The 56762-nt window shown below is 70.5% G+C and carries 52 protein-coding genes and 2 pseudogenes (1 of these 54 running past the window's edge); 8 read left to right on the top strand and 46 right to left on the bottom strand.

The annotated features are described in order from the left end of the window. From ABZ396_RS30115 to ABZ396_RS30095, 5 genes are all read right to left on the bottom strand, one after another. On the bottom strand, positions 1–1191 hold the 5' portion of the coding sequence (locus tag ABZ396_RS30115; RefSeq protein WP_358926645.1) for an HAD-IA family hydrolase. The gene continues 261 nt to the left of window position 1, outside the view; 1191 of the gene's 1452 nt are visible here — the first part of the coding sequence; it begins with the start codon at positions 1189–1191; the stop codon falls past the left edge of the window. Positions 1192–1261: 70 nt separating this feature from the next. After that, a complete protein-coding gene (locus tag ABZ396_RS30110; RefSeq protein ID WP_358926646.1) occupies positions 1262–2335 on the bottom strand; it encodes an ABC transporter ATP-binding protein in 1074 nt (357 codons plus the stop codon). A gap of 3 nt (positions 2336–2338) precedes the next feature. Continuing rightward, on the bottom strand, positions 2339–3157 hold the full coding sequence (locus ABZ396_RS30105) for an ABC transporter permease subunit (protein WP_358926647.1): 819 nt from the start codon (positions 3155–3157) through the stop codon (positions 2339–2341). Continuing rightward, complete coding sequence (locus ABZ396_RS30100) at positions 3142–4041, bottom strand: ABC transporter permease (RefSeq protein ID WP_358926648.1); 900 nt, start codon at positions 4039–4041, stop codon at positions 3142–3144. The genes ABZ396_RS30105 and ABZ396_RS30100 overlap by 16 nt, the downstream gene beginning before the upstream one ends. Beyond that, positions 4038–5198 carry an extracellular solute-binding protein gene (locus ABZ396_RS30095; RefSeq protein WP_358926649.1) on the bottom strand — a complete coding sequence of 387 codons (1161 nt, stop codon included), beginning with the start codon at positions 5196–5198 and terminating at the stop codon, positions 4038–4040. Before ABZ396_RS30095 ends, ABZ396_RS30100 begins: the two co-directional genes overlap by 4 nt. 215 nt (positions 5199–5413) lie before the next feature. Between ABZ396_RS30095 and ABZ396_RS30090 the strand changes: the two genes are divergently transcribed. Continuing rightward, positions 5414–6154 (top strand): GntR family transcriptional regulator, encoded by a 741-nt coding sequence (locus ABZ396_RS30090; RefSeq protein WP_358926650.1) that lies wholly within the window; start codon positions 5414–5416, stop codon positions 6152–6154. Between the two features lie 176 nt (positions 6155–6330). On the opposite strand, the gene ABZ396_RS30085 is transcribed toward ABZ396_RS30090, so the two are convergent. From ABZ396_RS30085 to ABZ396_RS30065, 5 genes are all read right to left on the bottom strand, one after another. Further along, a complete protein-coding gene (locus ABZ396_RS30085) occupies positions 6331–6783 on the bottom strand; it encodes an Lrp/AsnC family transcriptional regulator (RefSeq protein ID WP_358926651.1) in 453 nt (150 codons plus the stop codon). 8 nt (positions 6784–6791) lie between these two features. Next, positions 6792–8246, bottom strand: a complete 1455-nt coding sequence (locus ABZ396_RS30080) for an amino acid permease (RefSeq protein ID WP_358926652.1) — start codon at positions 8244–8246, stop codon at positions 6792–6794. A 316-nt stretch (positions 8247–8562) separates the two neighbouring features. Further along, the gene (locus tag ABZ396_RS30075) at positions 8563–10005 is read right to left on the bottom strand and encodes a GuaB1 family IMP dehydrogenase-related protein (protein WP_358926653.1); all 1443 of its coding nucleotides are present in this window, start codon (positions 10003–10005) and stop codon (positions 8563–8565) included. A gap of 172 nt (positions 10006–10177) precedes the next feature. Further along, positions 10178–10489, bottom strand: a complete 312-nt coding sequence (locus tag ABZ396_RS30070) for a barstar family protein (RefSeq protein ID WP_358926654.1) — start codon at positions 10487–10489, stop codon at positions 10178–10180. A 92-nt stretch (positions 10490–10581) separates the two neighbouring features. Beyond that, positions 10582–11544, bottom strand: coding sequence for a Dyp-type peroxidase (locus tag ABZ396_RS30065; protein ID WP_358926655.1), 963 nt, complete (start codon positions 11542–11544; stop codon positions 10582–10584). 215 nt (positions 11545–11759) lie between these two features. Between ABZ396_RS30065 and ABZ396_RS30060 the strand changes: the two genes are divergently transcribed. Then, positions 11760–12224, top strand: a complete 465-nt coding sequence (locus ABZ396_RS30060; RefSeq protein WP_358926656.1) for a TetR/AcrR family transcriptional regulator — start codon at positions 11760–11762, stop codon at positions 12222–12224. Positions 12225–12347: 123 nt separating this feature from the next. Here the strand turns inward: ABZ396_RS30060 and ABZ396_RS30055 are convergent, their stop codons facing one another. The 4 genes from ABZ396_RS30055 to fmt form a co-directional block, all read right to left on the bottom strand. After that, positions 12348–13391: a sugar-binding domain-containing protein gene (locus ABZ396_RS30055; protein WP_358926657.1), complete on the bottom strand. Its 1044-nt coding sequence runs from the start codon at positions 13389–13391 to the stop codon at positions 12348–12350. Positions 13392–13469: 78 nt separating this feature from the next. Then, complete coding sequence (gene rpe / locus ABZ396_RS30050; protein WP_358926658.1) at positions 13470–14156, bottom strand: ribulose-phosphate 3-epimerase; 687 nt, start codon at positions 14154–14156, stop codon at positions 13470–13472. Positions 14157–14227: 71 nt separating this feature from the next. Further along, positions 14228–15655: a transcription antitermination factor NusB gene (locus tag ABZ396_RS30045; RefSeq protein WP_359186384.1), complete on the bottom strand. Its 1428-nt coding sequence runs from the start codon at positions 15653–15655 to the stop codon at positions 14228–14230. A gap of 84 nt (positions 15656–15739) precedes the next feature. Then, entirely contained in the window at positions 15740–16672 is a 933-nt protein-coding gene (fmt, locus tag ABZ396_RS30040; protein WP_358924968.1) for a methionyl-tRNA formyltransferase, read from the bottom strand. A 318-nt stretch (positions 16673–16990) separates the two neighbouring features. On the opposite strand from fmt, the gene ABZ396_RS30035 reads away from it, so the two are divergent. Continuing rightward, entirely contained in the window at positions 16991–17539 is a 549-nt protein-coding gene (locus ABZ396_RS30035; RefSeq protein ID WP_358924970.1) for a hypothetical protein, read from the top strand. Positions 17540–17701: 162 nt separating this feature from the next. Here ABZ396_RS30035 and ABZ396_RS30030 read toward each other — a convergent pair whose 3' ends face one another. The 14 genes from ABZ396_RS30030 to pyrR form a co-directional block, all read right to left on the bottom strand. Beyond that, positions 17702–19849, bottom strand: a complete 2148-nt coding sequence (locus tag ABZ396_RS30030) for a primosomal protein N' (RefSeq protein ID WP_358924972.1) — start codon at positions 19847–19849, stop codon at positions 17702–17704. A gap of 192 nt (positions 19850–20041) precedes the next feature. Further along, entirely contained in the window at positions 20042–21253 is a 1212-nt protein-coding gene (gene metK, locus ABZ396_RS30025) for a methionine adenosyltransferase (protein ID WP_358924974.1), read from the bottom strand. A gap of 238 nt (positions 21254–21491) precedes the next feature. Then, complete coding sequence (gene coaBC / locus ABZ396_RS30020) at positions 21492–22697, bottom strand: bifunctional phosphopantothenoylcysteine decarboxylase/phosphopantothenate--cysteine ligase CoaBC (RefSeq protein WP_358924976.1); 1206 nt, start codon at positions 22695–22697, stop codon at positions 21492–21494. Positions 22698–22814: 117 nt separating this feature from the next. Beyond that, complete coding sequence (rpoZ, locus tag ABZ396_RS30015) at positions 22815–23087, bottom strand: DNA-directed RNA polymerase subunit omega (RefSeq protein WP_003982715.1); 273 nt, start codon at positions 23085–23087, stop codon at positions 22815–22817. 51 nt (positions 23088–23138) lie between these two features. Then, positions 23139–23732: a guanylate kinase gene (gene gmk, locus ABZ396_RS30010; protein ID WP_358924977.1), complete on the bottom strand. Its 594-nt coding sequence runs from the start codon at positions 23730–23732 to the stop codon at positions 23139–23141. A gap of 60 nt (positions 23733–23792) precedes the next feature. After that, positions 23793–24116 carry an integration host factor gene (locus tag ABZ396_RS30005; protein ID WP_003977346.1) on the bottom strand — a complete coding sequence of 108 codons (324 nt, stop codon included), beginning with the start codon at positions 24114–24116 and terminating at the stop codon, positions 23793–23795. Positions 24117–24383: 267 nt separating this feature from the next. Beyond that, on the bottom strand, positions 24384–25229 hold the full coding sequence (pyrF, locus tag ABZ396_RS30000; protein WP_358924979.1) for an orotidine-5'-phosphate decarboxylase: 846 nt from the start codon (positions 25227–25229) through the stop codon (positions 24384–24386). Then, entirely contained in the window at positions 25226–26332 is a 1107-nt protein-coding gene (locus ABZ396_RS29995; RefSeq protein ID WP_358924981.1) for a quinone-dependent dihydroorotate dehydrogenase, read from the bottom strand. The genes pyrF and ABZ396_RS29995 overlap by 4 nt, the downstream gene beginning before the upstream one ends. A gap of 147 nt (positions 26333–26479) precedes the next feature. Continuing rightward, the gene (carB, locus tag ABZ396_RS29990; protein WP_358926325.1) at positions 26480–29788 is read right to left on the bottom strand and encodes a carbamoyl-phosphate synthase large subunit; all 3309 of its coding nucleotides are present in this window, start codon (positions 29786–29788) and stop codon (positions 26480–26482) included. Beyond that, the gene (carA, locus tag ABZ396_RS29985; RefSeq protein ID WP_358926323.1) at positions 29781–30923 is read right to left on the bottom strand and encodes a glutamine-hydrolyzing carbamoyl-phosphate synthase small subunit; all 1143 of its coding nucleotides are present in this window, start codon (positions 30921–30923) and stop codon (positions 29781–29783) included. The genes carB and carA overlap by 8 nt, the downstream gene beginning before the upstream one ends. Further along, positions 30920–31489, bottom strand: coding sequence for a hypothetical protein (locus tag ABZ396_RS29980; protein WP_358926321.1), 570 nt, complete (start codon positions 31487–31489; stop codon positions 30920–30922). Before ABZ396_RS29980 ends, carA begins: the two co-directional genes overlap by 4 nt. Next, positions 31486–32772, bottom strand: a complete 1287-nt coding sequence (locus ABZ396_RS29975; RefSeq protein ID WP_358926319.1) for a dihydroorotase — start codon at positions 32770–32772, stop codon at positions 31486–31488. Before ABZ396_RS29975 ends, ABZ396_RS29980 begins: the two co-directional genes overlap by 4 nt. Positions 32773–32777: 5 nt before the next feature. After that, positions 32778–33758, bottom strand: coding sequence for an aspartate carbamoyltransferase catalytic subunit (locus ABZ396_RS29970; RefSeq protein ID WP_358926317.1), 981 nt, complete (start codon positions 33756–33758; stop codon positions 32778–32780). Positions 33759–33843: 85 nt separating this feature from the next. Continuing rightward, complete coding sequence (gene pyrR, locus ABZ396_RS29965; protein ID WP_358926315.1) at positions 33844–34419, bottom strand: bifunctional pyr operon transcriptional regulator/uracil phosphoribosyltransferase PyrR; 576 nt, start codon at positions 34417–34419, stop codon at positions 33844–33846. Positions 34420–34671: 252 nt separating this feature from the next. Here pyrR and bldD point away from each other — a divergent pair, with 252 nt between their 5' ends. Continuing rightward, positions 34672–35175 (top strand): transcriptional regulator BldD, encoded by a 504-nt coding sequence (gene bldD / locus ABZ396_RS29960; RefSeq protein WP_006131213.1) that lies wholly within the window; start codon positions 34672–34674, stop codon positions 35173–35175. A 318-nt stretch (positions 35176–35493) separates the two neighbouring features. On the opposite strand, the gene nusB is transcribed toward bldD, so the two are convergent. The 13 genes from nusB to ABZ396_RS29895 form a co-directional block, all read right to left on the bottom strand. Continuing rightward, the gene (gene nusB / locus ABZ396_RS29955) at positions 35494–35925 is read right to left on the bottom strand and encodes a transcription antitermination factor NusB (RefSeq protein ID WP_358926313.1); all 432 of its coding nucleotides are present in this window, start codon (positions 35923–35925) and stop codon (positions 35494–35496) included. 2 nt (positions 35926–35927) lie between these two features. Next, positions 35928–36494: an elongation factor P gene (efp, locus tag ABZ396_RS29950; RefSeq protein WP_358926311.1), complete on the bottom strand. Its 567-nt coding sequence runs from the start codon at positions 36492–36494 to the stop codon at positions 35928–35930. Positions 36495–36538: 44 nt separating this feature from the next. After that, positions 36539–37645 carry an aminopeptidase P family protein gene (locus ABZ396_RS29945; RefSeq protein WP_358926309.1) on the bottom strand — a complete coding sequence of 369 codons (1107 nt, stop codon included), beginning with the start codon at positions 37643–37645 and terminating at the stop codon, positions 36539–36541. Positions 37646–37787: 142 nt separating this feature from the next. Next, positions 37788–38624, bottom strand: coding sequence for a Pro-rich N-terminal domain-containing protein (locus ABZ396_RS29940; RefSeq protein ID WP_358926307.1), 837 nt, complete (start codon positions 38622–38624; stop codon positions 37788–37790). A 141-nt stretch (positions 38625–38765) separates the two neighbouring features. Continuing rightward, on the bottom strand, positions 38766–39857 hold the full coding sequence (gene aroB, locus ABZ396_RS29935; RefSeq protein ID WP_358926305.1) for a 3-dehydroquinate synthase: 1092 nt from the start codon (positions 39855–39857) through the stop codon (positions 38766–38768). Continuing rightward, positions 39854–40357, bottom strand: a complete 504-nt coding sequence (locus ABZ396_RS29930; protein WP_358926327.1) for a shikimate kinase — start codon at positions 40355–40357, stop codon at positions 39854–39856. Before ABZ396_RS29930 ends, aroB begins: the two co-directional genes overlap by 4 nt. A gap of 20 nt (positions 40358–40377) precedes the next feature. Continuing rightward, positions 40378–41562, bottom strand: coding sequence for a chorismate synthase (gene aroC, locus ABZ396_RS29925; protein ID WP_358926303.1), 1185 nt, complete (start codon positions 41560–41562; stop codon positions 40378–40380). A 166-nt stretch (positions 41563–41728) separates the two neighbouring features. Continuing rightward, positions 41729–42568 (bottom strand): shikimate dehydrogenase, encoded by an 840-nt coding sequence (locus tag ABZ396_RS29920; RefSeq protein WP_358926301.1) that lies wholly within the window; start codon positions 42566–42568, stop codon positions 41729–41731. 72 nt (positions 42569–42640) lie between these two features. Beyond that, complete coding sequence (gene mltG, locus ABZ396_RS29915) at positions 42641–44332, bottom strand: endolytic transglycosylase MltG (protein ID WP_358926299.1); 1692 nt, start codon at positions 44330–44332, stop codon at positions 42641–42643. A 122-nt stretch (positions 44333–44454) separates the two neighbouring features. Then, on the bottom strand, positions 44455–44919 hold the full coding sequence (ruvX, locus tag ABZ396_RS29910) for a Holliday junction resolvase RuvX (RefSeq protein WP_358926297.1): 465 nt from the start codon (positions 44917–44919) through the stop codon (positions 44455–44457). Positions 44920–44934: 15 nt separating this feature from the next. After that, positions 44935–47607: an alanine--tRNA ligase gene (gene alaS, locus ABZ396_RS29905; RefSeq protein ID WP_358926295.1), complete on the bottom strand. Its 2673-nt coding sequence runs from the start codon at positions 47605–47607 to the stop codon at positions 44935–44937. Further along, entirely contained in the window at positions 47607–47960 is a 354-nt protein-coding gene (locus ABZ396_RS29900) for a hypothetical protein (protein WP_358926293.1), read from the bottom strand. Before ABZ396_RS29900 ends, alaS begins: the two co-directional genes overlap by 1 nt. An 11-nt stretch (positions 47961–47971) precedes the next feature. Continuing rightward, positions 47972–48403, bottom strand: a complete 432-nt coding sequence (locus tag ABZ396_RS29895; protein WP_358926326.1) for a DUF948 domain-containing protein — start codon at positions 48401–48403, stop codon at positions 47972–47974. Positions 48404–48564: 161 nt separating this feature from the next. Here ABZ396_RS29895 and ABZ396_RS29890 point away from each other — a divergent pair. Next, a pseudogene (locus tag ABZ396_RS29890) lies at positions 48565–48840 on the top strand (AAA family ATPase); the annotation flags it as partial. A 162-nt stretch (positions 48841–49002) separates the two neighbouring features. On the opposite strand, the gene rpsD reads toward ABZ396_RS29890, so the two are convergent. The 3 genes from rpsD to ABZ396_RS29875 all read right to left on the bottom strand — a co-directional run bounded on the left by rpsD (position 49003) and on the right by ABZ396_RS29875 (position 51976). Continuing rightward, positions 49003–49617: a 30S ribosomal protein S4 gene (gene rpsD / locus ABZ396_RS29885; RefSeq protein WP_358926291.1), complete on the bottom strand. Its 615-nt coding sequence runs from the start codon at positions 49615–49617 to the stop codon at positions 49003–49005. 303 nt (positions 49618–49920) lie between these two features. Then, positions 49921–51276, bottom strand: a complete 1356-nt coding sequence (locus ABZ396_RS29880) for a replication-associated recombination protein A (protein ID WP_358926290.1) — start codon at positions 51274–51276, stop codon at positions 49921–49923. Positions 51277–51319: 43 nt separating this feature from the next. Next, on the bottom strand, positions 51320–51976 hold the full coding sequence (locus ABZ396_RS29875; protein ID WP_358926288.1) for a vitamin K epoxide reductase family protein: 657 nt from the start codon (positions 51974–51976) through the stop codon (positions 51320–51322). A 156-nt stretch (positions 51977–52132) separates the two neighbouring features. Between ABZ396_RS29875 and ABZ396_RS29870 the strand changes: the two are divergent. Next, positions 52133–52228, top strand: a pseudogene (locus ABZ396_RS29870) (ABC transporter ATP-binding protein); the annotation flags it as partial. A gap of 46 nt (positions 52229–52274) precedes the next feature. Here ABZ396_RS29870 and hisS read toward each other — a convergent pair. Then, the gene (gene hisS / locus ABZ396_RS29865) at positions 52275–53537 is read right to left on the bottom strand and encodes a histidine--tRNA ligase (protein WP_358926286.1); all 1263 of its coding nucleotides are present in this window, start codon (positions 53535–53537) and stop codon (positions 52275–52277) included. An 11-nt stretch (positions 53538–53548) separates the two neighbouring features. Next, on the bottom strand, positions 53549–54271 hold the full coding sequence (locus ABZ396_RS29860) for an MBL fold metallo-hydrolase (RefSeq protein ID WP_358926284.1): 723 nt from the start codon (positions 54269–54271) through the stop codon (positions 53549–53551). A 178-nt stretch (positions 54272–54449) separates the two neighbouring features. Here ABZ396_RS29860 and ABZ396_RS29855 point away from each other — a divergent pair, with 178 nt between their 5' ends. Both ABZ396_RS29855 and ABZ396_RS29850 read left to right on the top strand, forming a co-directional pair. Further along, on the top strand, positions 54450–55271 hold the full coding sequence (locus ABZ396_RS29855) for a peptidylprolyl isomerase (RefSeq protein ID WP_358926283.1): 822 nt from the start codon (positions 54450–54452) through the stop codon (positions 55269–55271). A 135-nt stretch (positions 55272–55406) separates the two neighbouring features. Next, a complete protein-coding gene (locus tag ABZ396_RS29850; protein WP_358926281.1) occupies positions 55407–56636 on the top strand; it encodes a DUF349 domain-containing protein in 1230 nt (409 codons plus the stop codon). The last annotated feature ends 126 nt before the right edge of the window (positions 56637–56762 follow it).

Raw genomic sequence — 56762 nt, 5'->3', positions numbered from 1 at the left:
GAACCCCGCCTCCTCGGCGGCCTCGGTCACCGGCCACTCGACGTCCGTCCAGTCCAGGTGGGACGGGCAGTTGAAGTCCCCCACGAGCACCACGGGCACGGCACCGTCCCCGATCCACCGCAGCGCCTCCCGCAGCTGCCCGAGCCGCACCTCTTCATGGGCGATCAGCTCGGGCGCCCCGAGCCCGTCGAAGTGGAACTCGTAGGGCCCGTACGGCGTGTAGTGCAGATGCGCGGTCCAGATGTCGACCTCGCGTCCGGGGCGTACGGCGATCCGCACACCGGCGGCTCCGTAGAAACCGACCTCCGGGTCGCCCAGGCGGGCGGTGATGGGATACCGGCTGATGATCCCGAGGTTCTCCCCGGCCGTGTGGTGGTGCCAGCCGAGGGCCTCGGCGAGCTCCCGGGCCGAGGTGCCGGCGGTCTCCTGGAGGCCGACGACATCCCCGCCGGCGTCGAGGACGGCCTTGACCTGCTTGGCCCGGTGGTCGTCGATCCGACTGCCGCCGAGCCACAGGTTCCAGGACATGACCCGGAGTTCGGGTACGGCCATGTCGCTCAGCTCCTTCGGAGTGACCCCGACGAGGGTCTCCCGGACGGTCCGGCCCGGTGCGCTGCCGATCGGCGCGAGCGAGGGCACGGCGAGGACCGCGCAGCCGGCGGCCTCGGCGGAGGCGACCCCGGTCTCGGTGTCCTCGACGGCGACACAGGCCGCCGGGTCGACACCGAGGGCGCGGCAGGCGGCGAGGTACGGGTCGGGGGCGGGTTTGGTGCGGCCGGTGTCGTCGGCGGTGACGGAGGCGGCGAACCGGCTGCGGCCGAGCGCGTCGAGCACGAGGTCGGCGACCGCGCGTGGGGACGCGGTGACCAGGGCGGTGGGTACGTCGGCCGCGGCCAGCGCGTCCAGCAGGTCGAGGGCGCCGGGGCGGGGCACGATGCCGGTGCGGACGCGGTCCGCGAACTCCCGGTGCAGCTCGGCCGCGAGGCCGGCGCCGGACCTGCCGGTGCTGCCGGCCAGCCACTGGGCGGTGTGCTCGACCGGCCGGCCCAGCACATCGGGCTCGTCGGCCTGGCCGAGCGTCCGCCCGGCAACGCGTTCCACCGCCTCCCACCACAGTCGCTCGGTGTCGACGAGCGTTCCGTCCATGTCGAACAGGACGGCCTGGAGCGGGAGTCGGGGGTGGGGGGTCACGTTGTTGTCATTCCTTACTTCTGGACAGGACTTCTGGACAAGCGGCCGGGGGTGCTCCGGCCGGGGTTCCTCAACTCTGCGCACGGTCCGCCACGAGCACCGGCCGCTCGGGCAGCGACACGCTCACAGCGGCTCCGGCGCCCAGAGCGGCGGCCTCATGGGCGGGCAGGTCGGCCTTGGCCTCGGTGCCGTCGGCGAGCCGTACGGTGACCCGGACGACCGCGCCCAGGAAGGCCGTGGCGACGACGGTCGCCGTACCGGCGTCGTCCGCGCGCACCCGGACCGCCTCGGGCCGGACCAGGACGTCGACCTCGCTCGCACCCGGTGCCTGCCCGTCGGCCGGCAGCCGCTGCCCGAGCACCTCGACGGTGCCGTCCTTCAGCGTCCCGGGGATCCGGCTCATCGTGCCGACGAACTCGGCGACGAAGGCGGTGGCGGGTCGGCCGTACAACTCGGCGGGCTCGGCGCACTGTTCGAGCCGCCCGGCGCGCATCACGGCGACCCGGTCGGCGACGGACAGTGCCTCCTCCTGATCGTGGGTCACGAAGAGAGTGGTGATGCCGAGTTCCTGCTGGAGCCGGCGGATCTCCTCGCGGAGCGTCAGCCGGACCTTGGCGTCGAGGGCCGACAGCGGCTCGTCGAGGAGGAGCACGCGGGGGCGCAGGGCGAGGGCGCGGGCGAGCGCGATGCGCTGCTGCTGACCGCCGGAGAGCTGGTGGGGGAACCGCTCCGCCTTGTCACCGAGTCCGACCAGCTCCAGCAGCTCGGCGGCCCTGGACCGCCGTTCGGCCGTGCGGATCTTGCGCATGCGCAGCCCGAAGGCCACGTTGTCGACGGCGTTCAGATGCGGGAAGAGACTGTACGACTGGAAGACCATCCCGGCGTCACGGCGGTGTGCCGGGACCCGGGTGACGTCCTCGCCGTCCACCAGCACCGCGCCGGAGTCGGGGTGTTCGAAGCCGGCGAGCATGCGCAGCGCGGTGGTCTTGCCGCAGCCGGACGGGCCGAGCAGGGCCAGGAACTCTCCCGGGCGGACGGTCAGACCGAGTCCGTCGAGGGCGACGGTGGTGCCGAACTCCCTCCGCAGTGAACGGAATTCGACGGTGGCGGCCGTGGTGGCCTTCTCAGGCGTGCTGACACTCATGGTTCATCCCCGGGAGGAAGCGGTTCGGTCGCGGCCGCCGGCACCGGCGAGCGCGAGGAGCAGGGCCCAGGTCACCAGGAGACTGAGCACGGAGACGGCGACGGACATCTGGGCCTGCGAGCCGCCGACGTTGTAGATCCACACGGCGAAGGGCTGGAAGCCGAGCAGCCGGGCGACGGTGAACTCGCCGAGCACCAGCGCGAGGGTGAGGAAGGCCGCGTTGAGGAGCGCCCCGCGCAGATTGGGCAGGACGGCCCGGACGAGCGCCTGCGGCCAGGTGGCACCGCAGCTGCGGGCGGCCTCGACGAGGGTGCGCACGTCGATCGCGCGCAGCCCGGCGTCCAGCGCCCGGTAGACGAAGGGCAGCGCCATGACGACGTAGGCGAGGACCAGGACGACCGGGAAGGCCGGGTTCTGCATGGCGACGAACGTCTGGAACAGCGGGGTCCTGGACAGATAATCCGGGCCCCACTTCAGCACGCTCGCGATCCCGGCGACGAACGCGATCGGCGGCACCACCAGCGGCAGCGAACAGACGATCTCGACCACGGGCCGCAGCCCGGGCGCGCTCAGCCGCAGGGCGACCACGGCCGGCACCATCAGCAGCAGCACCACGACGATGGTGGCGACGGCCAGTTCCAGCGAGAGCAGCAGGCTGGGGAGGAAGCCGTCGGCGGACAGGATCTGGCTGTAGGCGTCGAAGGTGACGCCCTGGCCCGGCACGTCTACGGTGAAGACGACGGAGGCGCCCAGCGGGACCAGGAAGTAGAGGGCGGCAAGGCCTAGGACGGCCCAGCGCCACGGGGTCAGGCGTCGAGCCATCGGGCACTCCGTCGTTGCAGGGGCAGGTACACGGCCATCACCAGGCCCGCCACCAGCACCATGTCCAGGCTCAGGGCGAGGGCCACGTTCTCCTGGCCGACCAGGACGTTGCCGGAGAGGGCGTCGGCGATCTGCAGGGTGACCAGCGGGACGGCGCTGCCGACCATCGCGGCGGCGGTGGCGTAGGCGGCGAAGGCGCTGCCGAAGAGCAGCACGAGACCGCCGAGCAGCGAGGGCGCGAGCACGGGCAGCGCCACGAACCGCCAGTACTGCACACCGGTGGCGCCGTTGTTGAGCGCGGCCTCCCGCCACTGCGCCCGTAGCCCGTCCAGGGCCGGGGTGATGGTGAGGACCATCAGCGGGACCAGGAAGTAGAGGTAGACGAGGACCAGTCCCCAGAAGCTGTACAGGTCCCAGCCGTGGTCCGCGAGCCCGAGGTGCACGGTCAGCACACCGGCGTTGCCGAGGGTCGCCACGAAGGCGAAGGCCAGCGGCACGCCGCCGAAGTTGGCGAGCACACCGGAGGCGGTGAGCACGGCCTCGCGCAGCGCCCGGGAGCGGGAGCTGACGACGGCCTGCGCGAGCGGCAGCCCGAGGACGGCCGCGAGCCCGGCGGAGAGAGCGGACAGCTGGACGCTCCCGACGAGGGCGGTGAGGTACGGCCCCTGCAGCGAGTCGCTGAGATTCCGCCCGGTGTACGAACTCGTCCCACTGACCGGGTCCTTGACCGTGAAGGCGCCGTTCAGCATGGCCACGGCCGGCAGCCCGAAGGCGACGGCCGTGAAGACGAGCAGCGGGACGACGGCCAGCCAGCCGGGGGCGCGGCGCCGCCGCTTCTGGGAAGCGGCGAACGCCACGTCGGCCCGCGTGAGCGGGGCCGTCATCCGGAGACGGCCTTCGACCAGCCCTGCGCGATTGCGGTCTTGGCCTTGCCCTGCTGGGCCTCGGTCGGGAAGGAGGGCGTGCCGGAGACCGCGGGCAGCTTGGCGGCGGCCGTCTTGTCGAGGGTTCCGGCCTTCTCCATGGGGGCCATCAGGACCGGACGGGCGTACCCCTTGAGCCACAGGTTCTGGCCCTCGGTGCTGTACAGGTACTCCTGCCACAGGCGGGCGGCCGCCGGGTGCGGGGCGTCCTTGTTGATGGCCTGGGAGTAGTACTGAGCGTACTGCCCGTCGCTGGGGATGGAGACCTTCCAGTCCACGCCCTTGGACTTGAACTCGTCGGCGTACCCGGCGTTCAGGTAGTCCCAGTCGATGGAGATGGGCGTCTCGCCCTTCTCCACGGTGGCCGGGGTGGACTCGACGGGCGTGTAGTTACCGTTCTTCTTCAGCTGGCCGAAGAGGTCGAGACCGGGCTGGATGTCGTCGAAGGAGCCCTTGTTGGCGAGCGCGGCCGCGTACACGCCGCCGAAGGCAGAGCCGGACTTGGTCGGGTTGCCGTTGAGGGCGACCTGGCCCTTGTACTGCGGCTTGAGCAGGTCCGCGAAGGTGGTCGGGCAGGTCTTGACGCGCTTGGCGTCGCAGCCGATGGAGATGTAGCCGCCGTAGTCGTTGTACCAGCGGGCCTGCGGGTCCTTCTGGCCGGTGGGGATGTCGGCGTACGAGGTGACTTTGTACGGCGCGAGCAGCCCCTGCTGGGCAGCGCTGAGCGCGAAGGACGAACCGAGGTCGAGCACGTCCGGGGCCCGGTCCTGGCCCTTCCTCGACGTCACGGCGTTGATCTCGTCCTGGCTGGAGCCGTCGGGGCTCTCGTCCTCGATCTTGATGCCGTACTTCTTCTGGAAGCCGTCGATGATGGCGCCGTAGTTCGCCCAGTCACGGGGCACGGCGATGATGTGCAGCGTGCCCTCCTTCTTGGCCGCGGCGACCAGCTTGTCGATGCCACCGAGATCGGCGGCGGAGGTGGCGGTGGCGGCGTTCTTGCCGTCGGAGGTGGTGGACGACGCGTTGTCGGGGGCGGCGCCGCAGGCGCTCAGGGCGAGCGCGGCAACGACGGCTAGGGAGCCGCCAAGGACGGCGGTTCTCGGCAGGGACACGGTCACGGTCTCTCCAGGGAGTACGCACGAGGGTGGGTGGCACGTAGCGCGAACTTGTATGAACAAGTCGGCCTCAGTACGCCCGTCGCGAATGTCCCATCCATGAACGCAGAAGAAACACCAGCCCCTGTTTCCCTGCACATTCACGGCTGACGCGAAGCACCCCAGAACGTCGATTAGGCTGGTCACGCTGTGCACAGCGGCCTACTCAGAGGGGAAGCATGACGGCGCGACACGAGGAGATCGCCGACGGGTTGCGGCGCGCCATCGACCACGAGGAGTACACCGTCGGCAGCCGGCTGCCCTCGGAGACGGAACTGGCGGCGCAGTACGGCGTGTCCCGCGGCACCGTCCGCCAGGCCGTCGCCGCGCTCACCTCCGAGGGGCTGATCGGCTCCCGCCAGGGCGCCCGCCGGGTGGTGCTGGCCAGCCGCCGCAGCCAGAGCTTCGCGGAGTTGCGCAGCTTCGCCCAGTGGGCGCGGGCGATGGGCCGCGAGGCCACGGGCCGGGTCGTGACCCAGGAGTACCGGCCCGCGGTGCAGGAGGACGCCATTCGCCTCCAACTCGCCATCGGAACACCGGTGTTGCACGTCCTCCGGGTACGCGGCCTGGACGGCGAGCCGGTGCTGCTGGAGCGGACGGTGTACGCGGACTGGATCTCCCAGGCGGTGCAGGCGATAGAGCCGGAGTGCCCGTCGGTGACTCAACGCCTGTACGAGGACACGGGGTTGGTCTTCGCGTACGGCGAGCACGTGATCGACGCGGTCGCCTGCGGCGCGCGGGACGCCGAATTGCTGGGGGTACGCCGGTCGGGTCCGCTCCTGCGGGTGCGGCGGGTGACGACGACGCGGGAAGGGCAGCCGGTGGAGTGGTCGGACGACCGGTATCGGCCGGATGCGGTGAGCTTCAGTGTGCACAACTCCATTGGGAGCAATGCGCTGGCGCGGAAGACCGCGGAGTAGGGCTCGGGGGGGCTGTCCTATGCCGGGCGCGGGTGGTGTGTGGCTTGTCGCGCAGTTCCCCGCGCTCCTGAAGCCAACTCAGCTGGTCCCACCTTTAGGGGCGCGGGGAACTGCGCGATCAGCCACGACTCACCCGCGCCCGGCATACGACCGAACCCCCCGAGCTCTCCCCGCACTCACCCCGGCGCCCCCGAAGAGAACCTCCTCAGCAGCGGCGACAGCACCAGCACCGACTTGGTCCGCTCCACGAACGGCTCCCCCGCGATCCGCTCCAGGACCCGTTCGAAGTGCCGCATGTCCGACGCGAAGACCTGCACGACCGCGTCGGCCTCACCGGTGACCGTGGACGCGGCCACCACCTCCTGGTAGCGCTCCAGGCCCCGCTGGATGGTCTCCGGTGAGGTGTTGCGCCGGCAGTAGATCTCGACGAACCCCTCCGTCTCCCAGCCGAGGGCGACTGGATCGACCCTCACGGTGAAACCCGTGATCGCGCCGGTGGCGCGCAGCCGGTCCACGCGCCGTTTGACGGCGGGCGCGGACAGGCCGACCAGTTGCCCGATGTCCGCGTAGGAGCGGCGGGCGTCCTCGGCGAGGGCGTGCACGATGCGTTCGTCGAGATCGTTCAGCAAGGAGTCGTTCAGCTCTCAGGTGTTGCAAGACGGGACCGGCGATAGCCGTATACGAAGTAGAACACGAGCCCGACCGCCATCCAGACACCGAAGACCACCCAGGTGACGGCCGAGAGGCTGCCCATCATCCAGACGCAGAAGCCCAGGCCCAGCGCGGGCAGCAGCGGGGACAGCGGGACGCGGAAGGTGCGGGGCATGGCCGGGCGCGTCCGGCGCAGTACCACCACCGCGATGTTCACCAGGCCGAAGGCGAACAGTGTGCCGATGCTGGTGGCGTCGGCCAGCTGGCCCAGCGGGATCGCGGCGGCGAGGACACCGCAGAAGAGGGAGACGATCACGGTGTTGGCCCGGGGCGCGCCGGTCTTCGGGTGGACCTTGGCGAACACCTTGGGCACCAGGCCGTCCCGGGACATCGCGAAGAGGATGCGGGTCTGGCCGTAGAGCACGGTCAGGACGACGCTGGCGATGGCGATGACCGCGCAGGCGGCCAGCAGGGTGCCCCAGAAGCTCTGGCCGGTCACGTCCCGCATGATCTGGGCGAGCGCGGCCTCGGAGTCGTTGAACTGCCGCCACGGCTTCGCACCGACGGCGACGGCCGCGACAAGGACGTACAGCGCCGTCACGATGACCAGCGAAAGCATGATGGCCCGCGGCAGGTCGCGCTGCGCGTTCTTCGCCTCCTCGCCGGCGGTGGAGGCGGCGTCGAAGCCGATGTACGAGAAGAACAGCGTCGCCCCGGCCGCGCTGACGCCGGCCATGCCCAGCGGCATGAAGTGCGCGTAGTTGCCGGACCTGAAGCCCATGAAGCCGATGGCGCAGAACAGCACCAGCGCGCCGATCTTCACGCACACCATGATCGTGTTGGCGCGCGCCGACTCCTTGGCACCACCGAGCAGAAACACCATCGCGAGGAGTACGACGACCAGGGCGGGCACGTTGAAGAAACCGCCGTCGACGCCGGGCGGCGCGGACAGCGCCTTCGGGAGCGTGACGCCGACGGTCCCGGCGAGCAGCTCGTTGAGGTACTCGCCCCAGCCGACCGCGACCGCGGCGACCGAGACGCCGTACTCCAGGAGCAGACACCAGCCGCAGACCCAGGCGATCAGCTCACCCATCGTCGCGTATGCGTACGAGTACGAGGAGCCGGCGACCGGGATGGTGCCCGCCAGCTCGGCGTAGGAGAGCGCCGAGAACAGCGCGGTCAGCCCGGCGATCACGAAGGAGAGGGTGACGGCCGGGCCGGCCTTGGGGACGGCCTCGCCGAGGACCACGAAGATGCCGGTGCCGAGGGTGGCACCGATGCTGATCATCGTCAGCTGCCAGAGCCCGAGGGAACGCCGGAGCGTTCCCCCTTCACCCTGCCCGCCCTCGGCCACCAGCCGCTCGACGGGCTTCCGCCGCATCAGACGGGCACCGACGGAGGGGGAAACGTCGGTTGGTGGGGGTGCGCCTTGATCAAGCACGCGCGGCTCCTTTGTCGCTGCGGGTCCAGAGGCGGGTGGGGACCGACGGCGCCCCGTCCCGCCGGGGCCCATCGAGCGGGGTCCCAGCCACGCCACGTACAGCGCATGACCCTATGAGCCAGGCCTTCACGGATGTAATGCAGCAACCTTGCACATATACGCAAGATTGTTGCGTGTGTGGTCGGAGGGCGCACATTCATTGCACGCAGTCGGCGTCGCACCCCCAAAGGAGCGCGGGGAACCGCGCGACCAGCCCCCACGCACCCGCACCCGAGAAGGGCGAGGCCGTCCCCTCACGGCGCCGCGAACGAACGGTTCAGTTCCAGCTCGCGTGCAGCGGCTTGCCCTCCGCGTAGCCCGCCGCACTCTGGATCCCCACGATCGCCTTCTCCGCGAACTCCTCCAGGGATCCCGCACCGGCATAGGTGCACGAGGACCGCACGCCCGCGATGATCGAGTCGATCAGGTCCTCCACCCCCGGCCGGGCCGGGTCGAGGAACATCCGGGACGTCGAGATGCCCTCCTCGAAGAGCGCCTTGCGGGCCCGGTCGTAGGCCGACTCGTCGGACGTCCGGTTGCGCACCGCGCGCGCGGAGGCCATGCCGAAGGACTCCTTGTACAGCCGCCCGTCGGCGGCCTGCTGGAGGTCGCCCGGCGACTCGTAGGTGCCGGCGAACCAGGAGCCGACCATCACGTTGGACGCGCCCGCGGCCAGCGCCATGGCGACGTCACGCGGGTGCCGGACACCACCGTCGGCCCAGACGTGCTTGCCGTACTTCTTGGCCTCGGCAGCGCACTCCAGGACCGCCGAGAACTGCGGCCGGCCGACGCCGGTCATCATGCGGGTGGTGCACATGGCGCCGGGCCCCACGCCGACCTTGATGATGTCCGCGCCCGCGTCGACGAGGTCCTTCACGCCCTCGGCGGAGACGATGTTGCCGGCCGCGATCGGGACGTGCGGGTCGAGTCCGCGGACCAGCCTGATCGCGCTGATCATCGACTCCTGGTGGCCGTGCGCGGTGTCGATGACGAGCGTGTCGACGCCCGCGTCGAGCAGCTGCTTGGCCTTGTCCGCGAAGTCCCCGTTGATCCCGACGGCGGCGGCGATGCGCAGCCTGCCGTGCGCGTCGGTGGCCGGGGTGTACAGGGTGGCGCGCAGGGCGCCCTTGCGGGTGAGGATGCCGGCGAGCTTGCCGTCCTGGTCGACGGCCGGGGCGTAGCGGCGGTTGGCCGCGTCCAGCTTGTTGAACGCCTCCCGCGGGTCGATGTCCGCGTCGAGCAGCAGCAGGTCACGGGACATGACCTCGGCCAGTTGGGTGAAGCGGTCGACTCCGTTGAGGTCCCGGTCGGTGACGACACCGACGGGGCGGCCGTCCTCGTCGACGACGACACCGGCGTTGTGCGCGCGCTTGGGCAGCAGGGCCAGCGCGTCGGCGACGGTCTGGTGCGGGGCGAGCACGATCGGGGTGTCCAGCACCAGGTGGCGGCTCTTCACCCAGGTGATGACATCGGTGACCACGTCGATCGGGATGTCCTGCGGGATCACGACGAGTCCGCCGCGCCGCGCCATCGTCTCGGCCATCCGCCGGCCCGCGATCGCGGTCATGTTGGCGACGACCAGCGGGATGGTGGTGCCAGTGCCGTCCGGCGAGCTGAGGTCCACGCCCTGACGCGAGCCGACCGCGGAGAGGCTCGGCACCATGAAGACGTCGTCGTACGTCAGGTCGTACCCGGGCTGGATGTCATTGAGGAAACGCACGTGCCGCACATCCCAGTCGATCAGAGGTGACCCCCGGACCGGCCGGCCAAGGGGAAAAGCACGTACTTGATTGTCCCATGGCGACCGGTATGCGGTGCCCGGGACGAACGTCCAGGCAGGTCAGAGGGACTTAGGAGGAACCTCCAAGAGCCGTTTCGCACGGCTTCGCGCGTCAGCCGAGGGCGAGTGCCACCGTCAGTCCCGGTTCGTCGGCGGCCGCCTGGGCGAGCACGTCCCGGGCGGTCTTCCACTCGTCCGGCCGGGTCCTGGCGTATCCCTGCCAGTCGGTGACGACGAGAAGGAGCCCGCGGTCGACCGCCTCCGGCGGCCAGACCGAGGGATCGCGGAGGCTGTCGGAGAGGGCGTCCCAGTTACGGCCGAACCAGTCGGGCAGGCTCAGGGCGGAGGCGGCGCGGTCCATGAGAGCGGCCTTGTCGGCGACACCTGCGAGGTCGAGCGTGACCAGATGCGGATTCGTCGTCATCTCAGCACCGCCCGGGAGGGGTTGTCAGGATCACCCGTGTAGTAGATCCCACCGGTGCGCCGGGTGACAATGCGCACCAGCGAAGTCGCTCGTCATCCTTTCGCACCGGCCGCGGGAGCCTCGGGCAGGTCGTCGAGGAAGTCCCCGGACGGTGCATGGAAGAGCGTGCCGGTGACCGCCGTGGAGAAGTCGAGGATCGGGTCGTGGGTGGCGTCCGGCGTGCCCAGGAACATGTTGCGCAGCATGCGCTCGATGACGTCCGGCGTACGCGCGTACCCGATGAAGTAGGTGCCGAACTCGCCGTGGCCGGGGCTGCCGAAGGGCATGTTGTCACGCAGGATCTGCAGCTCCTCGCCGTCCGGACCGGTGACGGTGTTCAGGTCGACGTGGGAGGCCGGCTCCTCCAGTTCGAGGTTGGTGGCCTTGGTACGGCCGATGATCCGCTCCTGCGCCTCCACCGGCAGCGCGTTCCAGGCGTCCAGGTCGTGGACGTACTTCTGCACGACCACATAGCTGCCGCCGGCGTGCACGGGGTCCTCCGCACCGATCAGCACGGCCCTGTGGGCGGCGGCGCCGACCGGGTTCTCGGTGCCGTCGACGAAGCCCAGCAGGTCACGGGCGTCCAGGTACTTGAAGCCCTGCACCTCGTCCTCGACGGTCACCGCGTCCCGCAGCCGGTGCATGATCTCGGCGGCGAGCCCGAAGCAGAGGTCGAACCGGGTGGCCCTGATGTGGAAGAGGAGATCACCGGGGGTGGCGACCGCGGTGTGCCGGGAGCCTGCCAGAGGCCGGAAGGGATGGAGTCCGGCCGGGCGCGGGTGGTCGAACAGCCGGTCCCAGGCGTCGGAGCCGATCCCCGCGACACAGCTCAGGGCGGCTTCCGGCGCGCCGAACCCGAAGCTGCGCCGGAGCGAGCTCAGATCGCCCAGGACCTCCCTTACCCGCTCCTCCTGCCCGGGGCGGACGGTGACCACCAGGAAGATCGCGGCGGTGGTCAACGGTCCGAGCACCGGCTGTGGTTCGGCTCCCCCTGCGGGCTGGGGTTCAGTGGTCACCGCGTCCTCCCGATGCGATCGGCGCTCGGCCTGTCCTACACATAAGTCACACAGACAAGTCGTACACACAAACTCGGTTGTCGGCGTTCAGCCGATGCAGACGCTCCATGCGACAGCGTCGAGATCGCCAAAGAGGAAGACGCCGGCCCGGGGGCCGCAGGTGCCCCCCCGGGCGAACAGGCGCTCGCAGCGCCCGGATGTGTCCTCGATGTGCCGTGCGGCCCGGTCCGGCGCCGTATGACACCTTCGGCGGTAAGGAGCAGCTCATCCGCGCCTACCTCGACTCCCGTCACGCCAAGGTCTCCGACCGGCTGCTACGCGCCGTCGCCGGCACCGACGATCCGCGGGACCGTCTGCTGGCGGTCTTCGACGCGAAGGCCGCGCTCTTCACCGAGCGGGGCTACCGCGGCTGCGCCTTCGTGGCGGCCAGCGCCGAGGCTAGACAGGGCAGCGCCATCGAAGAGGTCTCGGACGCTTACCGGGCCTGGGTCCGGGCTCTGTTCACCGACCTCGCCCGGGGCGCCGGCGCCCCGGATCCCGAGGGCCTCGCCCACCAGCTCCACCTGCTGTACGACGGGGGCGGCCTGTCCGTGCGGATGGACCGCGACCCGTCGGCGGGCGCGGTCGCCCGGCAGGCGGCCGCCGTACTGATCGACGCGGCCCTGCCGACCCGATCCTGAGGGCCCGTTTCGGGAAAGGGCTTCACCGGCCCGGGAGTTGGGTGCCTGACCCGGCCGCGGACAGGCAGAGGTGCCACGGCAGCGTGGTCTACCGATGCCGCCGCGGCGGCGCCACGATCGCCGTCAGGAACCGTCCGGGTCGGAACGGTTCAGCGTCGGCTTGGGCGTCGGCCCCGTCGTCATCAGATAGTCGGCGGCCGAGGTGTCGGTGACAAGACTGGTGACCAGCCCCGACCTCAGCACCGCGTCGATCGCGGCCGCCTTGCGCTGCCCGCCCGCGATAGCGACGACCTCGGGGATACGGCGCAGCTGGTCGGCCTTGACCGTGATGCACCGTTCCCCCAGGTCCCGTCCGACCCGGCGGCCGTCGGCGTCGAAGAGGTGCGCGGCCATCTCGGCGGCGACGCCGAGCGTGGCGTAGTGCGCACGCTCCTCGTCACTGAGCATGTCGTGCACCGTCGAGATGCCGCGCTCCCAGGAGCCGATGGAGACACAGGCGACCGTGACCTTGTCGAAGTACTCGAAGGCCCGGGCGATGCCGGTCTGGTTGCGCAGCGCGGCCGCGGTGGCCGCGTCCGGCAGCAGCATCGGCGCGTAGATGGGGTGGGCGTCGCCGCCCGACACCTGGGCGGCGCGCCGGACGGCCTCGACCGAACCGCGCTCGGAGGTCCCGGCGTCGTACACGCCCGTCAGCTGCACCACCGTGCACGGGGGCAGCCGGTCGAGCGCCGCCGCCATGTGGATGGTGGACCGGCCCCAGGCGAGACCGAGCACATCGCCCTCGTTGACGAGTTCGCCGAGCAGGTCCGCGGCGACCTCGCCGAGGTTCTCGGGGTCGGGGGTCTCCTCCGCCTCGGCCGGGGACTCGACCACGACGGCGTGCCGAAGGCCGTAGCGGGCGCGGAGCGCGTCGGAGCGCTCGGCGTCCAGCTCGGCCGGCACACGGATCTCGATGCGTACGAGATCCCTTTCGAGGGCAGTCTCCAGTACCCGGGCCACTTTGAAGCGGCTGACGCCGAACTCCTCAGCGATCTGGATCTTGGACTTGCCCTCAAGGTAGAAGCGGCGGGCCATGGCCGCCGCCTGCACCAGCTCAGCGGGTCCCATCCGCATGGCTGACCGGCCCGCCGACATACCCGACACGGCCATCTCCTCACTGCTGTTCACGCTCTGGATACGCCGTTCATCCTTGCAGATCCGGCGCAGTCGATCAGCCCTGATCGGAGCCGTTCACGTTCCCGTACCTCAGTGGTCGCACGCCCATGACGCGGCAGCGGCGGCCCCCTCGGCCTGCGTGCGTAGTGCACGTACCGCCTCTGCCGGGTCGTTTGCCCCGTACACCGCCGAACCTGCCACAAAAACGTCGGCTCCGGCGTCCGCGCACCGCTCGATCGTCGTCGCCGAAACTCCACCATCGACCTGCAGCCACAACTCCAGCCCGTGCTTGCTGATCAACTCCCGGGAGCGGCGGATCTTCGGCAGCATGATGTCGAGAAACGCCTGACCGCCGAAGCCCGGCTCCACCGTCATGATCAGCAGCATGTCCAGCTCGGGCAGCAGGTCCTCGTACGGCTCGATGGGCGTCGCGGGCTTGAGCGCCATGGAGGCGCGGGCGCCCTTCGCCCGGATCTCGCGCGCGAGCCGCACGGGGGCGGCCGCCGCCTCCACATGGAAGGTGACGGACGAGGCACCCGCTTCGACGTACTGGGGTGCCCAGCGGTCGGGGGCCTCGATCATCAGATGGCAGTCCAGCGGGGTGTCCGTGGCCCGGGCCAGGGACTCAACGACCGGCACACCGAGCGTGAGGTTCGGGACGAAGTGGTTGTCCATGACGTCGACGTGGAGCCAGTCGGCGCCTTCGACCGCCTTCGCCTCGTCCGCGAGGCGGGCGAAGTCGGCGGACAGGATGCTGGGGTTGATCTGCACGGCCATGCGTCAAGCGTGCCATGCCCCGACAGGGAGGGCCGAGTGGGGTTCGGGGGCGGTTCCGCGGGTGCGGCGCGTCAGCCGGTCCTCCGGATCAGGGCCAGGTACATGGCGTCCGTGCCATGAAGGTGGGGCCAGAGCTGCACATCGGGCCCCCCGCCCAGCTCCGGCACACCCGGCAGCAACGGGCGCGCGTCCAGCAGCTCCGTCTCCGGACGCTGCTTGAGGACGTCCTGGACCACCGCACGCGTCTCCGCGAGGTGCGGGGAGCATGTGGCGTACCCGACGACGCCGCCCACCCGCACCGAGTCGATCGCGGTACGCAGCAGCCCACGCTGCAGCGGGGCGAAGTTGTCGAGGTCCTCGGGACGGCGGCGCCAGCGGGCCTCCGGGCGGCGGCGCAGGGCGCCGAGGCCAGTGCACGGCACGTCCATCAGGATCCGGTCGAAGGTGCCCGGGCGCCACGGCGGCCGGGTGCCGTCGGCCGCGATCACCTGATACGGCCCCGGGTTGCCGTGCAGCGCCTTCTCGACCAGGCCGGCCCGGTGCGGCTGCTTCTCCGAGGCAAGGAGTGCGGCCCCGCGCTCGGCGGCGAGCGCGGCGAGCAGCGCGGCCTTGCCGCCGGGCCCGGCGCAGCCGTCGAGCCAGGTCTCGTCCGGGCCGTCGAGCGGCGCGTTGGCGAGCGCGAGGGCCACCAGCTGGCTGCCCTCGTCCTGCACGCCGGCCCGGCCCTCCTGCACGGCCTCGATGGCGCCGGGCTCCCCGCCCTCGCTGAGCCGCACCGCGTACGGCGACCAGCGCCCCGGCACGGCCGCTTCCTCACCGAGCAGTTCCCCGGTGGTGGCCCGCCCCGGCCGGGCCACCAGCGTCACCTCGGGCCGCTCGTTGTCGGCGGCCAGCAGTTCCTCGATCCCCGCACGGCCGCCGCCCAGGGAGTCCCAGAGCGCGGAGACGACCCACCGCGGGTGCGAGTGCACGACGGCGAGATGGTCCTCCGGGTCCTGGTCGTAGGGCGGCGCGACCTTCGCCAGCCAGCCGTCGAGATCGTCCTGCGCGACCTTGCGCAGCACGGCGTTGACGAACTTGGCCCGCCCGTCGCCCAGCACCACCCGGGCCAGCTCGACGGAGGCGGACACGGCGGCATGGGAGGGGATGCGCGTGCCCAGCAGCTGGTGCGCCCCGAGGCTCAGCACGTCCAGCACCGGCGGGTCGACCTCGCGCAGCGGCCGGTCGACGCACTCGGCGATGATCGCGTCGTAGGTCCCCTGCCGGCGCAGCGTCCCGTACACCAGCTCCGTCGCGAGCGCGGCGTCCCGCCCGTCGAACTTGTCGGGCCCCTCCTTCTCCCTCGCCTTGCGCAGCAACGGCGGCAGCACGAGGTTGGCGTACGCGTCCCGCTCGTCCACGGCGCGCAGCGCCTCGAAGGCGAGGAGGCGGACGGGGTCCTTGTGGGGACGACGGTAGGGCTTGGCGGGCCGGCGCGGCCCCCGGGACTGCTGGCTCACGAAAAAGGTGCTCCGGGTATGGGAAGGATGCGACTCCCAGCGTACGCCGCGCACACCGGAAAGCCGCTGCTGAGAAGGGGCGGCTCAGTCGCCGAGGGTCTCCCCGGCGCCGATGCGCACACCACGCGCCCAGTCGGCCGCCCGCATCGGCTTCTTGCCCTGGGCCTGCACCCAGAGCAGTTCCACGGCGTAGGACCCCGTCCCCACGTGCGCGCTGTTCTTTCCGACGGCGATCTGGGCCGGCGCGAGATCGGTCCGCTCCGGCGCCGGCGTCACCTGGATCAGCTTGAGCCGCTCACCGCGGAAGGTGGTCCAGGCACCGGGGGCGGGTGTGCAGCCGCGCACCACCCGGTCGACCCGCAGCGCGGGCGCCGACCAGTCGACCTTCGCATCCTCGACCGTGATCTTCGGGGCGACGGTGATGCCCTCGGCTGGCTGCGGTACGGCCTTGAGCGTGCCGTCCTCGATACCGTCCATGGTCGCGGCGAGCAGCCCTGACCCGGCGAAGGCGAGCCGCGTCAGCAGATCACCGCTGGTGTCGGTGGGCCGGATCTCCTCGGTGACGGTCCCGTAGACGGGCCCGGAGTCGAGGCCCTCCTCGATCAGGAAGGTGGACGCGCCCGTGATCTCGTCGCCCGCCATGATGGAGTGCTGGACGGGCGCCGCCCCTCGCCAGGCCGGAAGCAGCGAGAAATGCAGATTGACCCACCCATGGGCCGGCACGTCGAGCGCGACCCGCGGCAGCAGCGCACCGTAGGCGACCACCGGACAGCAGTCCGGCCCGATGGCCTTCAGCCGCTCCAGGAACTCCGGATCGCGCGGCTTCGGCGGCCTCAGCACCTCGATCCCGGCCTCCATCGCCCGCTCGGCCACAGGCGAAGCGGCCAGCCTGCGGCCCCGCCCGGCCGGCGCGTCGGGCCGCGTGACCACGGCGGCCACCTCGTGCCGCCCGGAGGCGATGAGGGCGTCCAGAGCGGGAACGGCGACTTCGGGGGTACCGGCGAAGACAAGCTTCATGGGCGACTGAGGGCCTCTCGGGCGGGACCAATACGGGCAACGCACAAGTCTATGCCGCAACCCAAAACCGACACCCACAGACCGCATCCCACAGGTCGCTCAACCCCTCTGCCGACGCACGGGCGCTGCCCGGGCGGGAGAACACGAGTAGACGAGAACTCCCGGGTGGTGCACACCCCGCCGCAGGGCGTACGCATATGCCCATACGCCCCCACACCGTGACCAGCGGAGCGCCCACGCGTTGGTCAAGTAAGAGTTGACCACAACGGGCCGCATACGCGGCCCATTCCTTTCAACGCCGGTTCGAGAGGCTTGTTCATGGCCGACCACGCAACCCACGACGCCCAGGCCCGGGCCAGCCTGCACTTGTTGGTGCGGGACATCGAGCGGGTCCGCCGGCAGGTGGACGCACTGCGCACGCTCACCGCCCAGTTGGGCAACGTCTACCGCCCGCGCCGCTCCGGCCCGTCCACGGGCTTCGTCGTCTACGGACGCGCCCCCGCCCCGACGGTACGCCTCGCCCAGGAGCTCAGGGACAGTGTCGAAACCCTGGTCACGGCCGCCGTGGACTTCGACCGCTCACTCGGCTTCTCGTGGGACGCGGTGGGCTCCGCGCTCGGGGTGACCAAGCAGGCGGTGCACCGCCGTTACGGCGCACGTCGCGCCGCGGCCCAGCCGGCGCCGGCCGCCGAGACCGAACGGCCGGCAGAGGCGTCCGGCTCCCGCACGGTCAACGTGAGCACCGGCCTGCCCACGGTCCCCACGGTCCCGGCCGCCCGCTCCATGCCGACGCAGCCGACCGCGGGCAGCCCCACCCTCCGCGACGAGGCGAGGCCAACAGCCTTCCCCGGCCCGCGCAACGGCTGACCCAGACAATCGCCGGCCCAGACCATGGCTGACCCTGACAACGGCTGACCTCAAGGGGTTGACCCGCCCGCCCTCTGCCCTCCCGGCAAGCACCGGGAGGGCAGCCGTCTGCCCGGCCGTCTCCCCCGCTGCCCTCCCGCGCCTTCCTCCGCCATCTCCGTCTCAGCCGATGTCCGGCGGATCGATCCGCACCCGTACGGCCTCCCCACCGCCCCGCGCCATCCGAGCGGCCTGAGCCGCCTTCAGCGCGGCCGCCAGCGCGGCGCCGCTCCCGGGCGGCACCCGTACCAGCGCCCGCTCCCAGTTCTCCCCGGGCGGTGGCGCCCCCGCCCGCCGAGGCGCCCCGGCCCGCACCACGGGCACCGGCACCGGCCCCAACACTTCCGCGTCCGGCGGCAGTTCGGCCGTCGTGAGGAACTCCGCGAGCGCCTCCGCCGGCCCCGACACCGCCGCCATCCGCGACACCGGCGGAAACCCCAGCTCGGCCCGCTCGGCGAGTTCCCGCACCGCGTGCCCGACGGGATCCCAGCGCACCAGCGCCTGCACGGGCCGCAGCGTCGGTTCCGCGACGACGACCACGGTGCCCCCCTCTGCCTGCGGCCGCACCAGCGCCCCGGTCGCGATCCACCGGCGCAGGGCATCCTCACCGGCCCGCAGATCGGGCCGCCCGAGCATCGCCCAGCCGTCCAGCAGCAGGGCGGCTGCATAGCCGCCCTCGGCGACCGGCTCGGCGCCCGGTGTGCTCACGACAAGCGCGGGCGTCCCCGGCACGGTGTCCAGCACATGCTCGCGCCCCGAGGTCCGCACCGGGACGGCGGGAAACGCCCGCCCCAGCTCCTCGGCGGTCCGCCGGGCCCCGACCACCTGTGCACGCAGCCGGAAGCCGCCGCACTCGGGGCAGTGCCAGTCGCCCTGCTCACGCCCGCACCACCCGCAGCACAGCGCACCCGCGTCCCGCGCCTCCAGCGGACCGGCGCAGTGCCGGCAGCGCGCGGGTTGACGGCACTGGGCGCAGGCCATCCGGGGCACATAGCCGCGCCGGGGCACCTGGACCAGCACCGGCCCGTGCCGCAGGCCGTCCCGGACGGCCTGCCAGGCGAGCGTCGGCAGCCGCGCGGCCCGCGCGGCCTCGTCCCGCGCGAGGTCGCCGTCGCCCACGGTCCGCACCAGCGGCGCGGACCGCCGTACCTGGTGCCGCCCGGCGACCAGCGGCCGCGCCCAGCCGTTCTCCACAAGCTGTGCGGCCTCCACCGTGCAGCTCCAACTCCCCAGCAGAAAGCCGCACTTGTCCAGCGCGGCGCGCAGCAGCAGGACATCCCGCGCATGCGGCTGCGGAGCGTGCTGCTCGCTGTGGCTGTCGTCCCCGTCGTCCCAGACGGCGACAAGCCCGAGGTCCCGTACCGGCGCGAACATGGCGGCCCGCGTCCCCACCACCGCCCGCACCGAGCCGCGGCTGACGGCGAGCCACTGCGCGTACCGCTTCTCGGGCCCGGCGTCGGCGGTGAGCAGCGCATGCCGTCCCTGGCCGAGGACCTCGGTCAGCGCGGCATCGACCCGTGCGGCGGCCCGCCCGTCCGGTACGACGACGAGCGCACCGCGTCCGGAGGCGAGCGTGGCGGCGACGGCCCGGGCGAGCTCGTCGCTCCACTCGGGTCCCGGCAGGGCGTTCCACACGGCACGCGGCGCGCCGCCGGAGGCCAGCGCCTCGATGAAAGCGGGCCCCTGCTCGTACCGCGTCCAGGAACCGGCGTCCGGTGGGCCCGGCGGCGGCAGCGGTTCGGGCGAGGGCCGCTTCTCGGCCCGCGCACTGCGCGGCGGCACGGCCAGCTGCAACACGTCCGCGAGGCTCCCCGCGTACCGGTCGGCGACGGCCCGCGCCAGCCGCAGCAGCTCCTCGCTCAGCACCGGCTCGGGTGACACCACCTGGGCCAGTGCGGCCAGCGGTCCCGAGTAGTCGGACTCGGGGAGCCGCTCCACGAGGAACCCGTCGATGAGCCCCCCGCCCTCCCGGCGCCCGTCCCGCACCCGGTGCCGGCCGGCTCCGAACCGGACCCGCACCCGCACCCCGGGCTGCGCGTCGGCGTCCAGCTCGGCCGGGACGGCATAGTCGAAGTACCGGTCGAGGTGCAGCACACCCTTGTCCACGAGCACCCGCGCGACCGGCAACCGCTCGGCCAGCTCGGCTCCCCGCCAGGTCCGCGGCTTGGCCCGGGGCGCCTTGGCCCCCCGCACACTCTCCCGGATGAGCGCGAGCTGCTCCGGCGGCGCCCCTTCGGCGCCCCCGCCCCCCTGCCCGTTCTCGCTGCTCACCCTTGCATTCTTACCAAACGCCACTGACAACGGCCCTGGCGCGAAGCAGCGTTCCACCCTCCCCGCAGGGCCGACGCGCCGCCCGCGGCACCGGCCACGGAGCGGCGGCGTGTGTCATGACCGGCCCACGACGACGCCGGCTCCTGGCACCGTGCGGTGATTCCAGGAGCCGACGTCGGTCGTGCTGCTGTGTCAGAGGCCGACGGCGTTGCGCAGGGCCTCCACGCGGTCCGTCTTCTCCCAGGTGAATTCGGGGAGCTCGCGGCCGAAGTGGCCGTAGGCGGCGGTCTGCGCGTAGATCGGGCGGAGCAGGTCGAGGTCGCGGATGATGGCGGCCGGGCGCAGGTCGAAGACCTCGTCGATCGCCTTCTCGATCTTCTCGGCGTCGACCTTGGCGGTGCCGAAGGTCTCCACGAACAGGCCGACGGGCTCAGCCTTGCCGATCGCGTAGGCCACCTGGACCTCGCAGCGGGAGGCCAGGCCGGCCGCGACCACGTTCTTGGCGACCCAGCGCATGGCGTAGGCGGCGGAACGGTCGACCTTGGAGGGGTCCTTGCCGGAGAAAGCACCGCCACCGTGGCGGGCCATACCGCCGTAGGTGTCGATGATGATCTTGCGGCCGGTCAGGCCCGCGTCACCCATCGGGCCACCGATCTCGAAGCGGCCGGTCGGGTTGACCAAGAGGCGGTAGCCCTCGGTGTCGAGCTTGATGCCCTCGTCCAGCAGGGCCTTCAGCTCCGGCTCCACGACGAACTCGCGGATGTCGGGGGCGAGCAGCGACTCCAGGTCGATGTCCGAGGCGTGCTGGCTGGAGACGACCACCGTGTCGAGGCGGACGGCCTTGTCGCCGTCGTACTCGATGGTGACCTGCGTCTTGCCGTCCGGGCGCAGGTAGGGGATGGTGCCGTTCTTGCGGACCTCGGACAGGCGCTTGGACAGGCGGTGCGCCAGGAAGATCGGCAGCGGCATGAGGGTCGGCGTCTCGTCGGAGGCGTAGCCGAACATCAGGCCCTGGTCGCCGGCGCCCTGCTTGTCGAGCTCGTCGACGTCGTCACCTTCCACCCGGGACTCGTAAGCGGTGTCCACGCCCTGTGCGATGTCCGGGGACTGCGCGCCGATCGAGACCGAGACGCCACAGGACGCGCCGTCGAAGCCCTTCTTCGAGGAGTCGTAGCCGATCTCGAGGATCTTGTTGCGGACCAGCGTCGCGATGTCCGCGTACGTCTTGGTCGTGACCTCGCCGGCCACGTGCACCAGGCCGGTGGTGATCAGCGTCTCGACGGCGACCCGGGAGGTCGGGTCCTCGCGCAGAAGCGCGTCGAGAATGGTGTCGCTGATCTGGTCAGCGATCTTGTCGGGGTGACCCTCGGTCACGGACTCCGAGGTGAACAGGCGACGGGACACAACGCTCCCTGGGGTTGCAGCGGCTGCTGGCTGATCATTGGCGGACGACACGGGGAGCTGCGCCCGGCATCGTCCGAGAACAGTTTATCGGTCGTACTCTGCCGCAGGCTCACCTGTCTCGACACTCGGGAGTGCTGTGACCTGCGGCACGCGGATTCTGCCCAATGGTCGGCAGCGTTAACAGGGCCCCCACACCCTGATGTGACGGCCGGGAAGGCTGACAAATGGCTGTAAAAAGTTAACCCAATCGGGCCGCCACCAGATCCCACACGATGTCGGCGAGGGCCTCCTTGGGCCCGTGCGGCACAGGCGTCTCACTGCCGTCGGCCCCGAGCACCACCGCCTCGTTCTCCTCGGAGCCGAAGGTCTTGCGCTCCCCCACCTCGTTCACCACGAGCAGGTCACAGCCCTTGCGCGCCAGCTTGGTCCGGCCGTTGGCGAGGACGTCGTCGGTCTCGGCGGCGAAGCCGGCGATCACCTGTCCGGGCCGCGCCCGATCGGCCGAGATCTCCGCGAGGATGTCCGGATTCCGCACCAGGACGATCGGCTCGGGATCCTGGCCGTCCTTCTTCTTGATCTTCCCGGCCGCGTAGACCGCGGGGCGGAAGTCGGCGACGGCGGCGGCCATGACCACCGCATCGGCGTCGGCGGCCGCCTTCAGCACCGCCTCCCGCAGCTGTATGGCCGTCCCCACCGGGACGACGTCCACGCCGGCCGGGTCGGGCAGGCCGGTGGTGTTCGCCGCGACCAGCGTCACCCGGGCGCCGCGGGCGGCGGCCGTGCGGGCGAGGGCGTAGCCCTGTTTGCCGGAGGAGCGGTTGCCGAGGAAGCGGACGGGGTCGAGGGGCTCGCGGGTGCCGCCGGCGGAGACGACGACATGGCGGCCCGCCAGGTCGGGCTCCCGCACTCCTCTCGCGAGGACACGGCGGCAGGTCTCGAAGATCTGCGCCGGGTCGGGGAAGCGGCCCTTGCCGGTGTCGACCCCGGTGAGGCGGCCGACCGCCGGTTCGATGACGACGGCGCCGCGTCGGCGCAGGGTGGCCACGTTCTCCTGGGTGGCCGGGTGCTCCCACATCTCGGTGTGCATCGCGGGGGCGAAGACGACCGGGCAGCGGGCCGTGAGCAGGGTGTTGGTGAGCAGGTCGTCGGCAAGCCCGTGGGCTGCCTTGGCGAGCATGTCGGCGGTGGCGGGGGCGACGACCACCAGATCGGCGTGCTGGCCGATCCGGACGTGCGGGACCTCTTCGACGTGGTCCCAGACCTCGGTGGAGACGGGGTTGCCGGAGAGCGCGGACCAGGTGGCGGCACCGACGAAGTGCAGCGCGGAGGCGGTGGGCACGACCCGGACGTCATGGCCCGACTCGGTGAACCTTCTCAGCAGCTCACAGGCCTTGTACGCGGCGATGCCACCGCTGACCCCCAGAACGACCTTCGGCTCGTCCACCGTCTCTCCCCGCACTCGGCTCCCGTGCACCGGCTCCAGCGCACGACTCCATCACACACCACAGGCCCGACAGTCGGCTGCCGGGCCTGTGGATAAGTCAACTGCTATATGAACGTACTACTGCGCCGGGCCTTCGACGGCCTCGGAGGTCAGCAGACCCGCGTTGATCTCGCGCAGGGCGATGGAGAGGGGCTTCTCGTGGACGTGGGTGTCGACGAGCGGACCGACGTACTCGAGGAGGCCCTCGCCGAGCTGCGAGTAGTACGCGTTGATCTGGCGGGCACGCTTGGCCGCGTAGATCACGAGGCTGTACTTCGAGTCGGTGGCCTCGAGAAGCTCGTCGATCGGCGGGTTGATGATGCCCTCGGGCGCGGTGATGGAAGAGGACACGCTCTACCTTCCGATGGATGGGAAAGAATCAGTGTGAATGATGAGAGACGATCACACAACGTCCATCAAGGCTAGCAGCTCGCGCGCCACGTCCTCGACGGAGGTGTTGACCAGGGTCACATCGAACTCCGGCTCGGCCGCCAGTTCGATCTTGGCCGCCTCCAGACGGCGCTCGATCACCTCGGGCGGCTCGGTGCCCCGTCCGGTGAGCCTGCGCACCAGTTCCTCCCAGGAGGGAGGAGCCAGGAACACCAGCCGGCTCTCCGGCATGGACTCGCGGACCTGTCGGGCGCCCTGGAGGTCGATCTCCAGCAGCACCGGGACACCGGACTCGAGGTGCTCCAGCACCGCGCGTCGCGGGGTGCCGTAGCGGTTGCCGGCGAATTCGGCCCACTCCAGGAGCTCGCCGTTGGCGATCAGCTTGTCCATCTCCTCGTCTGAGACGAAGAAGTAGTGGACTCCGTGCTTCTCGCCCGGGCGGGGCTTGCGGGTGGTCGCCGACACCGAGAGCCAGATCTCGGGGTGCTCCTTGCGCAGATGGGCGACGACCGTGCTCTTGCCGACCCCGGAGGGGCCGGAGAGCACGGTCAGCCGCGGACGTGCGTCCGGGGGCTCGGGGGTCGTCCCCCGGAATGTTGCAGCCATGCAGCGATTATTCCAGCAATCGCGGGTTGTCCGGGACGGCCGTCCCGGACGGCCCGGTGATCAGGAGCCGGTGCTGCCGAACTCGCGCTCCAGGGAGGCGATCTGGTTGGAACCGAGGCCACGCACCCGGCGGCTCTCGGAGATTCCGAGTCGCTCCATGATCTGCTTGGCGCGGACCTTGCCCACGCCCGGCAGGGACTCGAGCAGGGCGGAGACCTTCATCTTGCCGATGACGTCGTTTTCCTGGCCCTGCTTGATGACCTCGTGAAGAGAGGCGCCGGAGTGCTTGAGTCGATTCTTGACCTCGGCCCGCTCCCGGCGAGCCGCGGCGGCCTTTTCGAGCGCGGCTGCGCGCTGTTCAGGGGTAAGGGGCGGAAGAGCCACGCCTACGTCACCTCGGATGTCGAACTGTCGGATACGGACCGGTGAGGAACCTAGTCGCCCCACACCTGGGGAGCTACGAGCAACACGCTTGCCCGTTCACTCTGCTCGGAGACTAGCGGGCAAGTCCGCCAGAGTCAGCGAGAACAGCGGAAAAGTCCTGGTCAGCCTCTGCAAGGCCGGACATTTCAGACATACTGCCCAGGATTTGAGGATGTATTCACGCTCAGGCCGTCGCCGGAGTGCTCACCGGAGCACTCATCGGAGGACTCACCCACCTGCGACGACATCCCGGATCTCGCCCGCGAACCGTTCCGCGGCCGCCCGCAGCGCTCCGACGTCGGGACCGTGACGCAAAACACCTCGGCTCACGTTTGGAACGACGTTGCGCACCGCCGACCCGAAGACCGTGGGAAGGTCGGCGGCCGTCGCGCCCTGGGCGCCGACACCGGGCGCGAGCAGCGGGCCGTTGATGTCGAGGTCGTACGACGACAGGTCGCCGACGGTGGCACCCACGACGGCGCCGAAGGAGCCCAGCGGCTCCTCCCCCGCGTTCTCGGCGGCCAGGTGGGCCAGCATGGTCGCGCCGACCGTCCGGCCGTCGGCACGCACCGCGTGCTGCACCTCGGGACCCTCCGGGTTCGAGGTCAGCGCCAGCACGAACAGGCCGGCCCCGGTCTCCCGCGCCAGCGCCACGGCCGGGCTGAGCGAGCCGTAGCCGAGATAGGGCGAGACGGTCAGTGCGTCCGAGAACAACGGCCCGTCCTTGCTCAGGTAGGCCTCCGCGTAGCCGGCCATGGTGGAGCCGATGTCGCCGCGCTTGGCGTCCATGACGACCAGGGTCCCGGCCGCCCGCGCCTCCCGCACCACCCGCTCCAGCACGGCCACACCGCGCGAGCCGAACCGCTCGAAGAACGCGCTCTGCGGCTTCATGACCGCGACCCGGCCGGCCACCGCCTCCACGACCGTACGGCTGAACCGCTCGAGCCCCGCCACGTCGTCGTTCAGACCCCACTCGGAGAGCAGCGAGGCATGCGGGTCGATACCGACGCACAGCGGGCCGCGCTCGTCCATCACACGGCGCAGCCGCGCGCCGAAGGGCTCCAACGGGCTCATACGGTCTTCCTCACATCGGCGCCGACCGCGTCGGCGAGCGTGGCGTACGGGCTGGTGCGCAGCCGCGCCGCGAGCCCCTTGTGGATGGCGCGGCCCCAGAAGGGCCCTTCGTAGATGAAGGCGCTGTAGCCCTGGACCAGCGTGGCACCGGCCAGGATGCGCTGCCAGGCCTCCTCGGCGTTCTCGATGCCGCCGACGCCGACCAGGGTGATCCGGTCGCCCACGCGCGCGTACAGCCGGCGCAGCACTTCCAGGGACCGCGCCTTCAGCGGGGCGCCGGAGAGCCCCCCGGTCTCCTTCACCAGGCCGGGATCGGAGCGCAGCCCGAGGCCCTCCCGCGCGATGGTGGTGTTCGTCGCGATGATCCCGTCAAGGCCCAGCTCGACGGCCAGGTCGGCGACGGCGTCGACGTCCTCGTCGGCGAGGTCCGGCGCGATCTTCACCAGCAGCGGCACCCGGCGGTTCGCCACCACGCGGTCGGCGGCCTCGCGAACAGCCGTCAGGAGCGGACGCAGGTGGTCGACGGCCTGCAGGTCGCGCAGCCCCGGCGTGTTCGGGGACGACACGTTCACGACCAGGTAGTCGGCGTAGCGCGCGAGCCGCTCGGCGGACTTCACGTAGTCGCCGACCGCCTGGGCCTCCGGTACGGCCTTGGTCTTGCCGATGTTGACGCCCACGACGGTCTTGAAGACGGGCTCACGGGTGGCGAGCCGGGCGGCGACGGCGAGCGATCCGTCGTTGTTGAACCCCATGCGGTTGATCAGCGCCCGGTCGGCGACGAGCCGGAACAGCCGCTTTCTGGGGTTGCCGGGCTGCGCCTCACCGGTGACCGTGCCGATCTCGACGTGGTCGAACCCGAGCATCGACATCCCGTCGATCGCGACGGCGTTCTTGTCGAAGCCCGCGGCCAGCCCGAAGGGCCCGTGCATCCGCAGCCCGAAGGCCTCGGTGCGCAGTTCCTTGTGGCGGGGAGCGAGGGCGGCCGCGACGAAGGTGCGCAGCACGGGGACGCGGGCGGCGAGCCGGATCCACCGGAAGGCGAGGTGGTGGGCGGCTTCGGGGTCCATGCGCCGGAACACCAGACGGAAGAAGAGCTTGTACATCGGTTGTCCTCACACGGAGGGGGGACACCGTTTCCGGAGTCCCCCCTCAGTCGAGCGCCCCGAAGGGGCGCGGGGTGGGGTTGTGTCGGCGTGCGGGGCCGCGTGGGGGCGACCAGCCGCATACGGCCCGCAGTATCAGTACGGCCTTCAGTCCCTCGCCGCGGTCAGGCGGTCCGCGTGCTCCTGGAGCGACCGCACACCCACGTCCCCGTGGTTCAGCGCATCGATCCCCTGCACGGCCGCCGCCAGCGCCTGAACCGTCGTCAGACACGGCACCGACCGGGCCACCGCGGCCGTCCGGATCTCGTACCCGTCCAGGCGACCCCCCGTGCCGTACGGGGTGTTGACGATGAGGTCGACCTCGCCGTCGTGGATGAGCTGGACGATCGTCCGCTCGCCGTTCGGCCCGGTGCCGTCCGACTGCTTGCGCACCACCGTCGCGTTGATGCCGTTGCGCTTGAGCACCTCGGCCGTGCCGGACGTGGCGAGCAGTTCGAAGCCGTGGGCGACCAGCTCACGCGCCGGGAAGATCATCGAGCGCTTGTCGCGGTTGGCGACCGAGATGAACGCGCGGCCCTTGGTCGGCAGCGGCCCGTACGCCCCCGCCTGCGACTTGGCGTACGCCGTGCCGAAGACCGAGTCGATGCCCATGACCTCGCCGGTGGAGCGCATCTCCGGGCCGAGCACGGTGTCGACGCCGCGGCCGTGGATGTCCCGGAACCGCGACCACGGCATGACCGCCTCCTTCACGGAGATCGGCGCGTCGAACGGCAGCTCACCGCCGTCGCCGCGGGCCGGCAGCAGCCCCTCGGCGCGCAGCTCGGCGACGGTGGCGCCCAGTGAGATCCGGGCGGCGGCCTTGGCCAGCGGCACCGCGGTCGCCTTCGAGGTGAAGGGGACCGTACGGGACGCGCGCGGGTTGGCCTCGAGGACGTACAGGATGTCCCCGGCCATCGCGAACTGGATGTTGATCAGACCGCGCACGCCGACCCCGCGCGCGATGGCCTCCGTGGAGGCGCGCAGCCGCTTGATGTCGAAGCCGCCCAGCGTGATCGGCGGCAGGGCGCACGCCGAGTCGCCGGAGTGGATGCCGGCCTCCTCGATGTGCTCCATGACGCCGCCGAGGTACAGCTCCTCGCCGTCGTAGAGGGCGTCGACGTCGATCTCGATCGCGTCGTCCAGGAAGCGGTCGACGAGCACCGGCCGGGTGGGACTGATCTCGGTCGACTCGGCGATGTAGGCGGCGAGCCGGGTCTCGTCGTAGACGATCTCCATGCCACGGCCGCCGAGGACGTACGACGGCCTCACGAGCACCGGGTAGCCGATCTCGTCGGCGATGGCCTTGGCCTCGGCGAAGGTGGTCGCCGTGCCATGCTTGGGCGCCGGCAGCCCCGCCTCCGCGAGGACCCGCCCGAAGGCGCCCCGGTCCTCGGCCGCGTGGATGGCCTCGGGAGAGGTGCCGACGATCGGGACGCCGTTGTCCTTCAGCGCCTGCGCCAGGCCCAGCGGGGTCTGTCCGCCCAGCTGCACGACCACACCGGCGACCGGACCGGCCTGCTGCTCGGCGTGGACGATCTCCAGCACGTCCTCCAGGGTCAGCGGCTCGAAGTACAGCCGGTCGGAGGTGTCGTAGTCCGTGGAGACGGTCTCGGGGTTGCAGTTGACCATCACCGTCTCGTAGCCCGCGTCGCTCAGTGCGAAGGAGGCGTGCACGCAGGAGTAGTCGAACTCGATGCCCTGGCCGATGCGGTTGGGGCCGGAGCCCAGGATGATGACGGCCGGCTTCTCGCGCGGCGCGACCTCGGTCTCCTCGTCGTAGGAGGAGTAGAAGTACGGCGTCTTCGCGGCGAACTCGGCCGCACAGGTGTCGACCGTCTTGTAGACCGGGCGCACGCCCAGCGCGTGCCGGACCTCGCGGACGACGTCCTCACGCAGGCCGCGGATCTCGCCGATCTGCTGGTCGGAGAAGCCGTGCCGCTTGGCCTCGGCGAGCAGCTCGGAGGTCAGCTCCGGCGCCCCGGCCAGCTCGTCCGCGATCTCCTTGATCAGGAACAGCTGGTCCACGAACCAAGGGTCGATCTTGGTGAACTCGAAGATCTCCTCGGGCGTGGCTCCCGCGCGGATGGCCTGCATGACGGTGTTGATGCGGCCGTCGGTGGGCCGCGCCGCCTCATGCAGCAGTGCGTTCTTGTCGCCGGGCTCGCCGACGAACGTGAACTGGCTGCCCTTCCTCTCCAGCGAGCGCAGCGCCTTCTGGAAGGCCTCGGGGAAGTTACGGCCGATGGCCATGGCCTCGCCGACCGACTTCATGGTGGTGGTCAGCGTGGAGTCGGCCTGCGGGAACTTCTCGAACGCGAAGCGTGGGGCCTTGACGACCACATAGTCGAGCGTGGGCTCGAAGGAGGCCGGGGTCTCCTGCGTGATGTCGTTGGGGATCTCGTCCAGCGTGTAGCCGACCGCCAGCTTCGCCGCGATCTTCGCGATCGGGAAGCCCGTCGCCTTGGAGGCGAGCGCCGAGGACCGTGACACGCGCGGGTTCATCTCGATGACGATGACCCGGCCGTCCTCGGGGTTCACCGCGAACTGGATGTTGCAGCCGCCCGTGTCCACGCCGACCTCGCGGATCACGGCGATGCCGATGTCCCGCAGGATCTGGTACTCGCGGTCGGTCAGCGTCATCGCCGGGGCAACGGTGATCGAGTCACCGGTGTGCACGCCCATGGGGTCGAAGTTCTCGATGGAGCAGACGACCACGACGTTGTCGTGCTTGTCGCGCATCAGTTCCAGCTCGTACTCCTTCCAGCCGAGGATGGACTCCTCCAGGAGCACCTCGGTGGTGGGAGACAGGGTCAGGCCCTGGCCGGCGATCCGGCGCAGTTCCTCCTCGTCGTGCGCGAAGCCGGAGCCGGCGCCGCCCATGGTGAAGGAGGGCCGGACCACGACCGGGTAGCCGCCGAGCTCCTCGACGCCGGCGAGCACCTCGTCCATGGTGTGACAGATGACCGACCGCGCGGACTCGCCGTGCCCGATCTTGCGGCGCACCTCCGCCACGACATCCTTGAACTGGTCGCGGTCCTCGCCCTTGTGGATCGCCGCCACATTGGCGCCGATCAGCTCGACGCCGTACTTGGCGAGGACGCCGTTCGCGTCCAGCGAGATCGCTGTGTTGAGCGCGGTCTGGCCGCCCAGCGTGGGCAGCAGGGCGTCGGGGCGCTCCTTGGCGATGATCTTCTCGACGAACTCGGGGGTGATCGGCTCGACATAGGTCGCGTCGGCGATCTCCGGGTCGGTCATGATCGTCGCCGGGTTGGAGTTGACCAGGATGACGCGCAGGCCCTCGGACCTGAGGACGCGGCAGGCCTGGGTGCCGGAATAGTCGAACTCGGCGGCCTGGCCGATGACGATCGGGCCGGAGCCGATGACCAGGACGGACTGGATATCGGTGCGCTTAGGCACGCTGGCCCTCCATCAGGGAAACGAAGCGGTCGAACAGATAGGCGGCGTCGTGCGGGCCGGCTGCCGCTTCGGGGTGGTACTGGACGGAGAAGGCCGGCTGGTCGAGCAGCTGCAGCCCCTCCACGACATCGTCGTTCAGGCAGACGTGCGAGACCTCGGCGCGGCCGAACCTGGTCTCGCTGACCTGGTGGAGCGGCGCGTCCACGGCGAAGCCGTGGTTGTGGGCGGTGACCTCGACCTTGCCGGTCGTACGGTCCTGGACCGGCTGGTTGATGCCCCGGTGGCCGTACTTCAGCTTGTAGGTGCCGAAGCCGAGGGCGCGGCCCAGGATCTGGTTGCCGAAGCAGATGCCGAACAGCGGGGTCCTCCGCTCCAGGACGGAGGCCATCAGGGCCACCGGGCCGTCGGCCGTGGCCGGGTCACCGGGGCCGTTGGAGAAGAACACACCGTCGGGGGCGACGGCGTACACCTCCTCCTCGGTGGCGGTCGCGGGCAGCACATGTACCTCGATGCCGCGCTCGGCCATGCGCTGCGGAGTCATGCCCTTGATGCCGAGGTCGATCGCGGCGACGGTGAACCGCTTCTCGCCGACTGCCGGGACCACGTACGCCTCCTTGGTGGCGACCTCCTCGTAGAGGCTCGTGCCCTTCATGTGCGGCTGTGCCTGCACGCGCGCGAGGAGCTCGGCGTCGGAGGCGAGCGCCTCGCCCGAGAAGATGCCGGAGCGCATCGAGCCGCGCTCACGGAGGTGGCGGGTGAGGGCGCGGGTGTCGATCCCGGAGATGCCGACCACGCCCTGGGCCACCAGCTCCTCGTCGAGGGACCGCTTGGCGCGCCAGTTGGAGGGCACGCGCGCGGGGTCGCGCACGACGTAGCCCGAGACCCAGATGCGGCTGGACTCGTCGTCCTCGTCGTTCCACCCCGTGTTGCCGATCTGCGGGGCGGTGGCGACCACGATCTGGCGGTCGTACGACGGGTCGGTGAGGGTCTCCTGGTAGCCGGTCATACCGGTGGAGAACACGGCCTCGCCGAAGGTCTCCCCCACGGCCCCGTAGGCGCGGCCGCGGAAGATACGGCCGTCCTCCAGGACGAGTACGGCGGGAACCCTGGCAGTTCCCCTTGTGGAGGTCGTCATCGTTCCGCGCCTTCCGTGCTGGGTGTCTTGATCATGGAGTTGAGGGCGTCGACCCACTCGGTGTGCTCGGCCGCGTGGTCGGAGCGGAATCCGGAGTCGATCAGCCGGTCGCCGTGCTGCCAGGTCACCACGAGCAGTCCGCCCTCGGTGAGGACCTTGCCGGCGATGCCCTTGCCGAGGAGGGCCTCGCGGAGCGCGGCGGCGGGGATGAAGAAGTCGGTCGCCCCGGGGCGCACGACGTCCAGGCCTTCGTCGGTCAGGGTGAGCTCGGCCCGGCTGCGGGAGCCGAGGCCGTGGGCCACGATGCGGTCCAGCCACTGCCCGGCGGTGCTGGAGCCGTGGTAGCGGCCGCTCATCGTCAGTTTCGCTTCGCCGAGGTCGTCCGGCGCGCTGGGCAGGTCGGGCAGGTCGCCCTGGAGGGTGCCGCGCCACTTCCAGCCCTCGCGCATCAGCCAGTAGACGAGCGCGACGAAGAGGGCGAGGCCGACAAGCCAGCCGATGCGCGCGGCCCAGTCGGTGACCGCGGCCGACTTCTTCTCGTCGGCCAGCAGGATCAGAGGTGTCACGTCAGCTTCCCGTCCACGAGCGTCGCCTTGCCCCGCAGCCATGTGTGGGTGACACGGCCCGGCAGCTCTCGCCCCTCGTACGGGGTGTTGCGGCTGCGCGAGGCGAAGCCCGCGGGGTCCACCAGCCCACGGTATTCCGTGTCGACGAGGGTGAGGTTGGCGGGCTCACCTGCCGAGACGGGACGGCCGTGTCCGGTGGCCTGTCCGATCCGCGCGGGCTTGACGGACATCCGGTCGGCGACGCCGGCCCAGGTCAGAAGGCCCGTGTCCACCATGGTCTCCTGCACCACTGACAAGGCGGTCTCCAGCCCCACCATCCCCATGGCGGCCGCGGCCCACTCGCAGTCCTTGTCCTCGTGCGGGTGCGGGGCGTGGTCGGTGGCGACGATGTCGATCGTGCCGTCGGCGAGCGCCTCGCGAAGTGCCATGACATCGCGCTCGGTGCGCAGCGGCGGGTTGACCTTGTAGACGGGGTTGTAAGACCGCGCCAGCTCTTCGGTGAGGAGCAGGTGGTGCGGGGTGACCTCGGCGGTGACGTCGATGCCCCGGGACTTGGCCCAGCGGACGATCTCGACGGACCCGGCGGTCGAGAGGTGGCAGATGTGGACACGGGAGCCGACGTGCTCGGCGAGCAGGACATCCCGGGCGATGACCGATTCCTCGGCCACCGCCGGCCAGCCCCCCAGGCCCAGCTGGGCGGAGACGACACCCTCGTTCATCTGGGCGCCCTCGGTCAGCCGCGGCTCCTGGGCGTGCTGGGCGACGACCCCGCCGAAAGCTTTCACGTACTCCAGCGCGCGGCGCATGATCACGGCGTCGTCGACGCACTTGCCGTCGTCGGAGAAGACGGTGACCCCGGCGGCCGACTCGTGCATGGCACCCAGTTCGGCGAGCTTCTTGCCCTCGAGGCCGACGGTGACGGCGCCGATGGGCTGGACGTCGCAGTAGCCGTGCTCGCGGCCGAGCCGGTAGACCTGCTCGACGACACCGGCGGTGTCGGCGACCGGAAAGGTGTTGGCCATGGCGAACACGGCCGTGTAGCCGCCGCTCGCCGCCGCGCGTGTGCCGGTCAGCACGGTCTCGGAGTCCTCGCGGCCGGGCTCGCGCAGATGGGTGTGCAGGTCGACCAGGCCCGGCAGCAGCACCTGGCCGGCGGCCTCCACGACCTCGGCGCCCTCCGCGGACAGCCCGCTGCCCACCGCCTCGATGACCTCGCCGTCGATCAGGACGTCCTGCGGCTCACCGCCGAGCACCTTCGCACCACGGATCAGGATCTTGCTCATGGGTCTTACTTCTCCTCGGTGGTGCGGGCGGGACTGAGGGCGGGCTCGTTGCCGCCGAGCAGGAGGTACAGAACGGCCATCCGGATGGAGACTCCGTTTGCGACCTGCTCGACCACGGTGCAGCGGTCGGAGTCGGCGACCTCGGCGGTGATCTCCATACCGCGGACCATCGGGCCGGGGTGCATCACGATGGCGTGCTCGGGCATCCGCGCCATGCGGTCGCCGTCGAGGCCGTAGCGCCGTGAGTACTCGCGCTCGGTCGGGAAGAACGCGGCGTTCATCCGCTCGCGCTGGACGCGCAGCATCATCACCGCGTCGGACTTGGGCAGGACGGCGTCGAGGTCGTACGACACCTCGCAGGGCCAGTTCCCGACGCCGACCGGCACCAGGGTGGGCGGGGCGACCAGGGTGACCTCGGCGCCGAGCGTGTGCAGCAGGTCGACGTTGGAGCGGGCGACCCGGCTGTGCAGGACGTCGCCGACGATCGTGATGCGCCTGCCGGCCAGGTCCTGTCCTATCCCGGCGTCCCGGCCGACGAGCCGGCGGCGCATGGTGAAGGCGTCGAGGAGGGCCTGGGTGGGGTGCTGGTGGGTGCCGTCGCCGGCGTTGATGACGGCGGCGTCGATCCAGCCGGAGTTGGCAAGGCGGTAGGGCGCCCCGGAGGCGCCGTGCCGGATGACCACTGCGTCGACGCCCATGGCCTCAAGGGTCTGGGCGGTGTCCTTCAGGGACTCGCCCTTGGAGACGCTCGATCCCTTGGCGGAGAAGTTGATGACATCGGCGGAGAGGCGCTTCTCGGCGGCCTCGAAGGAGATCCGGGTCCGGGTCGAGTCCTCGAAGAAGAGGTTGACGACGGTGCGGCCGCGCAGGGTCGGCAGCTTCTTGATCGGCCGGTCGGCGACCCGGGCCATCTCCTCGGCGGTGTCGAGGATCAGGACGGCGTCGTCGCGGGTGAGGTCGGCGGCCGAGATGAGATGACGCTGCATCTGTAAGGCTCCGTAGGGCAGTTCACATATCGGGAGATTGCGGGCAAGCGTGGGCGCACCGGTGCGGTGCGGGCGCCTGGGCTTGCTACGGGGTCGGCTTCACACCGAGCAGCACGGTGTCGCGACCGTCCTCCTCGGTGAGCAGGACCTTGACCGTCTCCCGCAGCGACGTGGGGAGGTTCTTGCCGACGTAGTCGGCGCGGATGGGCAGTTCACGGTGGCCGCGGTCGACGAGGACCGCGAGCTGGACCGCGCGCGGTCGCCCGATGTCGTTCAGTGCGTCGAGGGCGGCGCGGATGGTGCGACCGGAGAACAGCACGTCGTCGACGAGGACGACGAGTCTGCCGTCGATGCCGTCACCGGGGATCTCGGTGCGGGCCAGCGCACGCGGCGGGTGCATGCGCAGGTCGTCGCGGTACATGGTGATGTCGAGCGAACCGACGGGCATCTTGCGGTCGGTGATCTCCTCCAGCTTGGCGGCGAGCCGCCGGGCGAGGAAGACACCGCGGGTCGGAATGCCGAGGAGCACCACGTCGTCGGCGCCCTTGGCGCGCTCGACGATCTCGTGGGCGATACGGGTCAGTACCCGTGCGATGTCGGGCCCTTCGAGAACGGGCCGGGCATCGGATGCCTGAAGATCAGACTTTCCCTGCTTGTCCATATGAAACGGACCTCCTTCTCCGCCTCACGGGACGGACCTTAAAGGACGTCGGGATTGCGCCATCCACCGTAGCAGGTGACGCAGAGCCCTCAGATCACCCCCTTGGCGTAATCGGGCGTCGCTACCACGGAAGAGTCGGTGCGGACCATTCGGCTTGACGCGGCAGAGTAACGCTGCGTAACCTCACAGTGAGTTACCAGCCGCGCGGCGGGAACCAAGCCGGCCGCGTCGACACAGTGTCCGGGGAGCCATATGTCCAGCGAATACGCCAAACAGCTCGGGGCCAAGCTCCGGGCCATCCGCACCCAGCAGGGCCTTTCACTCCACGGTGTCGAGGAGAAGTCCCAGGGCCGCTGGAAGGCTGTGGTGGTCGGTTCGTACGAGCGCGGTGACCGTGCCGTGACCGTGCAGCGCCTTGCCGAGTTGGCGGATTTCTACGGGGTTCCGGTGCAGGAGCTGCTGCCTGGCACCACCCCCGGCGGTGCCGCCGAGCCCCCGCCGAAGCTGGTCCTGGACCTGGAGCGACTGGCCACCGTGCCGGCCGAGAAGGCGGGCCCGCTGCAGCGCTACGCGGCCACGATCCAGTCCCAGCGCGGTGACTACAACGGCAAGGTGCTGTCGATCCGCCAGGACGACCTGCGCACCCTGGCCGTCATCTACGACCAGTCCCCCTCGGTCCTCACCGAGCAGCTGATCAGCTGGGGCGTCCTGGACGCGGACGCGCGCCGCGCGGTGGCCAGCCACGAGGACGCCTGACCCGCGCAACGCCTGAGAAGAAACGTGCCGCCGGGGCCGGGCCGGAACTTCACGGGTTCCGGCGCCCCGACGGTTTCATGGGTTTTCCGGCGCCCCGGCGGTTGTGTCCGTCATAGCCCTTCGCGTCGTGAGCGACGACTGCCCGCCCACCCCAGGCGCGCGCGGGGCTGTGTAGGGATGCGGCTCCGCCGCGTGGGCGCGGCAAGCCACAGACGCCCCGCAGCCGCCCCGCAAGCGCACCACCCACCCCAATGGCCACGCAAACGCCGGAGGGCCCGCAGCAAGCGCACGCTGCGGGCCCTCCGGCGTTTTGTCGGCTCATGCCTCCCGGCGCAGCGACGGCTTCAGCTCCTTCAGCCGTCCCAGCAGTCCGTTCACGAACGACGGCGACTCGTCCGTCGAGAACTCCTTCGCCAGCTGCACCATCTCGTCGAGGACGACCGCGTCCGGCGTCTCGTCGACCCAGATCAGCTCGTACGCGCCGAGGCGCAGGATGTTGCGGTCGACCACCGGCATCCGGTCGAGCGTCCAGCCGACCGCGTACTGGGCGATCAGCTCGTCGATCCGCCGCTCGTGCTCGGCGTAGCCCTCGACCAGCTGCATCGTGTACTCACTCACCGGCGGCTGCCGGGTGTCGTCCCGGGAGAGCCGGATCCAGTCCGCGAGAACGGTCAGGACACCGGCGCCGCGCTGGTCGCCCTCGAAAAGGATCTGGAAGGCGCGCTTGCGGGCCGTGTTGCGGGCAGCCACGGTTAGCTGTTCACCCGGCCGAGGTAGTCGCCCGTGCGGGTGTCGACCTTGATCTTCTCACCGGAGGTGATGAAGAGCGGGACCTGCATCTCGTAGCCGGTCTCCAGCTTGGCGGGCTTGGTGCCGCCCGTGGAGCGGTCGCCCTGGACGCCCGGCTCGGTCTCGGCGATGGTCAGCTCGACGGCGGCGGGCAGCTCGACATAGAGCACCTGGCCCTCGTTCTGCGCGACCATGGCCTCGAAGCCCTCGATCAGGAAGTTCGCGACGTCGCCGACGGTCTTGCGGTCGACGTGCAGCTGGTCGTACGTGTCCATGTCCATGAAGACGAAGTAGTCGCCGTCCATGTACGAGAACTGCATGTCGCGCTTGTCGACGTTGGCCGTCTCGACCTTGACGCCGGCGTTGAAGGTCTTGTCGACCACCTTGCCGGACAGCACGTTCTTCAGCTTGGTGCGCACGAAGGCCGGGCCCTTGCCGGGCTTGACGTGCTGGAACTCGACGACGGACCAGAGCTGGCCGCCTTCGAGCTTGAGCACCAGGCCGTTCTTGAGGTCGTTCGTGGAAGCCACGGTTGCGGAATCTCCTGGACTGACGTACGACCCCGGGTCACGCGCTACAGCGCGAGCAGCTCCTTGGTCGTGATGGTGAGTAGCTCGGGTCCGCCGTCCGCCTCAGGGCGCACGACGAGCGTGTCATCGATCCGGACACCGCCCCGGCCCGGGAGGTGGACCCCCGGTTCGACGGTGACCGGCACGCAAGCGTCCAGTTTACCCATGGACGACGGAGCGAGCTGCGGGTCCTCGTCGATTTCGAGTCCGACACCGTGTCCCGTGAGGGGCTGCAGTCCCTCCGCGTAGCCCGCGGAGTCCAGCACATGACGGGCGGCGCGGTCCACGTCGCGGTAGGCGGCCCCGGGCACGAGGCTCTCCCGGCCGGCCCGCTGGGCGGCGAAGACGAGGTCGTACAGCTCGATCTGCCAGTCGGCCGGCGAGGTGCCGATGACAAAGGTACGGCCGATCTCGCAGCGGTAGCCGCGGTAGGTGGCGCCGAGGCAGACGGAGAGGAAGTCGCCCTCCTCGACCCGCCGGTCGGTGGGGCGGTGGCCGCGGCGGCCGGAGTTCGGGCCGGTCGCCACGGAGGTGGGGAAGGCCGGCCCGTCGGCGCCGTGGTCGACCAGACGGCGCTCCAACTCCAGGGCGAGATGCCGTTCGGTACGGCCGACGAGGATCGACTCCAGCAGCTCACCGAGGGCCTGGTCGGCGATCTCGGCGCCGATACGGAGGCAGGAGATCTCCTCCTCGTCCTTCACGACCCTGAGCTGCTCGACGGCACCGCCGAGGTCGGTGAGGCGGAGGCGGGGGGCGACCGAGGCGAGAGCGCGGTGCCGGGTCACGGTGAGGTGGTGTTCCTCGACGGCGAGGGCGTCGGCGTCCTGGGCGGCGGCGAGGTCGGCGGCGGCCACGGCGGGATCACCGCCGGGTCCGTCGAGGAGGTGCTGCCTGAGGGAGTCGTCGGGGCGGGCTTCGGTGGGGCGGTCGTCCTGCGGGCCGGGGCTGACGAGGAGGTCCTCGCGTTTGCCGAGCAGCAGGACGGAGCCGGTGGGGGCGACCCCGGCGAGGTATCTCACGTTGGCGGGGCGTGAGATGAGGGCGGAGGCGCTGCCGCTGGCTTGGCAGCGGTCCCGTAGGCGGGTTCGGCGGGTGGCGTACACCTCGGACATGACACGAGCGTAGGAGTCATGGGGGATTCGTGCCGGTTGGGGAGGGCCGAGTGGGGTGCGTCGCCGGGTGCGGGCCGGAGGGGTTCAACGCCCACGCGACAGAGCCGCACATGGACACGGCCCGGAGTGGCAGTCCCGCCTCTTACCAGTTCGGCGGGCTCGCTATCGCTCTCACCAGGACCTCGTCCAGAACGCGTGCCGTCCCCGGAACATCCAGCTGCGAGTTGTCGATGATCGGGAGGCCCGAGCCGTACCAGCCCGCCATGCGGCCGTGGATGCGGGCGACCTCCTCGTCGGTGAGGCGGCGGTTGCCCGTGCGTTCGGCGTTGCGCTCCAGGACGATGTCGAGGCCGGGCAGGAGGACGACCGGGAGCAGGCCGGGGCCGACGTGGCGCTTCCAGCCGCCGAGGCCGACGACCGGCCGGTCGGGGAAGACCGCGTCGTCGAGGATGCACGAGATGCCGTTGGCCAGGAAGTTGCGCGCGGCGAAGCCGCAGGTGCGGCGGGCCAGGCGGTACTGGGCCTCGGAGTTGTCGTTCCAGCCGGACTGGGGGTCGGCGAACCCGGAGCGGACCCATTCGCGGACGTCGTCGAGGCTGATGTGGGCTGTGGGGACCCGGCGGTGGTCGGCCCAGTACTTGGCCACGCTCGTCTTGCCCGCGCCGGCCGGGCCGATCAGGAGGACGGCCAGGGTGGTGGTGGTCGGGTCGGGCACGGTGGTCGCGGCCGGGGGCGCGGTGGGGATGCCCACCGGAGCGCCCGGCGGCAGCGGGACGTGGCCCGTGGTGTCGGGGGGCTGCGGGGCCGAGGGCAGCGGGGGGAGCGGCGGAACCGACGGTTGCGGGGGCGCGGCCGGTGGTGGCGGCACGGGCGCGGGGCGCTGAGGCGCTCCCGGGTGCTGTGCGGCCGGCGGCCAGCCGGTCGGTCCCTGCCCCGGCTGATGGGGCGGCGGCAGCGGAGATCCCACTGCGTGCTGCATCCGGTGCCACTCCGTCTCTTCATGTGCGGCTGCGCTCGTTACCGAACGGTACCGCCCCCGGTCGTCGTTTGGTGAAACGGCCGGGGCGGTACGAAGTGCCCGTGTCGCGAGGCGAACCGGGCGGAAGGAACAGCAGCGGACTTACTGCCCGACCTCGCCGTAGGCGGCGAGCAGCACGGCCGGGTCCGGGCCCTCCAGGACGGTCGGCTTGGCGAGGCCGTCCAGGACGATGAAGCGCAGCAGGTCGCCGCGGGACTTCTTGTCGACCTTCATCGTCTCGACGAGCTTGGGCCACTGGTCGTAGCGGTAGTGCAGCGGGAGGCCGACCGACTCCAGGACCGTGCGGTGGCGGTCCGCCGTCGCGTCGTCCAGGCGTCCGGCCAGCCGGCCCAGCTCCGCGGCGAAGTGCATGCCGACGGCGACCGCGGCGCCGTGCCGCCACTTGTAGCGCTCGTTCTTCTCGATGGCGTGGCCGAGCGTGTGGCCGTAGTTGAGGATCTCCCGCAGGCCCGATTCCCTGAGGTCGGAGGAGACGACCTCGGCCTTGACCCGGATGGAGCGCTCGATCAGCTCGGCCGTGTGCGGGCCGGCCGGGGTGCGCGCCGCCTCGGGGTCGGACTCGATGAGCTCCAGGATCGCCGGGTCGGCGATGAAGCCGGCCTTGATGACCTCGGCGAGCCCGGAGACGTAGTCGTTGACCGGGAGGGAGTCCAGTGCGGCGAGGTCGCAGAGGACGCCGGCCGGCGGGTGGAAGGCGCCGACCAGGTTCTTGCCCTCGGCGGTGTTGATGCCGGTCTTGCCCCCGACCGCCGCGTCGACCATGGCGAGGACGGTGGTCGGGATGGCGATCCAGCGGACCCCGCGCAGCCAGGTGGCGGCCACGAAACCGGCCAGGTCCGTCGTCGCCCCGCCGCCCACGCCGACGATGACGTCGGAGCGGGTGAACCCGGACTGCCCGAGCGCCTTCCAGCAGTAGGTGGCGACCTCGGCGGTCTTGGCCTCCTCCGCGTTGGGGACCTGGATGGCGACGGCCTCGTAGCCCTGCTCGGCCAGATCGGCCCGCAGCGCGTCGCCGGTCTCGGCGAGCGCCTCGGGGTGGATGACAGCGACCCGCCTGGCCTTCTCACCGACCAGACCGCCCAGTTCGCCCAGGAGTTGACGACCCACCAGGACCTCGTACGGCTCGGTGCCCGCCGTGCCGCCGACCTGGATCCGGGTGACTGCCTCGCTCATGCTTCCTTCAACTCCAGTGCGTCCAGGGCTGCTTGGGTGACCTCTTCGGGCGTACGGCCGTCGGTCGCCACGACGGCCGTGGCGATGCCCTCGTACAGGTGCCGCCGCGCCTCCATCAGCTCGCGCCACTGCCTGCGCGGGTTGAGGGCGAGCAGGGGCCGGGCCGCGTTCAGACCGGTGCGCTTGACGGCCTCCTCGACGTCCATCGAGAGGTAGACCACCCGCCGGTCGGCGAGCAGCGCACGCGTGTCCGCGTCGAGGATCGCGCCGCCGCCGAGCGCGAGGACACCCTCGTGCTCGGCCAGCGCCACCCGCACCGCCCGCTTCTCGATCTCCCGGAAGACCGGCTCGCCCTCGGCCACGAAGATGTCGGCGATGGTGCGGCCCTCGGCGGCGACGATGTCCTCGTCGGTGTCCCGGTAGCCGACACCGAGCCGCTCGGCGAGCAGTTCCCCGACCGTGGACTTGCCCACACCCATCGGCCCGACCAACACCACCATCGGCACGCTGCGCACGCTGCTCACCGGATCACCAGGTTGTCGAGGTACGACTGGACGTTGCGGCGGGTCTCGGGCACCGAGTCGCCGCCGAACTTCTCCGCGACCGCGTCCGCGAGGACCAGCGCGACCATGGCCTCGGCGACGATGCCCGCGGCCGGCACGGCGGAGACGTCGGAGCGCTGGTGGTGGGCCTGGGTGGCCTCGCCGGTGGTCACGTCGACGGTCTGCAGGGCGCGCGGCACGGTCGCGATCGGCTTCATCGCGGCCCGCACCCGCAGCAGCTCACCGGTGGACAGGCCGCCCTCGGTGCCGCCGGCGCGGCCGGAGACCCGCCGGATACCCTCGGGCGTGTTGACGATCTCGTCGTGCGCCTGGGAGCCGGGCACCCGGGCCAGGTCGAAGCCGTCGCCGATCTCGACGCCCTTGATCGCCTGGATACCCATCAGGGCACCGGCGAGACGGGCGTCCAGCTTGCGGTCCCAATGGACGTGCGAGCCGAGGCCGACCGGTACGCCGTACGCCAGCACCTCGACTACGCCGCCGAGGGTGTCGCCGTCCTTGTGGGCCTGGTCGACCTCCGCGACCATCGCCTTGGACGCGTCGGCGTCCAGGCAGCGCAGCGGGTCGGCGTCCAGCTTCTCGACGTCGGCCGGGGTGGGGTACACGCCCTTCGGGGCCTTCACGGAGCACAGCTCGACGACGTGCGAGACGATCTCGATGCCGGCCGTCTCCTTGAGGTACGACCGGGCGACCGCGCCGAGCGCCACGCGGGCCGCGGTCTCCCGCGCGGAGGCGCGCTCCAGGACCGGACGGGCCTCGTCGAAGCCGTACTTCTGCATGCCGGCGAGGTCTGCGTGGCCGGGACGCGGACGGGTCAGCGGAGCGTTGCGGGCGAGCCCGGCGAGGATCTCGGGGTCGACCGGGTCGGCCGCCATGACCTGATCCCACTTGGGCCACTCGGTGTTGCCCACCATGATCGCGACGGGGGAGCCGAGGGTCAGGCCGTGCCGGACGCCGCCGAGGAAGGTGACCTCGTCGCGCTCGAACTTCATGCGCGCACCGCGGCCGTAACCGAGCCGCCGCCGCGCCAGATGATCCGCGACCATCTCGGTCGTGATCGGCACGCCGGCGGGAAGGCCCTCCAGCGTCGCGACAAGTGCGGGACCGTGGGACTCCCCCGCGGTCAGCCAACGCAGCCTGCTCAACGATGCTCCTCAGTGCTCGCGCCCTGGTACTGCCCTGCGTACGCGCGTCCTCGCGTACGGCGACGGCCCGACCGGGTGCGCGGCCCCGGTCCGCCACCTCCGATCCTCCCACGTCCGGGCGGCGGACCCGGCCGCCGGTCCAGCAGACGGACGCGGATGTGCCCGGTCAGCGCCCGGCGAGCGCCTTCTCCCCGGCCCGGCGCATGGCGTCCAGCGGTGCCGGGGCTCGGCCGGTCATCTGCTCGACCTGGAGCACGGCCTGGTGCACCAGCAGGTCGAGGCCGCTCACCACGGCTCCCCCGAACATGGACCAGCGCGCGGCCAGAGCCGTGGGCCAGGGATGGTAAAGGACGTCGAAGAGGGTGGTGGGGCGCTCGGGTACGGCGGCGGCGAGGGCGTCGGTGGTGCCGGCCGGGGTGGTCGCGATCACCAGAGGGGCGCGCAGGGCCTGTCCGGCGTCGGCCCAGTCGGCGGTGCGGACCTCGACGTCGAGCCGTTCGCCCCAGTGCCGCATCTCGGCGGCGCGCTCCTCGCTGCGGACGTAGGCGACGACCTCGCCGGTGCAGATCCGGGCGAGTGCGGCCAGCGCCGAGGACGCGGTGGCGCCGGCGCCGAGGACGGCGGCGGAGTCGACCTGTTCGATGCCGTGCTCACGCAGGGCCGCGACCATCCCCGGGATGTCGGTGTTGTCCCCGAGGCGCCGGCCGTCCTCGGTGAAGACGACCGTGTTGACCGCGTCGACCGAGGCGGCCGTCTCACTGACCTCGTCGAGCAGCGGGATGACGGCCCGCTTCAGCGGCATGGTCAGCGACAGCCCCGCCCATTCAGGTCCCAGCTGCCCGAGGAAGGCGGGCAGCCGGGCCTCGTCGACCTCGAAGCGCTCGTACGACCAGTCGGCGAGCCCGAGTTCGTCGTACGCGGCCCGGTGCAGCGCCGGGGAGAGGGAGTGGGCGATGGGCTTACCGAGAACGGCGGCCCGGCGCGCGTCAGTTGCCTTCGATGCCATCGAAACCTGTCCTTGAGCGCGGATCCAACATAGAGTTCCGCGTATTCAATCCGAGCCCACCCGCCGACGTCGTCAGCTCTTTTTCTTCGCCGCGTTCCACTCGTTGACCAGCTTCTCGTGTTCCGCGAGTGTCCGCGTGAATTTGCTGGTCTTGCCGTCCGTCGAGATGAAGTAGTACCAGCCGTCTTCCGTCGGGTTGAGCGCACCCATGAGCGCCTCTTCACCGGGGTTGTCGATAGGCCCGGGAGGCAGCCCCTTGACGTAATACGTGTTGTACGCGTTGTCGAAGTGCCGCAGCTCGGCGATCGACAAGTCGATCTTGCTCTGATTCTTCACGTAGTTGTACGTGGAGTCGAACTCCAGAGCACCGTAGGTCTCAGGGTTTCCGGGCTTGAGACGGTTGTAGACCACCTCGGCCATTTTACGGAAGTCATCGTGGCTTGTACCCTCGGCCTGTACCAGGCTGGCCACGGTGAGCAATTGCCACGGTCCGTCGAGGCCCAGGCTGGAAGCTTTCTTCTCCAGGCCGAGCGTCTGGAATTGCTCGTTGGCGCGGGCAACCATTTTCGCCAGCACGGCCTTGGGCTTCTGCCCCTTCGAAACGGCGTAACTGGAGGGGAAGAGGAATCCTTCCAGCGGGTCCTTCAGGTTGGCATGGTTGAGCGCCCACTTGGGCAACCCGAGAGACTTGTAATCCTTCTTCGCCACGCTCGCGGTGGTCCCCTTCGGCACGGCGAGACGCTTGTCGATCAGTTCATAGACCGCGGAGTTGCGCAGCCCCTCCGCGATGACCAGGTTGCTGTGGCTCTTCGGGCTGAGCATCAACTGCACAGCGCTGGCGGCGGACATGTGCTTCTGCAGCGTGTAGACGCCGTCCTGGATCGCTTTGCCCTCGGTGTTCGCCTGCTGTGCGGAGACGAATGCGTCGACGCTCTCGACCACACCGGCCGTTTTCAGGATGCGGCCGATGTCGTATCCGCCCGCGCCCTTCGGGATCTCGACGGTCACCGACTCGCCGCTGCCACTGCCCGCGTAGTCCGGGGCCGCGCCGAAACGATTTTGGTAGAAGTGCCACCCGTAGTAGCCGACTCCGGCCGCGCCGCCGCCGAAGACCAGGCAGACCACCAGGCAGGCGAAGCCGTTACGGCGTTTCTTGACTCCCTTGCCGCCCTTGGCGTCCTTGCCGCGGCCACCACCGCGGCGCCCTTTCGGGTCATCGTCGTCGTCATCGTCGTCCGCGCCCGTGAAGAAGGGGTGCTGTTCCTCCTCCTCGACGACGGCCTCCGACTGCGCTTCCGGCTCCGGATCGCGCCGGCGGCCGGGCGGCTCCGGCGGCGGGTAGGCGTCCTCGGTGCCGTAGAAGTCGGGCTGCTCCCCGCCGTAGGCCACCGGCTGCTGGCCGTAGGGGTCGCCCGGGTCGGCGGCGTAGGGCACATGACCGTGGGTGCCGGTCGCGTCCCAGCCCCCCTGGTGGTACTGCTGCGGGGCATGCCCGACATACTGCTGGTCGTACTGCTGGCCCTGTCCGTCGGCGTACTGGAGCTGGCCTTGCTCGTCGTAGTAGTACTGCTGCTGGTCGTACCCGCCCTGCGGGTGCTGGCCCCAGTCGCCGTACTGCGACTGCTGCGGATAGTGCTGCGGCTGGCCGCCGTAGGGGGACTGCTGACCCACGTGGGCCTGCTGTCCTCCCCATCCGCCGTCCCCGTCCACCGGGTCCTCCGGATGCCACGGTTCGGAGCCTTCGCCCCGGCCATACTCAGTCATCGATCCCCTAGAGCCGCGAGGCGGCGCGGCACGCGGCTGGTGGGCCGGCTGTCGTTCCGCCTCTTGCTGTGCAGTGGCTGTTCGAAAACCATCGCATCGCGCGGAACGTTACCGTATCGCGATCAGATGACCACTTCGACGCCCTCGCCGGGCGGATTACCTGACACTCGTTCGGATTCCAGCGCCTGCTGGAGGATGATGATCGCGGCGGCCTGGTCGATGACCGAGCGGCCCTTCTTGGACTTCACTCCCGAGGCACGCAGTCCCTGACTGGCCGTCACGGTAGTCATCCGCTCGTCGACCAGCCGGACCGGCACCGGCTCGATGCCCTTGGCCAGCTCCTGGGCGAAGGCACGGACCTTGACGGCGGCCGGGCCCTCGCCTCCCTTGAGGGAGCGCGGGAGCCCGACGACGACCTCGATCGGTTCGTACTCCTCGACCAGTTGCCGCAGCCGGCGGTGTGCGGCGGGGACGTCCCGGCCGGGGACGGTCTCGACCGGGGTGGCGAGGATCCCGTCGGGGTCGCACGAGGCGACCCCGATCCGGGCGTCCCCGACGTCGATGGCGAGTCGACGTCCTCTGCGCATCTTCGTAACCGTTTCTTACTTGGCGGTCTCGGCCACAAGACGCTCGACGGCGTCGACGGCCTCGCCGATCGCGGCCGGGTTCTGGCCGCCGCCCTGGGCGACGTCCGGCTTGCCGCCGCCACCGCCACCGAGGGTCTTGGCGGCGGTACGGACCAGGTCACCGGCCTTGAGGCCGCGGTCGCGGGCGGCGTCGTTGGTGGCGATGACGGTGAGCGGCTTGCCGTTGTTGACCGTGAACAGGGCGACCACGGCGGCCCGTCCGCCCTGGATGCGGCCGCGCACGTCAAGCACGAGCCTGCGCAGGTCGTCCGGGGTGGTGCCGTCCGGGACCTGCCCGGTCACCACGGCCACACCGCGCACGTCCTTGGCGGAGTCGACCAGACCGGCGGCGGCCTGCAGCACCTTCTCCGCGCGGAACTTCTCGATCTCCTTCTCGGCGTCCTTCAGCTTGCCGAGCATGGCGGAGACCTTCTCCGGGAGCTCCTCCGGACGGCCCTTGACCAGCTCCTGGAGCTGGGCGACGACCGTGTGCTCGCGGGCCAGGAAGTTGTAGGCGTCGACGCCGACGAGGGCCTCGATACGGCGGACACCCGAGCCGATCGACGACTCGCCGAGCAGCTTCACCAGGCCCAACTGGGCGGTGTTGTGCACATGGGTGCCGCCGCACAGCTCCTTGGAGAAGTCGCCGATGGTCACCACCCGCACCCGCTCGCCGTACTTCTCGCCGAACTCGGCGATGGCGCCCTGCTTCTTGGCCTCGTCGATGCCCATGATGTCGGCGCGGACGTCGAGGTCGCGGGCGAGCACCTCGTTGATCTTCTGCTCGACGTCGGTCATCACGGCCGTCGGAACGGCGGACGGCGAGCCGAAGTCGAAGCGGAAGCGGCCGGGCTGGTTCTCCGAACCGGCCTGGGCGGCCGTCGGGCCGAGGGCGTCACGGAGCGCCTGGTGGGTGAGGTGGGTGGCCGAGTGGGCGCGGGCGATGGCCTTGCGGCGACGCGAGTCGATCGAGGCGTGGGCCTTGGCGCCGACGGTCACCTCGCCGACGTGGACAACACCCTTGTGGACGTACACGCCCGGGACCGGCTTCTGGGTGTCACGGATCTCGATGACGGCACCGGAGTCGACCTTGATCCGGCCGGTGTCGCCGATCTGGCCGCCGCCCTCGGCGTAGAACGGGGTGCGGTCCAGGACGATCTCGACCTCGTCGCCCTCTGTGGCGGCCGGCGAGGAGACGCCGTCGACGAGGATGCCGACGATGGTGGTCTCGCCCTCGGTGTCGGAGTAACCGATGAAGTCGGTCGCGCCGGTCTTGTCGGCGATCTCGCGGTAGGCACCGGCGCCGGCGTGCCCGGTCTTCTTCGCCTGGGCGTCGGCCTTGGCGCGCTCCCGCTGCTCCTTCATCAGGCGGCGGAAGCCCTCCTCGTCCACCGCCAGGCCCTGCTCTGCGGCCATTTCGAGGGTGAGGTCGATCGGGAAGCCCCAGGTGTCGTGGAGCAGGAAGGCCTTGTCGCCGGCGAGGACCGTGCCGCCGGCGGCCTTGGTCTCGGTGACGGCGGTGTCGAGGATGTTGGTGCCGGCCCTCAGCGTCTTGAGGAAGGCGTTCTCCTCGGCGACGGCGACCTTCTCGATGCGCTCGCGGTCGGTGACCAGCTCCGGATACTGCTGGCCCATCATCTGGATGACGGTGTCGATCAGGTCGAGGACGACCGGGCCGGTGGCGCCGAGCAGCCGCATGTTGCGGATGGCGCGGCGCATGATGCGGCGCAGGACGTAGCCGCGGCCCTCGTTGCCGGGGGTGACACCGTCGCCGATGAGCATCACCGACGTACGCATGTGGTCGGTGACCACGCGCAGCGAGACGTCCGAGTCGTGGGCGTCGCCGTAGGCCACGCCGGTCAGCTCGGTGGCCTTGTCGATGACGGCCATGGAGGTGTCGATCTCGTACATGTTCTGCACGCCCTGCAGAATCATGGCGAGACGCTCGAGGCCGAGGCCCGTGTCGATGTTCTTGCTCGGCAGCTCGCCGAGGATCTCGAAGTTGTCCTTGCCGATGCCCTCGCCGCGCTCGTACTGCATGAAGACGAGGTTCCAGATCTCCACGTACCGCTCGTCGTTGACGGCGGGGCCGCCCTCGACGCCGAACTCTGGGCCGCGGTCGTAGTTGATCTCGGAGCAGGGGCCGCAGGGGCCGGGGACGCCCATGGACCAGTAGTTGTCCTTCATGCCGAGGCGCTGGATGCGCTCCTTCGGCACGCCTACGACGTCGTGCCAGATGCGCTCGGCCTCGTCGTCGTCCTTGTAGACGGTGATCCACAGACGGTCCGGCTCCAGGCCGTAACCGCCCTTGTCCTGGGGGCTGGTGAGCAGCTCCCAGGCGTACTTGATGGCGCCTTCCTTGAAGTAGTCGCCGAAGGAGAAGTTGCCGCACATCTGGAAGAAGGTGCCGTGCCGGGTGGTCTTGCCGACCTCTTCGATGTCCGGCGTGCGCACGCACTTCTGCACGCTGGTGGCGCGGTCGAAGGGCGGCTTGACCTCACCCAGGAAGTAGGGCTTGAAGGGCACCATGCCGGCCGGGACGAGGAGCAGAGTCGGGTCGTCCGCGATGAGCGACGCCGAAGGGACGACGGTGTGCCCGCGCTCCTCGAAGAAGCTCAGCCAGCGGCGGCGAATCTCTGCCGACTCCATCAGTGATCCTCATTCCGGTTGTACGAGTGCTTCGTAGACGCAGGGCCTTCGACGTTCTTCGGGATCCTGCTGTTCTCGATGGCGGCGAACCGCCGGGGCGCGGGGAGTTCGGGGTCCGCGTCGATGCCCAGGGCGTCCCCCAGCTCTTCCTCCCGCTGGGCCATGTTGTCGCGGACGTCGAGCGCGAAGCCGATCGCCCGGTCCTTGATCCGGTGGCCGGTCTCCAGCGCCTTGTTCGCGGCGGTGGCGGCGAGGCTCTCGGGGGTCAGCTGCCTGAGCTTGCGGTTGACCTTGGTGGTGGCCCAGACACCGGCGGCGACACCGGTGGTGAACCAGAACGTACGGCGGAACATCTGCCTGGCTCCTACTTTCCCCGGTTCTTCCGCCGTGCGGACGGCACGGTCCGGCCCACGATCACGCTACGCCTGGCCTCCGGAGCGGGCACGTCCGCCTTGCGGCCGGCCAGTGCCCGGCGCACGCCGTAGCCGAACGCCGCGACCTTGACCAGCGGGCCGCCGAAGGTGGAGGCGACGGTGGTCGACAGCGCGGAGGCGTTGGAGGTGACCTCCTGGACGTCGGAGGCGATCGCGTCGACCCGGTCGATCTGGGTCTGCGCGGAGCGTACGGCCGCGGAGGCGTCACCGAGCAGCGGGACGGCCTGGTCGGTCACGTCCGCCACGAGCTTGGTGGTCGCCTTGAGCGTCTGGGCCAGCCTCGCCAGCGCGACGGCGAGGAAGGAGACCAGGATCGCCCAGAAGACGGCCACCAGGATCCCGGCCACCTCGCCACCGGACACTGCGCGCACCCGCTCCCTGAAACGTGCCTCAACATCGGAAAAGTCTGCACCGAGCCTATCGCGCCGGGGGTGGGACTCCGTACCGGATTACCGCGCGCGAGAGATGGAGTTGTGAGAACCGGCTGTACTGAACGAATACGGTTAAGTACGCTCCGTGTCCCATGCGAGGCCCTCAGCGCCCCGGCCCGTCGGCGGACGGCAATCTGCCCCTGGAACTGACCGCGTTCGTGGGTCGCTCGGCCGAACTCGGCGAGCTGGCCCGGGCCCTGGAGTGCGCACGGCTGGTGACGGTGACCGGGGTCGGCGGGGTCGGCAAGTCCCGGCTCGCGGCCCGGGCGGCCGCCGAGGCGGCGCCCCGGAACGGGGTGTGCCGGGTGGATCTGGCGGCGGTGCGCGATCCGGAGTTTGTGGAGTACGCGGTCGTGGAGGCGCTGGGGCGCTGCAGTACTTCCGGGTACGGCCGCTGGACGCGATGCCGTCGCAGCACGGGCCGGTACGGCAGCGGTGGGACGGTCCGGTATGCGGAAGCCCGCCGCCTCGCCCACCCGGAGGGGCGGGGAGACGGCGGGCTGACGCTGGAGTGCTACGCCGGGCTGGGATCAGCGGGCGTAGTACTCGACGACGAGCTGCTCGTCGCAGATGATCGGAACTTCCTTGCGGTTGGGCTCGCGGTCCAGGCGGAACGCCAGGGCCTTGAGGTTCACCTGCAGGTAGCGCGGGATCTCGCCGTCGGGGGCGAAGCCACCCTCACGGGCGATCTGGAAGAGCGTCTTGTCCTTGGAGCGGTCGCGGACCTCGATGACGTCGTCCGGACGCACGCGGTAGGACGGCTTGTCGACCTTCTGGCCGTTGACCTGGATGTGGCCGTGGACGACCATCTGGCGGGCCTGGTAGATCGTGCGGGCGATGCCCGAACGCAGGACCAGCGCGTCGAGGCGACGCTCCAGCTCGATGATCAGAGCCTCACCGGTCTTGCCCTGCACCTTGGAGGCACGCTCGTAGGCGCGGACGAGCTGGCGCTCGGACACGTCGTACTGCGCGCGCAGACGCTGCTTCTCCAGCAGACGGACCTTGTAGTCCGAGTTCTGCTTGCGGCCGCGGCCGTGCTCACCCGGCGGGTAGGGACGAGCCTCGAAGTACTTGACGGCCTTCGGGGTCAGCGCGATACCGAGGGCACGCGACTTCTTGACCTTGGGGCGGGACTGGTTCGCCACTTGTCTCTTTCTTCCTTCTGATATTCGGCTTGTCAGGGTTGAGGGAGGTCGCAATCCGCAGCCGGGGAAACCCGCCGGAACCCGTTGCCGGGCCTGGTGGGCAGCCGCTCCCCTGGTCTGGGCACATACGTGCAGCACGCGAGTGGCCCACCGACCGGTCCCGCCGTACGGCGAGTGGTGGTGGGCTGCCCGCGACACCGTTCGACGGTGCGCGACGCTCCTGGAACCCCCTTACGGAGGCTCCGGCCGACTGTCCCGCTCTGACAGCGCGGGACTCAGCGCTTCCAGGATTCTACAGGCTGCTCAGGACCGTCTGCGACCGAGGTGCTTCCTGGTCCACTCGACCGCGTCCGCGTACCGCGCCTCGGAGCCGTGCCGGGTCGGGGTGTAGTACTCGCGGTCCTTGATCGGGTCCGGGGCGTACTGCTGCTCGGCGATGCCCTCGGGCAGGTCGTGCGGATAGACGTACCCCTGCGCGTGCCCCAGCTTGGCGGCGCCCTTGTAGTGGCCGTCGCGCAGATGCGGGGGCACCTGGCCTGCCAGGCCCTTGCGCACGTCCTCCAGGGCGGCGCTGATCGCCATGGTCGCGGAGTTGGACTTGGGGGCCAGGGCAAGGGCGATGGTGGCGTGGCTGAGGGTGAGGGCGGCCTCGGGGAAGCCGATCATGGCGACGGCCTGGGCGGCGGCCACGGCTATCGGCAGCGCGCCCGGGTCGGCGAGGCCGATGTCCTCGCTGGCGGAGATCATCAGGCGGCGGGCGATGAAGCGGGGGTCCTCGCCGGCCTCGATCATCCGGGCCAGATAGTGCAGGGCCGCGTCGACATCGGAGCCCCGGATGGACTTGATGAGGGCGCTGGCGACGTCGTAGTGCTGGTCACCGTCCCGGTCGTACTTCACCGCGGCCCGGTCGACGACCTCCTCCAGGGTCTGGAGACCGACCTCCGGCTCGCCCTTGTCGAGGGCGGCCCCGGCGGCGGCCTCCAGGGCGGTCAGGGCGCGGCGGGCGTCACCGCCGGCGATCCGCAGCAGGTGCTCCTCGGTGTCCTCGGGGAGGGTGACGGAGTCCTTCAAGCCGCGCTCGTCGGTCAGGGCCCTTCTGAGAAGGCCGCGGACGTCGTCGTCGGTGAGCGGTTCGAGGGTGAGGAGCAGGGAGCGGGAGAGCAGGGGGGAGATCACCGAGAAGTAGGGATTCTCGGTGGTCGCCGCGATCAGGGTGACCCATCGGTTCTCCACGGCCGGGAGCAGGGAGTCCTGCTGGGCCTTGCTGAAGCGGTGGATCTCGTCGAGGAAGAGGACGGTCTCCTTGCCGTATCCCCCGGTGGCGCGGCGGGCGCCGTCGATGACCGCACGGACCTCCTTGACGCCTGCGGTGATCGCGGAGAGCTCCACGAACCGCTTGTTGGTGGCCTTGGAGACGACGTACGCGAGAGTCGTCTTGCCGGTGCCGGGCGGGCCCCAGAGGATGACCGAGGAGGGGCCGGCGGGGCCGCCGGAGCCCTCGCCGACGAGTCTGCGCAGCGGGGATCCCGGCTTCAGCAGATGCTGCTGGCCCACCACCTCGTCGAGGGTGCGCGGGCGCATCCTCACCGCCAGGGGGCTGCCGGTCGGGTCCTTCTCCTGGCGTTCTTCTGCGGCTGCGGTGAACAGGTCGGGTTCCACGCTGAAACCCTAAAACACGGCACTGACAATGCGGCACGCGCTGTCAGCTGGTCCAGAAGTCCCACCAGCGGGTCAGGATCAGCATGCCGATGATGCCGATGTGCAGGACGGGCAGCACCCAGGTGAACTCGCCGAAGAAGGACCGCAGCCAGTTCGGGGCCGGCAGGAAGCCCTTGCGGACGTTGAAGGACGTCACGTACCAGAACATGATGATCGTGGCGACCCAGGCCAGCGAGCACCACAGGCACAGCGCGTTGATCCGGTACAGGGACTGGAACTGCAGCCAGGTGCAGAAGGCGACGCCGAAGAGCGTGCCGAAGTTGAAGGTCAGCCAGTACCAGCGCGGGAAGCGGGCGCGGGCCAGCAGGCTCATGCCGACGCAGATGACGATGCCGTAGCAGACCAGGCCGAGCATCGGGTTCGGGAAGCCGAAGGCGGCGGCCTGCTTGGACTCCATGACGCTGCCGCAGGAGACGACCGGGTTGAGGCTGCACCCGGGGGTGAACGTCTTGCCCTCGACCTTGGCTTCCAGCAGCTTGAACTTGTCGATCGTGATGACCCAGGCGGCCAGCAGGCCGGCGGCACCGGTGATGATCAGCAGCAGTCCGAAGGCGATGCTGCCGCCCTCGGTGCGCGGTGCTGCGGAGGAGTGCTCGGGCTCGGGCTCGGTGGAGACGTCGTTGACTGTCGTCTTGCTCATCACGCCGATTCCGTCTGTTTGAGAGTTGGAACTTCTTCGGGCAGGGGCCATTGTGCCGCACGAGGCGCCCGCCCACCGTTCAGTGGACATAAGGAGGTACGCACGGTCGCCCCGGAGGGTTCGGTTCCGGCCGCCATCGGCCTCCATGCGGCGCTGGTCCTGGGCGCGGATCAGGTGACGGGCACGCGCGCGTGGCGGTCCTGGAGGGGAATCGCCTGGCAGGACGAAACGGCGCCCGCCGAGTTGACGGTTCGGGTTGCCGGGGTGAGGGGACTCGCGCCCCCTCACCCCGCCGGGCTCAGCCCAGCCTCGACTCCAGTTCCGCCACGATCTCGTTCACGCCGATCGCCGTCTGCTCGCCGGACTCCATGTCCTTCAGCTGGACGACGCCCTCGGCGAGGTCACGCTCACCGGCGACAAGCGTGTAGCGGGCCCCGCTACGGTTGGCGTTCTTCATCGCCCCCTTGAGGCCCTTGGCGCCGTAGGAGAAGTCCGCCGCGACGCCCGCCCGGCGGAGTTCCGTGACCTTGGCGAACAGGACCCGGCGGGCCTCCTCGCCCAGCGGTACCGCGAAAACGCTGGTGGCGGAGGGGAGGTTCAGTTCCACACCCTCGGCCTCCAGGGCCAGGACCGTGCGGTCCACACCCAGCGCCCAGCCCACCGAGGGGAGCGCTGGGCCGCCGATCATCTCGGAGAGGCCGTCGTAGCGGCCGCCGCCGCCCACCGCGGACTGGGAGCCCAGGCCGTCGTGCACGAACTCGAAGGTGGTGCGGGTGTAGTAGTCCAGGCCGCGGACCAGCTTGGGGTCGTCCTCGAAGGAGACGCCCGCCGCGCTGATCAGTTCGCGGACCTCCTCGTGGTACGCCTTGCAGGCGTCGCAGAGGTAGTCGCGGAGCAGGGGGGCGTCGCCCAGCTGCTTCTGGACCGATTCGCGCTTGTCGTCGAGGACGCGGAGGGGGTTGATCTCCGCTCGGCGGAGGGTGTCCTCGTCCAGGTCCAGGCCGCGCAGGAAGTCCTGCAGGGCCGCGCGGTACACCGGGCGGCACTCATTGTCGCCCAGGCTGTTGAGCAGGATGCGGAAGTCGCGCAGGCCCAGCGAGCGGTACGCCTGGTCGGCCAGGATGATGAGCTCGGCGTCCAGGGCCGGGTCCTCGGCGCCGATCGCCTCGGCACCGACCTGCGAGAAGTGGCGGTAACGGCCCTTCTGCGGACGCTCGTAGCGGTAGTACGAGCCGGAGTACCAGAGCTTGACGGGGAGGTTGCCCGCCTTGTGCAGGTTCGCCTCGAGGGCGGCGCGCAGGACGGACGCGGTTCCCTCGGGGCGCAGGGCCAGCCTGTCGCCGCCCTTCGTCTCGAACGCGTACATCTCCTTGGTGACGATGTCGGTCGACTCGCCCACCCCGCGCGCGAACAGTTCGACGTTCTCGAAGCCGGGGGTCTCGATGTAACCGTAGCCCGAGTCACGCAGCGGCGCGGCGATCGCCTCACGGACGGCCAGGTACTTGGCGCTCTCCGGCGGGATCAGGTCGTACGTGCCCTTGGGGGCCTTGAAGGTGCTCACGGAAGTTCTCGTCACATTCCTCGTCGGGGAGCGTTCTCGGCGTTCGCGCCGTGTGCCTGACGGCCCGCGGCCACTTGCCGCAGATAGGCGTTGGTGGCGCGCTCCTGGCCGATGGTCGTCTGGGGGCCATGGCCGGACAGCACCACGGTGGAGTCGTCGAGCGGCAGGCACACGCGGGCCAGCGACGCCAGCATGTCGTCCATGGAGCCGCCCGGCAGGTCCGTCCGTCCGATGGAGCCGGCGAAGAGCAGATCGCCCGAGAAGAAGACCGAGGGGATGTCGGCCGTCTCCGGCATCTGGAAGGTCACCGACCCCTTGGTATGGCCCGGCGCATGCGCGACGGAGAAGTCCAGTCCGGCCAGCTCCAGCTTGGCGCCGTCGGCCAGTTCGAAGACGTCGTCCGGCTCCCCCACCGTCAGCTCGCCCATCAGCGGCATGCCGATGGACCGGCCGAGCGCCTTCTCGGGGTCGCTCATCATGTAGCGGTCCTCGGGGTGGATCCAGGCCGGGACGTCGTGTGCGCCGCACACGGGGACGACCGAGGCCACATGATCGATATGGCCGTGGGTGAGGACGACGGCGACGGGCTTGAGCCGATGCTTCCGCAGTGCTTCCTCGACGCCTTCGGCGGCCTGGTGGCCGGGGTCGATGATCACGCACTCCTCACCGGCGGCGGGGGCGACGAGATAACAGTTCGTCCCCCAGGCCCCGGCGGGGAACCCGGCAATGAGCACGATCGTCCTTCGTTGTGTCGATTCGGGCGGCTTCAAGCTGTGGTCCAGAGCCTACCGGCGCTGCCGTTTCCTCAGCGAACCCATATACGGTACGGGGCTACACGCAGCGGTCGGCTCACACAGCGCACAGGACACACGCGTACAGGTCGACATACGACACGCATGAGGAGAGAACCCGGTGGTCAGCCAGGAGCAGCGGCGGCGTCAGCTCGCCCGGGAGAAGTTCTTGCGGCAGCAGCAGCGGCGCACCAGCGCACGGCGCAAGTCACGCATGCGCAACTCCGTGATCGCGTCCGTGCTCGGCGTGATCGTGATCGGCAGTGTCGCGCTGTACACGAGCGGCGTGATGAAGAACGACAGCAAGGCGAACGCCAGCTCGGAGACGACGCCGACGCCCAGCGCCACGCCCAGCAAGGCGCCGGACCCGTGCGCGAAGGCCGCTTCCGGCTCGGTGAAGAAGCTGAGCTGGAAGAAGGAGCCGGCGATGACGATCGACACGTCGGCGGCCTACACGATGAAGCTGGCGACGACCTGCGGTGACATCGGCATCGCGCTGAAGACGTCGGCGGCCCCGCACACGGTGAACTCGTTCGATTTCCTGGCGTCCAAGGGCTTCTTCGACCACACGAAGTGCCACCGGCTCACCACCAACGGCATCTACGTGCTGCAGTGCGGCGACCCGACGGGTACCGGCAGCGGCGGTCCCGGGTACACGATTCCCGACGAGAATCTGAAGGACGCAAGCCTGAAGGGCGGTGTCTACCCGGCGGGTACGGTCGCGATGGCCAACACCGGTCAGAAGCACACCGGCGGCAGCCAGTTCTTCCTGGTCTACCAGGACAGCCAGTTGCCGGCCAGCTACACCCCGTTCGGCACGATCGACGCGGCCGGACTGAAGGTCCTGAAGAAGATCGCCGCCGCCGGCGAGAGCACCGGAGCGGGTGACGGAGCGCCGAACGCGACAGTCGTCATTGACAAGGCCACGGTCACGAAATCCTGACCACGAACTGCGAAATTTCGGTCGCGCGGGATGCGGACAGGCAACCCGCCGGTCGCCTATGTTGGCCGTGACGAAACTGTGGACGATGCCCGGGGGCGCTGAGGCCCCTCGCGGGCATCATGTGGAGGAGGCGCTGTGAGCAGCGACCCGTGGGGCCGCGTCGACGAGACGGGGACCGTGTACGTGCGTACGGCCGACGGCGAGCAGGTCGTCGGTTCCTGGCAGGCCGGCTCCCCTGACGAGGCGCTGGCCTACTTCGAGCGCAAGTACGAAGGCCTGGTTGTCGAGATCGGCCTCCTCGAAAAGCGAGTTCGGACCACCGACCTGTCCGCCAAGGACGCCCAGGCCGCCATCGACCATCTGCGCGAGCAGGTGGAGGCACACCACGCGGTCGGTGATCTGCAGGCACTGCGAAACCGGCTCGACGAGCTGGTGAAGACCGTGGAGTCGCGTCGCGAGGAGCGTCGGGCGCAGCGTGCCAAGCAGTCCGACGAGGCCCGCAAGGCCAAGGAGGACCTGGTCGTCGAGGCGGAGCAGCTGGCCCAGTCCGACCAGTGGCGGTCGGCCGGTGAGCGACTGCGCGCGCTGGTGGACACCTGGAAGGGGCTGCCGCGCCTGGACCGGAAGTCGGACGACGAGCTGTGGCACCGCTTCTCGCACGCCCGGTCGGCGTTCTCCAAGCGTCGCAAGGCGCACTTCGCGCAGCTGGACGCACAGCGCGAGGACGCCCGCAAGGCCAAGGAGAGGCTGGTCGCCGAGGCCGAGTCGCTGTCCGACTCGACGGACTGGGGTCCGACGGCCGCGCGCTACCGCGAGCTGATGACGGAGTGGAAGGCCGCCGGCCGTGCCCAGCGCGAGCACGAGGACGACCTGTGGAACCGCTTCCGCGGCGCCCAGGACGTGTTCTTCGCGGCGCGCGGGTCCGCCTTCGCCGAGCGGGACGCGGAGCAGACCGAGAACCTGAAGCTGAAGGAGGAGCTGGCCGCCGAGGCCGAGAAGCTCCTGCCGATCACGGACCTGAAGTCCGCGCGGTCCGCCTTCCGCACGATCAACGAGCGCTGGGAGGCCATCGGCCATGTGCCGCGTGACGCCCGTCCGAAGGTCGAGGGCCGGATGCACACGGTCGACCGGGCCATTCAGGAGGCCGAGGAGGCGGAGTGGCGCCGGACCAACCCGGAGGCACGCGCACGTGCCGCGGGTCTGACCGGCCAGCTGCAGGCCGCCGTGGACAAGCTGAGGACGCAGATCGAGCAGGCCCGCGCCCAGGGCAACACGTCGAAGGCGGAGAAGCTGGAGCGTGAGCTGGAGGGCCGCCAGGCGCTCCTGGACCAGGCTCTGAAGGGCCTGCAGGAGTTCGGCGGCTAGCGCGGGCAGGGATACGACGAGAGGGGCCCGTACATGGCGTACGGGCCCACAAGGCAGCAACCACCCTCACCTGACGGCGCCCCCACCCACCGCCGCCACTCGACTCCCCCCGGTCGCGCCGTCACT

Source organism: Streptomyces sp. NPDC005866 (genome assembly GCF_040629895.1).
Taxonomy (GTDB): domain Bacteria; phylum Actinomycetota; class Actinomycetes; order Streptomycetales; family Streptomycetaceae; genus Streptomyces.
The sequence above is the reverse complement of the archived record's forward strand: the minus strand, read 5'-3'. Positions and strand labels throughout refer to the sequence as shown.

What these genes read in the sequence shown, in the direction of transcription:
- ABZ396_RS30110 (WP_358926646.1), bottom strand. Translation starts at nt 2,335, where the DNA reads ATGAGTGTCAGCACGCCTGAGAAGGCCACCACGGCCGCCACCGTCGAA.
- ABZ396_RS30105 (WP_358926647.1), bottom strand. Translation starts at nt 3,157, where the DNA reads ATGGCTCGACGCCTGACCCCGTGGCGCTGGGCCGTCCTAGGCCTTGCC.
- ABZ396_RS30100 (WP_358926648.1), bottom strand. Translation starts at nt 4,041, where the DNA reads ATGACGGCCCCGCTCACGCGGGCCGACGTGGCGTTCGCCGCTTCCCAG.
- ABZ396_RS30090 (WP_358926650.1), top strand. Translation starts at nt 5,414, where the DNA reads ATGACGGCGCGACACGAGGAGATCGCCGACGGGTTGCGGCGCGCCATC.
- ABZ396_RS30070 (WP_358926654.1), bottom strand. Translation starts at nt 10,489, where the DNA reads ATGACGACGAATCCGCATCTGGTCACGCTCGACCTCGCAGGTGTCGCC.
- rpe (WP_358926658.1), bottom strand. Translation starts at nt 14,156, where the DNA reads ATGGCCGTGCAGATCAACCCCAGCATCCTGTCCGCCGACTTCGCCCGC.
- fmt (WP_358924968.1), bottom strand. Translation starts at nt 16,672, where the DNA reads ATGAAGCTTGTCTTCGCCGGTACCCCCGAAGTCGCCGTTCCCGCTCTG.
- ABZ396_RS30035 (WP_358924970.1), top strand. Translation starts at nt 16,991, where the DNA reads ATGGCCGACCACGCAACCCACGACGCCCAGGCCCGGGCCAGCCTGCAC.
- gmk (WP_358924977.1), bottom strand. Translation starts at nt 23,732, where the DNA reads ATGGCTGCAACATTCCGGGGGACGACCCCCGAGCCCCCGGACGCACGT.
- pyrF (WP_358924979.1), bottom strand. Translation starts at nt 25,229, where the DNA reads ATGAGCCCGTTGGAGCCCTTCGGCGCGCGGCTGCGCCGTGTGATGGAC.
- ABZ396_RS29995 (WP_358924981.1), bottom strand. Translation starts at nt 26,332, where the DNA reads ATGTACAAGCTCTTCTTCCGTCTGGTGTTCCGGCGCATGGACCCCGAA.
- carA (WP_358926323.1), bottom strand. Translation starts at nt 30,923, where the DNA reads ATGACGACCTCCACAAGGGGAACTGCCAGGGTTCCCGCCGTACTCGTC.
- ABZ396_RS29975 (WP_358926319.1), bottom strand. Translation starts at nt 32,772, where the DNA reads ATGAGCAAGATCCTGATCCGTGGTGCGAAGGTGCTCGGCGGTGAGCCG.
- ABZ396_RS29970 (WP_358926317.1), bottom strand. Translation starts at nt 33,758, where the DNA reads ATGCAGCGTCATCTCATCTCGGCCGCCGACCTCACCCGCGACGACGCC.
- pyrR (WP_358926315.1), bottom strand. Translation starts at nt 34,419, where the DNA reads ATGGACAAGCAGGGAAAGTCTGATCTTCAGGCATCCGATGCCCGGCCC.
- bldD (WP_006131213.1), top strand. Translation starts at nt 34,672, where the DNA reads ATGTCCAGCGAATACGCCAAACAGCTCGGGGCCAAGCTCCGGGCCATC.
- ABZ396_RS29945 (WP_358926309.1), bottom strand. Translation starts at nt 37,645, where the DNA reads ATGTCCGAGGTGTACGCCACCCGCCGAACCCGCCTACGGGACCGCTGC.
- ABZ396_RS29940 (WP_358926307.1), bottom strand. Translation starts at nt 38,624, where the DNA reads ATGCAGCACGCAGTGGGATCTCCGCTGCCGCCGCCCCATCAGCCGGGG.
- aroB (WP_358926305.1), bottom strand. Translation starts at nt 39,857, where the DNA reads ATGAGCGAGGCAGTCACCCGGATCCAGGTCGGCGGCACGGCGGGCACC.
- ABZ396_RS29930 (WP_358926327.1), bottom strand. Translation starts at nt 40,357, where the DNA reads ATGGTGGTGTTGGTCGGGCCGATGGGTGTGGGCAAGTCCACGGTCGGG.
- ABZ396_RS29920 (WP_358926301.1), bottom strand. Translation starts at nt 42,568, where the DNA reads ATGGCATCGAAGGCAACTGACGCGCGCCGGGCCGCCGTTCTCGGTAAG.
- mltG (WP_358926299.1), bottom strand. Translation starts at nt 44,332, where the DNA reads ATGACTGAGTATGGCCGGGGCGAAGGCTCCGAACCGTGGCATCCGGAG.
- ruvX (WP_358926297.1), bottom strand. Translation starts at nt 44,919, where the DNA reads ATGCGCAGAGGACGTCGACTCGCCATCGACGTCGGGGACGCCCGGATC.
- alaS (WP_358926295.1), bottom strand. Translation starts at nt 47,607, where the DNA reads ATGGAGTCGGCAGAGATTCGCCGCCGCTGGCTGAGCTTCTTCGAGGAG.
- ABZ396_RS29900 (WP_358926293.1), bottom strand. Translation starts at nt 47,960, where the DNA reads ATGTTCCGCCGTACGTTCTGGTTCACCACCGGTGTCGCCGCCGGTGTC.
- ABZ396_RS29875 (WP_358926288.1), bottom strand. Translation starts at nt 51,976, where the DNA reads ATGAGCAAGACGACAGTCAACGACGTCTCCACCGAGCCCGAGCCCGAG.